This window comes from Streptomyces sp. NPDC054765 (assembly GCF_053612065.1).
The window spans coordinates 114493-172163 of record NZ_JBSHBP010000009.1; the positions used below are offsets into that span (position 1 = coordinate 114493).

The 57671-nt window shown below is 70.7% G+C and carries 48 protein-coding genes and 3 tRNA genes (2 of these 51 only partly in view); 11 read left to right on the plus strand and 40 right to left on the minus strand.

Translation table 11 applies throughout. The annotated features are described in order from the left end of the window. The 7 genes from ACWGJY_RS08875 to ACWGJY_RS08905 all read right to left on the minus strand — a co-directional run. Nucleotides 1-50 (minus strand) — tRNA-Ala (locus ACWGJY_RS08875); it reaches 23 nt to the left of the window's first position. A 112-nt stretch (nucleotides 51-162) separates the two neighbouring features. After that, the gene (locus ACWGJY_RS08880) at nucleotides 163-816 is read right to left on the minus strand and encodes a histidine phosphatase family protein (protein WP_453260137.1); all 654 of its coding nucleotides are present in this window, start codon (nucleotides 814-816) and stop codon (nucleotides 163-165) included. Continuing rightward, entirely contained in the window at nucleotides 813-1247 is a 435-nt protein-coding gene (rsfS, locus tag ACWGJY_RS08885; RefSeq protein ID WP_453260089.1) for a ribosome silencing factor, read from the minus strand. Before rsfS ends, ACWGJY_RS08880 begins: the two co-directional genes overlap by 4 nt. 324 nt (nucleotides 1248-1571) lie before the next feature. Continuing rightward, complete coding sequence (locus ACWGJY_RS08890; protein ID WP_453260090.1) at nucleotides 1572-3437, minus strand: LytR C-terminal domain-containing protein; 1866 nt, start codon at nucleotides 3435-3437, stop codon at nucleotides 1572-1574. A gap of 24 nt (nucleotides 3438-3461) precedes the next feature. Continuing rightward, nucleotides 3462-4073, minus strand: coding sequence for a nicotinate-nucleotide adenylyltransferase (gene nadD / locus ACWGJY_RS08895; protein WP_453260091.1), 612 nt, complete (start codon nucleotides 4071-4073; stop codon nucleotides 3462-3464). A gap of 52 nt (nucleotides 4074-4125) precedes the next feature. Further along, complete coding sequence (locus tag ACWGJY_RS08900; protein WP_453260092.1) at nucleotides 4126-4287, minus strand: hypothetical protein; 162 nt, start codon at nucleotides 4285-4287, stop codon at nucleotides 4126-4128. A gap of 120 nt (nucleotides 4288-4407) precedes the next feature. Continuing rightward, nucleotides 4408-4557, minus strand: a complete 150-nt coding sequence (locus tag ACWGJY_RS08905; RefSeq protein ID WP_453260093.1) for a hypothetical protein — start codon at nucleotides 4555-4557, stop codon at nucleotides 4408-4410. Between the two features lie 151 nt (nucleotides 4558-4708). Between ACWGJY_RS08905 and ACWGJY_RS08910 the strand changes: the two genes are divergently transcribed. Further along, nucleotides 4709-5812: a M48 family metallopeptidase gene (locus ACWGJY_RS08910; protein ID WP_453260094.1), complete on the plus strand. Its 1104-nt coding sequence runs from the start codon at nucleotides 4709-4711 to the stop codon at nucleotides 5810-5812. Here ACWGJY_RS08910 and ACWGJY_RS08915 read toward each other — a convergent pair. The 5 genes from ACWGJY_RS08915 to proB all read right to left on the minus strand — a co-directional run bounded on the left by ACWGJY_RS08915 (nucleotide 5809) and on the right by proB (nucleotide 10960). Beyond that, on the minus strand, nucleotides 5809-6933 hold the full coding sequence (locus ACWGJY_RS08915) for an SCO2583 family membrane protein (RefSeq protein WP_453260095.1): 1125 nt from the start codon (nucleotides 6931-6933) through the stop codon (nucleotides 5809-5811). The genes ACWGJY_RS08910 and ACWGJY_RS08915 overlap by 4 nt on opposite strands. A gap of 108 nt (nucleotides 6934-7041) precedes the next feature. After that, entirely contained in the window at nucleotides 7042-7704 is a 663-nt protein-coding gene (locus ACWGJY_RS08920; protein WP_453260096.1) for an SCO2584 family spore wall biosynthesis protein, read from the minus strand. 62 nt (nucleotides 7705-7766) lie between these two features. Next, the gene (locus ACWGJY_RS08925) at nucleotides 7767-9035 is read right to left on the minus strand and encodes a glutamate-5-semialdehyde dehydrogenase (RefSeq protein ID WP_453260097.1); all 1269 of its coding nucleotides are present in this window, start codon (nucleotides 9033-9035) and stop codon (nucleotides 7767-7769) included. Between the two features lie 72 nt (nucleotides 9036-9107). Next, the gene (locus tag ACWGJY_RS08930; RefSeq protein WP_453260098.1) at nucleotides 9108-9602 is read right to left on the minus strand and encodes a hypothetical protein; all 495 of its coding nucleotides are present in this window, start codon (nucleotides 9600-9602) and stop codon (nucleotides 9108-9110) included. A gap of 239 nt (nucleotides 9603-9841) precedes the next feature. After that, on the minus strand, nucleotides 9842-10960 hold the full coding sequence (gene proB / locus ACWGJY_RS08935; RefSeq protein WP_453260099.1) for a glutamate 5-kinase: 1119 nt from the start codon (nucleotides 10958-10960) through the stop codon (nucleotides 9842-9844). A gap of 447 nt (nucleotides 10961-11407) precedes the next feature. Between proB and ACWGJY_RS08940 the strand changes: the two genes are divergently transcribed. Beyond that, complete coding sequence (locus ACWGJY_RS08940) at nucleotides 11408-13495, plus strand: hypothetical protein (protein WP_453260100.1); 2088 nt, start codon at nucleotides 11408-11410, stop codon at nucleotides 13493-13495. A 144-nt stretch (nucleotides 13496-13639) separates the two neighbouring features. Here the strand turns inward: ACWGJY_RS08940 and obgE are convergent, their stop codons facing one another. The 8 genes from obgE to ACWGJY_RS08980 all read right to left on the minus strand — a co-directional run bounded on the left by obgE (nucleotide 13640) and on the right by ACWGJY_RS08980 (nucleotide 25429). Then, nucleotides 13640-15076 (minus strand): GTPase ObgE, encoded by a 1437-nt coding sequence (gene obgE / locus ACWGJY_RS08945; protein WP_453260101.1) that lies wholly within the window; start codon nucleotides 15074-15076, stop codon nucleotides 13640-13642. Between the two features lie 177 nt (nucleotides 15077-15253). Continuing rightward, nucleotides 15254-15511, minus strand: a complete 258-nt coding sequence (gene rpmA, locus ACWGJY_RS08950) for a 50S ribosomal protein L27 (protein WP_018088248.1) — start codon at nucleotides 15509-15511, stop codon at nucleotides 15254-15256. Between the two features lie 14 nt (nucleotides 15512-15525). Next, nucleotides 15526-15846 (minus strand): 50S ribosomal protein L21, encoded by a 321-nt coding sequence (rplU, locus tag ACWGJY_RS08955; RefSeq protein WP_363151074.1) that lies wholly within the window; start codon nucleotides 15844-15846, stop codon nucleotides 15526-15528. Nucleotides 15847-16072: 226 nt separating this feature from the next. After that, nucleotides 16073-19747: an Rne/Rng family ribonuclease gene (locus ACWGJY_RS08960; protein WP_453260102.1), complete on the minus strand. Its 3675-nt coding sequence runs from the start codon at nucleotides 19745-19747 to the stop codon at nucleotides 16073-16075. 220 nt (nucleotides 19748-19967) lie between these two features. Beyond that, nucleotides 19968-20768, minus strand: a complete 801-nt coding sequence (locus ACWGJY_RS08965) for a TIGR03936 family radical SAM-associated protein (protein ID WP_453260103.1) — start codon at nucleotides 20766-20768, stop codon at nucleotides 19968-19970. Nucleotides 20769-21004: 236 nt separating this feature from the next. After that, entirely contained in the window at nucleotides 21005-21574 is a 570-nt protein-coding gene (locus ACWGJY_RS08970) for a GNAT family N-acetyltransferase (RefSeq protein WP_453260104.1), read from the minus strand. Between the two features lie 78 nt (nucleotides 21575-21652). Beyond that, entirely contained in the window at nucleotides 21653-23578 is a 1926-nt protein-coding gene (locus ACWGJY_RS08975; RefSeq protein ID WP_453260105.1) for a TIGR03960 family B12-binding radical SAM protein, read from the minus strand. A gap of 198 nt (nucleotides 23579-23776) precedes the next feature. Continuing rightward, nucleotides 23777-25429: a CYTH and CHAD domain-containing protein gene (locus ACWGJY_RS08980; RefSeq protein ID WP_453260106.1), complete on the minus strand. Its 1653-nt coding sequence runs from the start codon at nucleotides 25427-25429 to the stop codon at nucleotides 23777-23779. 180 nt (nucleotides 25430-25609) lie between these two features. Here ACWGJY_RS08980 and ACWGJY_RS08985 point away from each other — a divergent pair, with 180 nt between their 5' ends. After that, entirely contained in the window at nucleotides 25610-26056 is a 447-nt protein-coding gene (locus tag ACWGJY_RS08985; protein WP_453260107.1) for an ATP-binding protein, read from the plus strand. Nucleotides 26057-26063: 7 nt separating this feature from the next. On the opposite strand, the gene rodA is transcribed toward ACWGJY_RS08985, so the two are convergent. From rodA to ACWGJY_RS09030, 9 genes are all read right to left on the minus strand, one after another. Next, nucleotides 26064-27278 (minus strand): rod shape-determining protein RodA, encoded by a 1215-nt coding sequence (rodA, locus tag ACWGJY_RS08990; RefSeq protein WP_453260108.1) that lies wholly within the window; start codon nucleotides 27276-27278, stop codon nucleotides 26064-26066. After that, nucleotides 27275-29425 (minus strand): penicillin-binding protein 2, encoded by a 2151-nt coding sequence (gene mrdA / locus ACWGJY_RS08995; protein WP_453260109.1) that lies wholly within the window; start codon nucleotides 29423-29425, stop codon nucleotides 27275-27277. The genes rodA and mrdA overlap by 4 nt, the downstream gene beginning before the upstream one ends. 48 nt (nucleotides 29426-29473) lie before the next feature. After that, nucleotides 29474-30193, minus strand: coding sequence for a rod shape-determining protein MreD (gene mreD / locus ACWGJY_RS09000; protein ID WP_453260110.1), 720 nt, complete (start codon nucleotides 30191-30193; stop codon nucleotides 29474-29476). A gap of 3 nt (nucleotides 30194-30196) precedes the next feature. Next, on the minus strand, nucleotides 30197-31129 hold the full coding sequence (gene mreC, locus ACWGJY_RS09005) for a rod shape-determining protein MreC (RefSeq protein WP_453260111.1): 933 nt from the start codon (nucleotides 31127-31129) through the stop codon (nucleotides 30197-30199). 245 nt (nucleotides 31130-31374) lie between these two features. Next, on the minus strand, nucleotides 31375-32394 hold the full coding sequence (locus ACWGJY_RS09010) for a rod shape-determining protein (RefSeq protein WP_003985182.1): 1020 nt from the start codon (nucleotides 32392-32394) through the stop codon (nucleotides 31375-31377). A 294-nt stretch (nucleotides 32395-32688) separates the two neighbouring features. Then, nucleotides 32689-33102, minus strand: a complete 414-nt coding sequence (gene ndk, locus ACWGJY_RS09015; protein WP_453260112.1) for a nucleoside-diphosphate kinase — start codon at nucleotides 33100-33102, stop codon at nucleotides 32689-32691. A 124-nt stretch (nucleotides 33103-33226) separates the two neighbouring features. Beyond that, nucleotides 33227-33592, minus strand: coding sequence for a DUF4233 domain-containing protein (locus ACWGJY_RS09020; RefSeq protein ID WP_453260113.1), 366 nt, complete (start codon nucleotides 33590-33592; stop codon nucleotides 33227-33229). A gap of 2 nt (nucleotides 33593-33594) precedes the next feature. Further along, nucleotides 33595-35109, minus strand: coding sequence for a bifunctional tetrahydrofolate synthase/dihydrofolate synthase (gene folC, locus ACWGJY_RS09025; protein WP_453260114.1), 1515 nt, complete (start codon nucleotides 35107-35109; stop codon nucleotides 33595-33597). Between the two features lie 134 nt (nucleotides 35110-35243). After that, nucleotides 35244-36698, minus strand: a complete 1455-nt coding sequence (locus ACWGJY_RS09030; RefSeq protein WP_453260115.1) for a peptidoglycan D,D-transpeptidase FtsI family protein — start codon at nucleotides 36696-36698, stop codon at nucleotides 35244-35246. Nucleotides 36699-36928: 230 nt separating this feature from the next. On the opposite strand from ACWGJY_RS09030, the gene ACWGJY_RS09035 reads away from it, so the two are divergent. Continuing rightward, complete coding sequence (locus ACWGJY_RS09035) at nucleotides 36929-38143, plus strand: hypothetical protein (RefSeq protein WP_453260138.1); 1215 nt, start codon at nucleotides 36929-36931, stop codon at nucleotides 38141-38143. On the opposite strand, the gene ACWGJY_RS09040 is transcribed toward ACWGJY_RS09035, so the two are convergent. Further along, complete coding sequence (locus tag ACWGJY_RS09040; protein ID WP_453260116.1) at nucleotides 38109-40757, minus strand: valine--tRNA ligase; 2649 nt, start codon at nucleotides 40755-40757, stop codon at nucleotides 38109-38111. The genes ACWGJY_RS09035 and ACWGJY_RS09040 overlap by 35 nt on opposite strands. A 163-nt stretch (nucleotides 40758-40920) precedes the next feature. Between ACWGJY_RS09040 and ACWGJY_RS09045 the strand changes: the two genes are divergently transcribed. Then, on the plus strand, nucleotides 40921-41868 hold the full coding sequence (locus ACWGJY_RS09045; protein ID WP_453260117.1) for a hypothetical protein: 948 nt from the start codon (nucleotides 40921-40923) through the stop codon (nucleotides 41866-41868). 155 nt (nucleotides 41869-42023) lie between these two features. Here ACWGJY_RS09045 and clpX read toward each other — a convergent pair whose 3' ends face one another. The 5 genes from clpX to ACWGJY_RS09070 all read right to left on the minus strand — a co-directional run bounded on the left by clpX (nucleotide 42024) and on the right by ACWGJY_RS09070 (nucleotide 46873). Beyond that, nucleotides 42024-43307 carry an ATP-dependent Clp protease ATP-binding subunit ClpX gene (gene clpX, locus ACWGJY_RS09050; protein WP_453260118.1) on the minus strand — a complete coding sequence of 428 codons (1284 nt, stop codon included), beginning with the start codon at nucleotides 43305-43307 and terminating at the stop codon, nucleotides 42024-42026. A 169-nt stretch (nucleotides 43308-43476) separates the two neighbouring features. After that, the gene (locus ACWGJY_RS09055; RefSeq protein WP_453260119.1) at nucleotides 43477-44187 is read right to left on the minus strand and encodes an ATP-dependent Clp protease proteolytic subunit; all 711 of its coding nucleotides are present in this window, start codon (nucleotides 44185-44187) and stop codon (nucleotides 43477-43479) included. Between the two features lie 53 nt (nucleotides 44188-44240). Further along, nucleotides 44241-44843, minus strand: coding sequence for an ATP-dependent Clp protease proteolytic subunit (locus ACWGJY_RS09060; RefSeq protein WP_030283915.1), 603 nt, complete (start codon nucleotides 44841-44843; stop codon nucleotides 44241-44243). A gap of 295 nt (nucleotides 44844-45138) precedes the next feature. Next, nucleotides 45139-46563 carry a trigger factor gene (tig, locus tag ACWGJY_RS09065; protein ID WP_453260120.1) on the minus strand — a complete coding sequence of 475 codons (1425 nt, stop codon included), beginning with the start codon at nucleotides 46561-46563 and terminating at the stop codon, nucleotides 45139-45141. A 233-nt stretch (nucleotides 46564-46796) separates the two neighbouring features. Then, nucleotides 46797-46873, minus strand: a tRNA-Pro gene (locus tag ACWGJY_RS09070). 182 nt (nucleotides 46874-47055) lie between these two features. Here ACWGJY_RS09070 and ACWGJY_RS09075 point away from each other — a divergent pair. Then, nucleotides 47056-47126: transfer RNA gene (locus ACWGJY_RS09075), tRNA-Gly, on the plus strand. A gap of 112 nt (nucleotides 47127-47238) precedes the next feature. Next, entirely contained in the window at nucleotides 47239-47625 is a 387-nt protein-coding gene (locus tag ACWGJY_RS09080) for an arsenate reductase family protein (protein WP_453260121.1), read from the plus strand. 43 nt (nucleotides 47626-47668) lie between these two features. Here ACWGJY_RS09080 and ACWGJY_RS09085 read toward each other — a convergent pair whose 3' ends face one another. Further along, nucleotides 47669-47863: a hypothetical protein gene (locus tag ACWGJY_RS09085; RefSeq protein WP_453260122.1), complete on the minus strand. Its 195-nt coding sequence runs from the start codon at nucleotides 47861-47863 to the stop codon at nucleotides 47669-47671. 598 nt (nucleotides 47864-48461) lie between these two features. Between ACWGJY_RS09085 and ACWGJY_RS09090 the strand changes: the two genes are divergently transcribed. Then, complete coding sequence (locus tag ACWGJY_RS09090; protein ID WP_453260123.1) at nucleotides 48462-49622, plus strand: acyltransferase family protein; 1161 nt, start codon at nucleotides 48462-48464, stop codon at nucleotides 49620-49622. Between the two features lie 48 nt (nucleotides 49623-49670). On the opposite strand, the gene ACWGJY_RS09095 is transcribed toward ACWGJY_RS09090, so the two are convergent. The 3 genes from ACWGJY_RS09095 to ACWGJY_RS09105 all read right to left on the minus strand — a co-directional run bounded on the left by ACWGJY_RS09095 (nucleotide 49671) and on the right by ACWGJY_RS09105 (nucleotide 52507). After that, the gene (locus ACWGJY_RS09095; protein WP_453260124.1) at nucleotides 49671-50816 is read right to left on the minus strand and encodes a PP2C family protein-serine/threonine phosphatase; all 1146 of its coding nucleotides are present in this window, start codon (nucleotides 50814-50816) and stop codon (nucleotides 49671-49673) included. A gap of 235 nt (nucleotides 50817-51051) precedes the next feature. After that, nucleotides 51052-51948 carry an Fpg/Nei family DNA glycosylase gene (locus ACWGJY_RS09100; protein WP_453260125.1) on the minus strand — a complete coding sequence of 299 codons (897 nt, stop codon included), beginning with the start codon at nucleotides 51946-51948 and terminating at the stop codon, nucleotides 51052-51054. A gap of 70 nt (nucleotides 51949-52018) precedes the next feature. Continuing rightward, nucleotides 52019-52507, minus strand: coding sequence for a ribose-5-phosphate isomerase (locus ACWGJY_RS09105; protein ID WP_453260126.1), 489 nt, complete (start codon nucleotides 52505-52507; stop codon nucleotides 52019-52021). A 211-nt stretch (nucleotides 52508-52718) separates the two neighbouring features. On the opposite strand from ACWGJY_RS09105, the gene ACWGJY_RS09110 reads away from it, so the two are divergent. Beyond that, nucleotides 52719-54233, plus strand: coding sequence for an amino acid permease (locus ACWGJY_RS09110; protein WP_453260127.1), 1515 nt, complete (start codon nucleotides 52719-52721; stop codon nucleotides 54231-54233). A gap of 75 nt (nucleotides 54234-54308) precedes the next feature. Here the strand turns inward: ACWGJY_RS09110 and ACWGJY_RS09115 are convergent, their stop codons facing one another. Next, nucleotides 54309-54941 (minus strand): biotin transporter BioY, encoded by a 633-nt coding sequence (locus tag ACWGJY_RS09115; RefSeq protein ID WP_453260128.1) that lies wholly within the window; start codon nucleotides 54939-54941, stop codon nucleotides 54309-54311. A 325-nt stretch (nucleotides 54942-55266) separates the two neighbouring features. On the opposite strand from ACWGJY_RS09115, the gene ACWGJY_RS09120 reads away from it, so the two are divergent. Beyond that, nucleotides 55267-56715: an amino acid permease gene (locus tag ACWGJY_RS09120; protein ID WP_453260129.1), complete on the plus strand. Its 1449-nt coding sequence runs from the start codon at nucleotides 55267-55269 to the stop codon at nucleotides 56713-56715. A gap of 362 nt (nucleotides 56716-57077) precedes the next feature. Continuing rightward, nucleotides 57078-57671: the beginning of an amino acid permease gene (locus tag ACWGJY_RS09125; protein ID WP_453260130.1), read on the plus strand. 843 nt of this gene lie beyond the right edge of the window; only the first 594 of its 1437 coding nucleotides appear in the window; the start codon lies at nucleotides 57078-57080; its stop codon lies off the right edge, out of view.

Sequence of the window (57671 nt, forward strand, 5' to 3'; positions counted from 1 at the left end):
CTGACCTCCTGCATGCCATGCAGGCGCTCTACCAACTGAGCTATAGCCCCGGGTCTTGTTCCGCTCCCCCGGGTCTCCCCCGGCGGCGCCGCGAACAAGAAGAACTTTAGCCTGCGACCTGCCCAGATGTGAAATCCGGACGGCCGGGGCCGCCCCGCGGGCTCAGTCGTCGTCGCCGAGCACGGGCTCCGGCAGGGTCCCGGCATTGTGCTCCAGCAGGCGCCAGCCGCGTGCGCCCTCGCCCAGCACGGACCAGCAGCAGTTCGACAGGCCCCCCAGGCCCTCCCAGTGGTGGGCCTCCAGACCGAGCAGCCGGCCGATGGTGGTGCGGATCGTGCCGCCGTGGCTGACGACGACCAGGGTGCCGTTCTCGGGCAGTTTGTCGGCGTGGTTGAGCACGACGGGGGCGGCGCGGTCGGCGACCTCGGTCTCCAGTTCGCCGCCGCCGCGGCGCACCGGCTCACCGCGCTTCCAGGCGGTGTACTGCTCGCCGTACTGCGCGAGGATCTCGTCGTGCGTCAGCCCCTGCCACGAGCCCGCGTAGGTCTCCCGCAGGGCCGCGTCATGCGTCACGTCGAGCCGGGTGAGCGCGGCCAGTTCGCCGGCGGTCGCCGAAGCCCGTTGCAGGTCGGAGGCGACGACGGCGTCCGGCCCGAGGGCGGCGAGCAGCCGGGCGGCGCGGCGGGCCTGGGCGAGGCCCTCCTCGGTCAGCTCGATGTCCGTCGACCCCTGGAAGCGGCGCTCCAGATTCCAGGCCGTCTGGCCGTGGCGCCAGAGGACGATGCGGCGGCCCCGGCCGCCCGTGGTGCCGTTCAGAGCAGCTCTCCGTCCTGTCCGCCCGCCGTGGCGTCGGCGTGCTCCGCGGCCTTGCCGCGGGTGGCCTTGGCCTCTTCGGGGAGGTCGATCTCGGGGCAGTCCTTCCACAGGCGCTCGAGGGCGTAGAAGACACGCTCCTCGCTGTGCTGGACGTGCACCACGATGTCGACGTAGTCCAGCAGCACCCAGCGGGCCTCGCGGTCGCCCTCACGGCGGACCGGCTTGGCGCCGAGGTCCTTGTTGAGCCGTTCCTCGATCTCGTCGACGATCGACTTGACCTGGCGGTCGCTGGGGGCCGAGGCCAGCAGGAAGGCATCGGTGATCGAGAGGACGTCACTGACGTCGTACGCGATGATGTCGTGCGCGAGCTTGTCGGCCGCGGCCTGGGCGGCGGCGTTGATGAGCTCGAGGGAACGGTCCGTGGCGGTCACAAGCGGCTTTCCGGTTCGGGGGCAGCCTCTCCGGCCGGGCGGGGGCAGCTGGCTCACTGCTGAGCCGCGGCGCGCGCCGCACTCCCCATGGGCGACCGGATCGGCGGTCAAGTACCCCTCAAGGGTCTCACGGACCACCGACACTCCCGACTGGGTTTTCCAACCAGCGGGTCGGTTTCGGTGTTCGGGCTGGTCAGCGCCGGGGCGGGACCATCCGGCCGCCCCGGTTCTCGTCGGCGGGACCATCGGGCCCCACCGGTCTTCATCGCCGCGACCGTCCGGCCCCACCGGTCTTCATCGGCGGGGCCGGGCGCGTCCGGCCCGTCAGCCCTTGTAGTCCTGACCCAGGACCACGGTGATGTCGGCGTTCGCGGCACCCTTGCCCTGCTGGACCGCGCCCGCCGGCAGGCCCAGGGTCTTGGCGACCTCCGCGGCCTTGGCCTTCCGGGCGGCGTCCGCGTAGGTGATCCGGGACGTGGCCGCCGCACTGCCGGTGCCGTCGTCGACGAAGCTGTAGCCGCCATTGAGCAGCGCCACCTGTGCCTTGTTGGTGGCCGCCTTGTTGCCGGTGGCGTTGCGGACCGCGACCCGGGCGGTCGCGTCGGGGGCGGTCTTCTTGACCGTGCCGCCGAGTACGTTCTTGACCACGTCGGCCGCGGCGGTCTGGCTGAGTGTGCCGTTCGCCTGTACGGGCAGCAGGGCCGTGCTGTAAGCGCCCGTCTTCGCCAGCTCCGCCCGCTGCGCCAGCGAGCTGCCGAGCTGGCCTTCGGTGAGCGGCGGGTCCAGCACCTGCAGCAGCGACTTCACGGTGGCGGTGGCGCCGCCGGCGTCGCTGGAGACCTTTTTCAAAGTCGCCTGCATGACCTGGCCGAACCGCTGCAGCTGCCGGGTCTGGGGCTCGCCCGGCGCCTGGTAGGTGGCGTAGGCGACGGCGGCCTGGCCGCCCAGGTCCTGGGCGCTGCCCTGCTTGACGACCGGGGAGGCGCCCTTCTTGCCGGGCACGGTGGCGTCGGTGTCGAGGGTGATCCCGCCGACCGTCTCGACGAGGTTCTCCAGATACGGGGTGTCCAGCCGCCAGCTGGCCTTGAGGTCGGCGCCCAGGAGGCTGTTGAGGGAGTCCCGGGTCGGCTCCGTGCCGTCGTCCTTGACGGACTTGCCGAGCGTCGTGGTGGTCCCGTCGTCCTTGGAGACGAGGAGGCTGTTGGGCAGGAGGACAGTGGTGCCCTTGTGGGTGGTCTCGTTGTCCACCAGCAGCGCCGTCGAGCTGTTGCCCGTCCCGGTGTCCCGCAGATGGACGACGAGGACATCGCGCTTCTGGCCGCCGGCCGCGGCCGCCGGGCCGGCGCCGGGCCCGGCCAGGCCGGGGAGCTTGCCCGCCCACCACAGATAGCCGACGCCGCCGGCGACCAGCAGGGCCAGCACCACGGACAGCGCGACGATCCGGCTGCGGCCGCGCCGCTTGGCCTCCTCGCGCCGCTCGGTGCGGCTCTCGGTGAACTTCAGCCAGTCGATGACGTCTTCGGAGTCCTCGTCCGGCTCCTCGATGAAGGAGAACTGCCCGGTGTGGTACTCCGGGTCCTCGGCGGACGGGGCGGAGGGGCCGCTCGCGGCCGGCTGCCGCGCGTCGTCGTCCGCCGGGGCGCGGCGCCGGCCCGGCGGCCGGGGCTGCTGGTCCTGGCGCTGCGGGACGGGCTCGTCGTAGCGCTGCGGGACGGGCTCGTCGTAGCGCGGCTGCTCCGCGTAGGAAACCTGCTCGTAGGGGGACTGCTGGGCCTGCTGCGGGATCCACTCCTGCTGCTGCGACTGCTGCTGGGGGGACTGCTGCGGGGGCTGGGCGTACGGGTCATACTGCGGGGAGTAGCCGGGCTGCGCCTGCACCTGCCGGCCGCCGTACGGGTCGTAGCCGTACCCCGGCTGCCCCTGGTACGCCGCCGGGTGACCCTGCTGCCCCTGCGCGGCCTGGCCGCCGCCCTGTTGGCCGCCGTACGGGTCATAGCCCTCGTAGGCGGACGGGGCGGTGTGCTGCCCGTAGGGGTCGTGGTACTGCTCGTACGACGGCTGTGCGGCGTCGTGGTACACCGGCCGCCCGTAGGCGTCGTAGGTGTAGCCCGTATGTGCCTGCCGCTCCTGGGCATACGGGTCGTGGGCATACGGGTCCTGCGGCCCGTACGGATCCTGTCGGTCGCTCACCGGTGCCCCTTTCCGTCAGCCCCGTCAGCGGTCGTTGCGGTACAGCTCTTTTTTGTCGATGTAGCGCACCACACCGTCCGGCACCAGGTACCAGACCGGATCCCCCTGGGCGACGCGCGCCCGGCAGTCGGTCGAGGAGATGGACAGCGCCGGCACCTCGACCAGGGACACCGCCCCCTCGGGCAGCCCGGGGTCCGCGAGAACATGGCCGGGCCTGGTCACCCCGATGAAGTGGGCGAGCGAGACCAGCTCCGCGGCATCGTGCCAGGTCAGGATCTGACTGAGCGCATCGGCGCCGGTGATGAAGAACAGATCCGCGTCACGGTGCTCCATGTGCAGATCACGCAGCGTGTCTATCGTGTACGTCTTGCCGCCGCGGTCGATGTCGATACGGCTGACGGAGAACTGCGGATTCGACGCGGTCGCGATGACCGTCATCAGATACCGGTCCTCGGCCGGGGACACCTTCTTGTGGCTCTTCTGCCACGGCTGCCCCGTCGGTACGAAGATGACCTCGTCGAGGTGGAACTGGCTGGCCACCTCGCTGGCGGCGACCAGGTGTCCGTGATGGATCGGGTCGAACGTGCCGCCCATCACTCCGAGTCGCCGCTTCACGGGCCCTGTGTGCTCTCCCATGCGTGCAGACCCTACTGGGCGGCGCGCGATGCCGGGGGCCGGGTGCCGGGGCTCAGCGGTCCCGGTTGAAGCGGGTCGTGATCCAGAGCAGGAGGAGCAGGACAATCAGGGCGCCGCCGCCGGTCACGAAGGGGCTGAGGCTGGCGTGACCGCCCTCGTGTCCGGGGTCGGCGGCGAGGGAAACCAGGGACTGTGCGGTGGGGTGCAGGCTCATCGTCAGCAGGACCAATCCGGGCTGGGGTCGGGCAGAGACTTCCACCACATCGTAAGCGCCGCCTCACTGCGGGCCCACGGCGACTCCACCCCGATGCCTCCGGCGGGGAGCCCGGGAGGGTCAGTCCCGGCCGTAGCCGCGCAGCAGGAGCCACGCGAGCAGGCCCGCGCCCACGAAGCCGACGACGATCACGGTGCGCAGGATCCACCCGGGCCCGCCGTCCCTGGCGGTCTCCTGGGCGGCGGCGAGCAGCACGCTCGGATACGACATGACGGAGCGCTCCTCTGGTACGGCCCGTGCGGTAGGTGTGCGGGCCTGTGCGGTCATTGGTGCGATCGCCAGCGTACGCCCGAGCATCCATTCGCCTGTCGGTGGCGTCCTCTAGTCTGAAACACACGCAGTCGAACAGGGGGAGGCCCCAATGACGGAGAGCCCAGACGGCAGCGCGCACGTTCCGAGCCGGGACCGGCGGCGGTTCCCCGGAATCTCCTCGCGGTCGTACGAACACCCCGCGGACCGCTCGGCGCTGGTGGCGCTGCGCAAGCTGAGCGGGTTCGACACCGTCTTCAAGACACTCAGCGGCCTGCTGCCCGAGCGCAGCCTGCGGCTGCTGTTCCTGTCGGACTCGGTGCGGGTGAGCGAGCAGCAGTTCGCGCACCTCAACGACATGCTGCGCGACGCCTGCTACATCCTGGACCTGGAGAAGGTCCCGCCGATGTACGTCAATCAGGACCCGCAGCCCAATGCCATGTGCATCGGTCTGGACGAGCCGATCATCGTGGTGACGACCGGTCTGGTCGAGCTGCTGGACGAGGAGGAGATGCGCGCGGTCATCGGCCATGAGGTCGGGCACGCGCTGTCCGGGCACGCCGTCTACCGCACGATCCTGCTGTTCCTGACGAACCTGGCCATGAAGGTCGCCTGGATCCCGCTGGGCAATGTCGCGGTCATGGCGATCGTGACTGCGCTGCGCGAGTGGTTCCGCAAGTCGGAGCTGTCGGCGGACCGCGCCGGGCTGCTGGTCGGACAGGATCTGCAGGCCTCGATGCGCGGCCTGATGAAGCTGGCCGGTGGCAATCATCTGCACGAGATGAATGTCGACGCCTTCCTCGCGCAGGCGGACGACTACGAGTCCGGCGGCGATCTGCGCGACTCCGTGCTGAAGATCCTCAACCTGCTGCCGCGCAGCCACCCGTTCACGACCGTGCGGGCGGCCGAGCTCAAGAAGTGGGCGGCCAGCCGCGACTACCAGCGGATCATGGACGGCCACTACCCGCGCCGGGACGAGGACCAGGACACCTCGGTCTCCGACTCCTTCCGGGACTCCGCGGCGCACTACGCCGACTCGGTGCGCAACAGCAAGGACCCCCTGATGGGTCTGGTGCGCGACATCGCGGGCGGCGCGGGCGATCTGGGCGGCAAGCTGCGCGACACCGTCTTCCGTGGCGGCGGCTCGCGTCCCGACGGCTCGGGCGGCGCAGGCGGCAGCAACGGTGCCGGTGGAACCGGCGCGGAGGGCTCCTAACGCAGCGGGTGGCCCGGCTTCGGCTCGGCGGAGGGCGCCAGCTCACCGCAGAGCGAGGGGTTGGCGCGGTCCCTGGCATAGGGGTCGGTGCCCGTGGGCCGGTCCTGGCCGGCGTGCTGTCCCGCGAACAGCGGGCGCAGCGCGTCGGCCGGCTGCGAGGAGCAGGCCAGCGGCCCGGCCTGCAGACTGCTCTGCACGACCTCCAGCCGGTGGTCGTTGAGGTTCTCCCGGCTCAGCCGGAAGTGCATCTCCCGCCGGACGGTGACCAGCGAGGCGGCGCCCGGTGTGGCCTTGCCGGCGCCCTGGCCCCGGGCGGCGTCCTGCGCGCCGGGGGCGGGCCGTACGGCATAGACGAAGGTGTAGTCGGCGGTCACGTCGAGCGCGTCCGGGCTCAGCTCCGAGGCCGAGAGGGTGCCGTTGACCCGTACGTTCCGGTCGGCGAGCCGGGTCTGCTTCGGGTCGAAACGGACCAGCCAACCGGTCGCCGCATCGCGGCCGTTGTCGTCGGGGTGGGCCAGGCTGCGGTCGAACTGGTCGAGTTGACCGGTGTCGAGCAGCAGCCGCACCGGCCGGACGGATCCGCCGGTGAGGGTGCCCGGGTCCAGTGAGGAGCGGACGATGTAGTCCTTCGCGACGGTCAGGGCGGAGACGATCTGGCCGTCGGAGAAGTGCTCGGTGCGGGTGACGGCGGGCAGATTGACGCCCGCGGCACCGATCCGGTAGTCGGCGGCGGGGCTGTGGGCGAAGAGATCCCCGGGCGTCGCGCCGGGTACCGCCCCGGCCGGGGCGAGCGGCACCACCGCGGACCGCAACGCCTGCGCCCGGACCGTCTCCGGGGTTTTGTAGGGGTGCCGGATGCCCATGTAGACGGCGGTGCCGAAGGCCAGGACGATCAGCAGCACCAGCAGGACGGCCTGCCGGGAGCCGCCCAGCCGTATCCAGGCGCGCCGGGTCTTGACAGCCGGCGAATGGTGCTCGCCCAGCCGCTCGTCGGCGGAGAATTCCTGCAGCCGCGCAGCCCGAACAAACGATTCGTCGAAGACGACGGATCGGTATTCGTCCTCACCGCCTCCCGGGGCGCCGTTGGGCGTCCCTTCGGGAGGGTCACCAGGCCCGGTCATACAACAAGAGTAGGTCTGCCGAGAGGAAGGTAAACGCCGGGGCGCCGGACAACTTCGCAAGCCGCGATTCCGTTTCGGAAAACCGTTTTGCGGGCAGCCGCCACGGCGTCAGTGCGGTCTGGGCACCGCCGGGAACGACGGGCGCAGGGGCTCGGCCGACGGCAGCGACGGCAGGCCGGGACCGGCCGTACGGACACTGTCCACGCCGGCCGTGGCGGGGGCGTCCGCCCCGCTGGACGTGGGCGCCGGCGCCGGGCTCTGGGTCCGCCCCGAGGAGCCGCGGTAGACGGCGCTGAAGGCCAGGGCGACCAGCCCGATGCCCATCACCACGGCCAGTACCCAGGCGACCGGGCGGTGCCAGCGGGTGCTGCCGCGGTAGGGGCGCAGGGCACCGCCGTAGGGGCCGTACGGGCCGTAGGGCGGGTAGTCGCCGTACTCGCCGTCGTCCTCGTACTCCGCGTAGTCGCCGTACCCGTCGTATTCGTCGGCTCCCCGCGTGCGGCGGTGGCCGCGGAGGCCGGGCTCGTCCGGGTCGTCGCCCTCGGGGCCGAAGCCGGGTCCGGAGCGGGCCGCCTCGGCCTCGGCGCGTGCCTCGGCGGCGGCCAGCATCCGTTCGACCGCCGAGGGTTCGTGAATCTGCGCGGACCGGACGAATTCCTCGTCGAAGACCACGGAGGCGAATTCTTCGTCCGCTTTTCCGTGGCTCCCGTGGTGGTGCTCGTCGGGCTCCTCACCGTCCGGGAACGGCTTGCCCCCCACGTCGTCCGGCACCCGTCCAGGTTAGCCCCGGGCGGTCATTTTGGGCAGAGAGAACAGGGAATCCGGGGGACGCTTCAGCGGGTGTGGCCGTCGCCGGTGAGGATGTACTTGGTGGACGTCAGCTCGGGCAGTCCCATGGGGCCGCGGGCGTGCAGCTTCTGCGTCGAGATGCCGATCTCCGCACCGAAACCGAACTGGCCGCCGTCGGTGAAACGGGTCGAGGCGTTGACCGTGACGGTGGTGGAATCGACCAACTGGGTGAAGCGGCGGGCGGCGGCCTGCGAGGTGGTGACGATCGCCTCGGTGTGGCCGGAGGTCCAGCGCCGGATGTGCGCCACCGCCGCGTCCAGGTCGGGCACCACGGCGGCCGCGATGTCGTACGAGAGGTACTCCGTCGCCCAGTCCTCGTCGGTGGCGGGGGCGACCAGCCCGGGGCCCGCCTGCTGCCAGGCGGCGTCACCGTGCACGATCACCCCGGCCTGGGTCAGCGCTTCCAGGGCGCGCGGCAGGAACTTCTCGGCGATCCCTGCGTGTACGAGCACCGTCTCGGCGGCGTTGCAGACGCTGGGCCGCTGGGCCTTGGAGTTGATGAGGATGTCGACGGCCATGTCGAGGTCGGCGGCCTCGTCGATGTAGACGTGGCAGTTGCCGGTACCGGTCTCGATGACCGGGACGGTGGACTCCTCGACGACCGTACGGATCAGGGCGGCGCCACCCCGCGGGATCAGCACATCGACCAGGCCGCGGGCGCGCATCAGCTCACGCACCGAGTCGCGGCTCTCGCCGGGCACCAGCTGCACCGCGTCGGCGGGCAGCCCGGCGCTCCCCACCGCGGCGCGCAGCACGTTCACCAGGGCGCTGTTGGAGGCGTACGCGGAGGACGAGCCGCGCAGCAGCACGGCGTTGCCGGACTTCAGGCACAGCGCCGCGGCATCCACCGTCACATTGGGCCGGGCCTCGTAGATGATGCCGATCACACCGAGCGGGACCCGGACCTGCCGCAGGTCGAGGCCGTTGGGCAGGGTCGAGCCGCGCACCACCTCGCCCACCGGGTCGGGCAGCGCCACGACCTGGCGGACGTCCGCGGCGATGGCCGCGATCCGCTCCGGGGTGAGGGTGAGGCGGTCCACGACCGACTCGGCGGTGCCGGCGGCGCGCGCCTTGGCGGTGTCCTCGGCGTTGGCGGCGAGGAGGGCATCGGTTTCGGCCACCAGGGCCTCGGCGATGGCGAGCAGCGCTGCGTCACGGGCCGTACGCGGCAGCGGCGCCAGCACGGCGGCGGCCTCCCGCGCGCGGCGGGCGGTGTCGAGGACGGGCGTGGACTGCGGTGCGCTGCTGGTCATGGCCGCAGCCTAGCGGGGCGGCAGGCCGCGGCCCCGCCGTATCTCACAGCGCGGGACGCGGACGACCATGGGTCAGAAGGGATGGACGCCGACCGGTGAGGCCGGGGGCGGCCCGTACCCCTCCGCGAGGCGCTGGTGGTAGGTCTCGCGGTCGATGACTTCCAGGCCGACGATCTCCCACGGCGGCAGCCTGGCCGTCGAGCGGTGCTCGCCCCACAGCCGCAGCGCGACGGCCGCGGCGTCGTGCAGGTCGCGCGCCTCCTCCCAGTAGCGGATCTCCGCGTGGTCGTTGGCGTAGCGGCTGGTCAGCAGGAAGGGATGGTCGTGGGCGAGCTGTTCCAGCGCCCGCCGGACCTCCTTCAGCGGGGCCTCGGCGCCCGAGACACTGAGGGTGATGTGCCACAGCCGGGACGCCTCCCGGCTCCCGCCCTCCGGCCCCTGCCGCGCCGTCCTGTCCCGCTCCGCTCTCCCGTCATCCGGCCCGCCGGTGTCCTGGCCGGTTCCGACGCTGGTCAGTGTGCGCTCCGCCGTCCCTCGGGGCAGCGCCCCTGGGCGCCCTCGTCTCACCGGCGGCCTCCTGTGATGCGAATCGCTCCGCCCTCGGGGGTGCGGAGCCGTCGTACGTCGGCGGATGCGCTGACGCGCTGCGGGCGCCGCTCCCCTACGGCGTCCCCGCAACAAAGTTGACCAGCCCGCGGCCCGTCGCGGGGGCGTTTTCACCAAGGTCTGCGCGGAAAGGCCGGTCTCCGCACCGCGCGGTGGGGAGTGTGCACGGACCGTGACGATCCCGGTCCCCTGGGGCCGCCTCAGTGGTGCAGCAGCACCAGATCGTCACGGTGCACGACCTCCCGCTCGTAGGCGGGACCCAGCTCGCGGGCGAGATCGCGGGTCGAACGGCCCATCAATCGGGGGATTTCCCGGGCATCGAAATTGACGAGTCCGCGGGCGACCGCGCGGCCGTCGGCGTCGCGCAGCTCGACCGGGTCCCCGGCGGAGAACTCGCCGTCCACGGAGGCGATGCCGGCCGGCAGCAGGGAGGAGCGCCGTTCGACGACGGCCCGTACGGCTCCGTCATCCAGGACGAGGGCGCCGCGCGGTGTGGAGGCGTGCGCCAGCCACAGCAGCCGGTCGGCGGAGCGGCGGCCGGTGCGCAGGAAGTGGGTGCCGGTCGAGCCGCCGGCCAGCGCGTCCGCGGCGTGCACGGCGGAGGTCAGGACGACCGGGATGCCGGCCGCGGCCGCGATCCGGGCCGCCTCGACCTTGGTGACCATGCCGCCGGTGCCGACGCCGGCCTTGCCCGCGCTGCCGATGGAGACGCCCGCCAGGTCCTCGGGCCCGTGCACCTCGGCTATCCGGGAGGTGCCGGGGGTCGCCGGGTCGCCGTCGTAGAGGCCGTCCACGTCCGAGAGCAGGATCAGCAGGTCGGCGCGGACGAGATGGGCGACCAGCGCCGCCAGCCGGTCGTTGTCGCCGAAGCGGATCTCGTCGGTGGCGACGGTGTCGTTCTCGTTGACGATCGGTACGGCGCCCATGGCCAGCAGCTGGTCGAGGGTCCGGTAGGCGTTGCGGTAGTGGGCCCGGCGGCTGGTGTCGTCGGAGGTCAGCAGGACCTGGCCGACGCGCCGGCCGTAGCGGGCGAAGGACGCGGTGTAGCGGGCGACCAGCAGGCCCTGGCCCACGCTCGCGGCGGCCTGCTGCCGGGCGAGGTCGCGGGGCCGCTTCGCGAGCCCCAGGGGTGCCAGACCGGCCGCGATGGCTCCGGAGGAGACCAGCACGATCTCCTTGTCCTGGTGCTTGGCCAGCACGTCCACCAGCGCGTCCACACGGTCCGCGTCCAGTCCCCCGGCGGCCGTGGTCAGCGAGGACGAGCCGACCTTGACCACGATCCGGCGAGCGTCCTTCACGTCCTGCCTTGCGCCTGCCACCTGCATACCCCTGTACTCGCCGATCCCACCGCCGTACGGGGGATCACTGTCCGGCCCGCACCACGGCCCTACGGGCGCAATCTACGGCAGGGCGGCCCGCGGGCGCTTGGTGATACCGCCTGGCGGACGCCCCGCACGGGGCGGACCGGCCGGCCCCGGCGCGCGGCGGAAAGCGCAGAACAGGGACCGTGATCCGGGCCGTGCCTCCGGGCTTTTTCGCCCCCGCGCGGTTTTCCTTAAGACGGAAGCCGGGTCCAAGGGGTTGCGTTCGATTGGTCCGCTTTCGCGGTGATGAGAGCCACAGCAGATTGTCACCAAGGCCAACAAGGTCATACGGTCGGGTGTCCATCGGTCCCGTTTCGCCGCTCCGGCGGCGTCGCAGCGCGGGACCCGGCCGCCCCCCTCGGCCTCCCCTTTGACCATTCGTGCTGCCAGGAGCCCTCCCCCGTGCCTTCCGCCGGAATCGCCCCCCGCCGAGCCGTCCAGCTCGCGGCACTCTTCGCGATGATGGTCGCGTTCACCGCCCAGTTGGTCGGTGCGCTGCTGCCCGTCATCCCGCTGTTCATCGCCGCATCCGTGGTCAACCTGGGTCTCGACCTGGTCCTCCAGCACAAGCAGCCCGGCCTGCTCGCGGTGCTCGGCCGGATCCGGTTCGATGTCACGGTGCGCCAGTTGCTGCGCGACATGCTGATACTGGTCGGCCTGCTGCACATCGACGGCATCAACCCGCTCGAGGAGCAGGCGCCTCTCACCATCACGCTGCTCCTCTTCTACGGCACCCACTTCGTGTGCCAGGCGGTCGCGGTGCTGGTCCGCAGGACCCGCAGCCTGCCGTTCGTGACCCGCAACATCGATGCGAGCGCGCTGCGGCTGTGCGACGCCCCGCCGCGCATCCTCTCCCGCCAGACGGGCCGGCGGCTGCTGCGCTTCTCGGTGCCCACCACGGTCGGCATGATGCTCACGTCGATCACCACGGACGCGTACTGGGGCGGCATCGGCCTGGCCGTCTCCCTGGCCCTGTCCGCCGGCGGCACCCTCTACCTGGGCACCTGGCTGCTGCCCAAGAAGCGGGTGGCCGGCGAGAAGCAGGCCCTGGCGTGGCTGGACAACTGGCTGGCCGCGTACCGGCCGACGGTCGGCATGTACTTCTCCGGCGGCTCCTCCTCCGCCTACCAGGCCAACATGTGGCTGAGCACGCTGGCCGCCCTGGACGGCAACCCGATCATCGTGCTCCGCGAGCGCTTCATGGTGCAGAAGATCGAGGCCACGGACGTGCCGATCGTCTGCATCCCCAAGGTCGCCAACCTGATGCGCCTGGAGCACTCCACGCTCAAGGTCCTGCTGCACCCGGCGAATTCCGGCAAGACCTCGCAGATCCTGCGCATCCCCTCCATCAAGCACGCCTTCACCAACCACGGCGAGAGCGACAAGCTGTCCTCCTGCAACCCGTACGCGAAGGCGTACGACGAGGTGTGGGTGGCGGGCCCGGCGGCCCGTGACCGCTACCAGCTCGCCGACATCGGCGTCGAGGACAAGGACGTCATCGAGGTCGGCCGCCCCCAGCTGGCCCCGATCCAGCCGTACGCGGGCGCCCCGGCCGGCCGGATGACGACGGTGCTGTACGCCCCTACCTGGGAGGGCTGGGACGGCAACCCGGGCAACACCTCGGTGATCCTGGCGGGCGAGAACATCGTCCGCGAGCTGCTCGCCGACGAGAACGTGCAACTCCTGTACAAGCCGCACCCGATGACCGGTTCGGTGGACCCGCGCGCGGGCGCCGCCAACACCCGTATCCAGGCGATGATCACGGAGGCGAACACCCGGCGCAGCGGGGCGCAGCCCGGCCCCGAGGCCGCCGCCGAGCTGGCCCGCCGCACCGAGGAACTCGATGCGCTGACCACGTCCGCGTTCCGCAAGAGCGCGGACGAGCTGGAGCGGATGCGGCTGCAGGGCACCCCGCAGGAGGGCCGCGCCGCCGCCGTCGCCGCGGCCGTCACCGCCTGGGAGGAGGCGTACTGGAAGTCCTTCCCGCGGTGGGAGCACCGCATCATCACCACCGCCCGCCCCGGCATCTTCAGCTGCTTCAACCAGGCCGATGTGCTGATCAGCGATGTCTCCAGCGTCGTCTCGGACTACCTGACCAGTGAGAAGCCGTACGCGGTCGCCAACACCTCGGGGATGAGCGAGGACGACTTCCGGGCGAACTTCCCGACCGTGCGGGCGGCGGCGATCCTCACGCCCCGGGCAGACGGTGTGGCCGCTCTCCTCGACGCGGTCCGCAACCCGGAGCAGGACACCCTGGCCGCCGAGCGGGCCGGGCTCAAGGAACATCTGCTGGGCCCGTCGGACCCGCCGTCGTCGGTCCGCTTCAACCAGGCCGCGCTGGATCTGGCCGCGAAGGCCGACGAGCGGCGCGTCCGGATGGAGAACCGGTTGTCCGGTATCCCCGGTCAGCGCTCGCAGGAGGACGTGGACGCCTCCGAGACGGCCGAGCACGAGGCCAACGGCGCCTCGGACACCGCGGCCGCCGTCTAGGCCGCAGCGGGCCGCACACGGCCGCCGTCCCGGCGCAGCGCGAACGGGGAAGGTCCCCGGGAGTTCTCCTCCCGGGGACCTTCCCCGTTCGCTGCGTGCCCGGGGCCGCCGGGCGGCTCCGTCAGACGGACCGTCAGAAGGCCGTCAGAAGGGCCGGAAGCCCTCGTACTCCTGGTCGGCCTCGTCCCGCGCCTCGTCGCGGTCCCTGCGGCGCTGCGCGGCCGGCCGGGGCGCCTCCAGGCGGTGGTCCTCGCCACGGCGTCCCAGCATCTCCGCGCCGGCCGCCATCATCGGCTCCCAGTCGAAGACGACGGCGTTGTCCTCGGGGCCGATGGCGATGCCGTCGCCGGCGTGCGCGCCCGCCTTGCGCAGCGCGTCCTCGACACCGAGACGGTTGAGGCGGTCGGCGAGGTAGCCGACGGCCTCGTCGTTGTTGAAGTCGGTCTGGCGGACCCAGCGCTCGGGCTTCTCGCCGCGCACGCGGAAGAAGTTCTCGCCCTCCTCCGTGACCGTGAAGCCGGCGTCGTCCACGGCCTTGGGCCGGATGACGATACGGGTGGCTTCCTGTACGGGCTTGGCGGCACGGGCCTTGGCGACGACATCGGCGAGCGCGAAGGACAGTTCCTTCAGGCCCATGTGGGCGACCGCGGAGACCTCGAACACGCGGTATCCGCGCTCCTCCAGGTCGGGGCGGATGATGTCGGCGAGGTCCTTGCCGTCCGGAACGTCGATCTTGTTGAGGACGACCATCCGGGGCCGGTTCTCCAGGCCGCCGTACTGCTTGAGCTCCTCCTCGATGGTGTCGAGGTCGGAGACCGGGTCACGGTCGGCCTCCAGGGTCGCGGTGTCCAGGACGTGCACGAGCACCTCGCAGCGCTCGACGTGCCGCAGGAACTCCAGGCCCAGGCCCTTGCCCTGGCTCGCGCCGGGGATCAGACCGGGGACGTCCGCGATCGTGTAGACGGTCGAACCGGCCGTCACCACACCGAGGTTGGGCACCAGGGTGGTGAACGGGTAGTCGGCGATCTTGGGCTTGGCGGCGGAGAGCACCGAGATCAGCGAGGACTTGCCGGCGCTCGGGTAGCCGACCAGCGCGACATCCGCGACGGTCTTGAGCTCCAGCACGATGTCGCGGGCCTCGCCGGGCTCGCCGAGCAGCGCGAAACCGGGGGCCTTGCGGCGGGCGGAGGCCAGCGCGGCGTTGCCGAGGCCGCCGCGGCCGCCCTGGCCGGCGACGAAAGTGGTGCCCTGGCCGACGAGGTCGGCGAGCACATTGCCCGCGCGGTCCAGGATGACGGTGCCGTCGGGGACCGGCAGGACCAGGTCCTGGCCGTTCTTGCCCGCGCGGTTGTCGCCCGCGCCCGGCTGGCCGTTGGTGGCCTTGCGGTGCGGGTGGTGGTGGTATTCGAGAAGGGTGGTGACGTCCTGGTCGACGACCAGGATCACATCACCGCCACGGCCGCCGTTGCCGCCGTCCGGGCCGCCCAGCGGCTTGAACTTCTCCCGCATCACGGAGGCCACGCCGTGGCCTCCGTTACCCGCGGCGACGTGCAGCTCGACGCGGTCCACGAAGGTGGTCATGGTGGGGGTGCCTCCAGATAACTACGGGTATGTCGCTGTACTGCGCGCATGTCTCTGTCCTGCGCACATGTGTCTGTACTAACACGCAGGGGCGGACCGGCCTTCCCGCTCTCGCGGGAAAAGGCGGTCCGCCCCTGAGTGATGCTGATGCTGAGCTATCGCTCGGTCAGGCCGGAATTACTCGGCGACCGGGACGATGTTCACGACCTTGCGACCACGGTGGGTGCCGAACTGCACCGCGCCCGCAGCCAGGGCGAACAGGGTGTCGTCGCCGCCGCGGCCGACGCCCGTGCCCGGGTGGAAGTGGGTGCCACGCTGGCGGACCAGGATCTCACCGGCGAGGACGGCCTGACCGCCGAAGCGCTTCACGCCGAGCCGCTGAGCATTGGAATCGCGACCGTTCCGAGTGGACGATGCGCCCTTCTTGTGTGCCATGTCTCCTCAGTCCCTTACTTCGCCGGAGCGTCGATGCCGGTGATCTTCAGCGCCGTGTGGAGCTGGCGGTGGCCGATCCGCTTCTTGTAACCGGTCTTGTTCTTGTACTTCTGGATCCGGATCTTGTCGCCCTTGTGGTGGTCCACGACCTCGCTCTGGACCTTCACGCCGGCCAGGACCCACGGGTCACTGGTAACCGAGTCACCGTCGACGACCAGCAGCGTGGAGAGCTCGACGGTGTCGCCGACCTTGCTGGTGGAAATGCGGTCTACCTCGATGACGTCGCCAACAGCAACCTTCTGCTGGCGTCCGCCGGTGCGCACGATCGCGTACACGCGGAACTCTCTTTCGCTAGGAACGGATCCTCTGATGCCAGCCGCTCACACGGGCTCGGGATGGGGCCCGTGGAATCCGAAGGGACGAGCGGCCTCCCTCGGCGGACCGAGAGGTGTTTGCTCAGGGGTTTGGTGTCACAGACACCGACGGTCAAGGTTACGGGGCCTTGACCAGGGGGTCAAACCGGCCCCGGACCAACGACGGCCCGGGGCACGGCCGTACTGCTCAGTCCTCCGTGGAAGCGGACACCGACGCGGCCGGAGCCTGCTCGGCGGCGGCGGTCTTCTTGGCCGCCGCCTTCTTGGTCGTGGCCTTCTTCGTGGTGGTCTTCTTCGCCGTGGCCTTCTTGGCGGTGGTGGTCTTCTTCGCCGCCGCCTTCTTGGCCGTGGTCTTCTTCGCCGCGGTCTTCTTGGCGGTGGTGGTCTTCTTCGCCGCCGCCTTCTTGGCCGTGGCCTTCTTCGCCGCGGGCTCCGCCTCCGCCCCGGCGCCCCCGACGGGCTCCGTGACCTCGGCCGGCTCCGGGGCCGGCTCCGGCTCGGCGGCCGGCGCGGGCTCGGCGGGCACGACGATCGCGGCGGCCTCCTCGGCGGCCTTGGGGGCACCCGCCGGAGCGGACACCTTACGGCTCGCCCGGCGACGGCCACGGCCGCGCCCGGCTGCCGCCTCGGCCTCGGCCGGGCTGCCGAACCACTCGTCGGTCCCGTCCACCGCGGGCTGCAGCTCGGCCTCTGTGACGGGGGCGGGCTCCAGCTCCGGCGCGCCGCCGTCCGGGGCCGCCTCGACGGCCTCGGCCTCGGCCTCGTGGACATGCGGCTCGGGCTGGGTGCCCTTGCCCTTCTTCTTGCGCTTGCCACCGCCGCCGGCCGTCGTCGGCTGGTCCATGTGGACGATGACGCCGCGGCCGTTGCAGTGCACACACGACTCGGAGAAGGACTCCAGCAGGCCCTGGCCGACCCGCTTACGGGTCATCTGCACCAGGCCGAGCGAGGTGACCTCGGCGACCTGGTGCTTCGTCCGGTCGCGGCCCAGGCACTCCAGCATCCGCCGCAGCACCAGATCCCGGTTGGACTCCAGCACCATGTCGATGAAGTCGATGACGACGATGCCGCCGAGGTCGCGCAGCCGCAGCTGGCGCACGATCTCCTCGGCCGCCTCCAGGTTGTTCCTGGTGACCGTCTCTTCGAGATTGCCGCCCTGACCGGTGAACTTCCCGGTGTTGACGTCGATCACGACCATCGCTTCGGTCTTGTCGATCACCAGCGAACCGCCGCTGGGCAGCCAGACCTTGCGGTCCAGCGCCTTCATCAGCTGCTCGTCGATGCGGTACGTCGCGAAGACGTCGACGTCCGAAGTCCACTTCTGCAGACGGTCGGTGAGGTCCGGGGCGACATGCGCGACATAGCCGTGGATGGTCTCCCAGGCGTCGTCACCGCTGACGATGACCTTGGAGAAGTCCTCGTTGAAGATGTCCCGGACGACCCGGACGGTCATGTCCGGCTCGCCGTAGAGCAGGCTCGGCGCGTTGGCGCTGCCGCCGCTCTTGGCCTTCTTCTGGATCTCTTCCCACTGCGCCTGCAGCCGCTGGACGTCGCGCGCCAGCTCGTCCTCGCTCGCGCCCTCCGCCGCGGTGCGGACGATGACGCCCGCGTCCTCGGGAACGATCTTCTTGAGGATCTGCTTCAGCCGCGCCCGCTCGGTGTCGGGGAGCTTACGGCTGATACCCGTCATCGAGCCCTCGGGCACATAGACCAGGTAGCGGCCGGGAAGCGAGACCTGGCTGGTGAGCCGGGCGCCCTTGTGGCCGATCGGGTCCTTGGTGACCTGCACCAGCACGGACTGGCCGGACTTCAGCGCGGTCTCGATGCGGCGCGGGCCGTTGGACATCCCGAGCGCCTCGAAGTTGACCTCACCGGCGTACAGCACGGCGTTGCGGCCCTTGCCGATGTCGACGAAGGCGGCCTCCATCGACGGCAGGACGTTCTGCACCTTGCCGAGGTAGACATTGCCGACGTACGAGGTCGCCTGCTCCTTGTTGACGAAGTGCTCCACGAGCACGTTGTCCTCGAGGACGCCGATCTGGGTGCGCTCGCCGCTCTGGCGGACGACCATCACCCGCTCGACGGCCTCACGACGGGCGAGGAACTCCGCCTCGGTGATGATCGGCACCCGGCGGCGGCCCTGCTCGCGCCCCTCGCGGCGGCGCTGCTTCTTGGCCTCCAGGCGCGTCGACCCCTTGATCGACTGCACCTCGTCGGCGCTGGTGCTCTCGTCCTTCTTGCGGGGCTCACGGACCTTGACGACCGTGCGCTCCGGGTCGTCGGTGCCACCGGTCCCGTCCTCGCCCGTGTCACCGGTACGACGACGGCGGCGACGGCGCCGGCGGCTGCTGCTGGAGCCGCCGCCCGACTGCTCGTCGGCCTCCTCCTGCGCCTCGTGCCCGGCGGCCTGCTCGTCGTCCTCCTCGGACTCCGGCTGGGCACTCTCGTGCTCCCCGGCACCCTCGGCGGGCTGCTCCTCGCCGCCCTCGGCGGACTCACCACGACGGCGGCGACGGCCACCACGGCGGCGGCGGCGCGAGGGGCGGTCGGCGGACTCGTCCTCGCCGTGGCCGCTGTCGGCCTGCTCGGCCTCCGCTTCGGTGGCTTCCTCGGTCTCCGGCTCCTCGGCCGGGGCGGCGGACACCTGCTCGGGCGCTTCCGGGGCGCCACGACGGCGACGGCGGCGGGCACCGGCGGCGGGCTGCTCCTCCACGACCTGCTCGGTGACGGTCTCCTCCTGGCGCGCCGCGGCATGGGCGGCGGCCGCGCTCTCCGGAGTCTGGAACATCGGCTCGGTGAAGACCGGCGCCTGGAAGACGGCGGTCGGCGGCCGCTGCGCCCGGCGGCGGCCGCGCTGCGGCGCCTCCTGCGCGGGCTCCTCCTCGGCGCGGGGCGCCTCGGCGGCCGGCTCCGCGGCACGCTCGCCACGGCGGCGGGCCCGGCGACGGGGGGTCTCGTCGGTCCCGGCCGCGGCGGCCGGTGCCTCCTCGGCCTCCGCTTCCGCAGGCTCCGGGGCCTCCTCGGCGGCCTGCGGCGCACCCGCGGGGGCGGTGACCTTACGGGTGGCACGCCGGCGCGTCCGGGCCGGCTTGGCGTCCTCGGCGGGGGCCGGGGCCTCCTCCTCGGCGGCGGGGGCGTCCGCAGTGGTGCTCTCGACCGGGGCGGCGGCCTCGACGGGGGCGGCCTCCGTGCCGGCGTCGCCCGCCTGCGGGGCACCGGCCGGAGCGGTGACCTTGCGGGTCGCCCGGCGACGGGAACGGCGCGGCGCGGCGTCCTCGGTCTCCTCGGCGGCGGGGGCGCTCTCCGCGGGGGCGCTCTCCGCGGGGGCCTCGACGGGCCGGGCGGCGGGCGCGGGCGCCTCGGCGGCGGCCGGCTCCTGGCCCTCCTCGGCCTGTGGGGCGCCGGCCGGAGCGGTGACCTTACGGGTCGCCCGGCGACGGGAACGGCGCGGCGCGGCGTCCTCGGTCTGCGGTGCCTCAGCGGGTGCCTCGGCGGGCGTCTCGGCGACGGCCGGTTCGGCCGCTGCCTCGGGCTGCTCGGCGACGGCCGGCTGCGGGGCTCCCGACGGGGAGGTGACCTTACGGGTCGCCCGGCGGCGGGTCCGGGCCGGCTTGGCCTCGTCCCCGGTGGTGACCGCGGAGGCGGTGGCCTCCTCGGCCAGGGCCGGATCGGCCGCGGCAGCGGTGTCGGTGTCGGTGCTCACCACCGCAGTTTCGGCGGCGCCGGCCACCGGCGGACCGGCCGGCCGGGAGGCCGCACGGCGCCTGCGGCGGGGCGGCAGCGTGTCGCTGGGTGAGTGGTTGTCGTCGGCACCACGGTCCTGGGACGGCGTGGAGCTGGTGGGCTCAATGGGCTCGAGCATGCGGGCGGTTCTCCCGTCACGCTCCCGGGCGCCGCGCCTGATTCCGGCCGCGGTCCGCGTGATGAGCGCGGTCCCGCTGTCCGGGGCGTGGGCGCCGCACGGGAGCTGTCGTCTCGCTCACCGATCCCCGTAGGGCAGGGACCGGCGAAAGTCTCCTGGTCAGTGCGTCTGCCGGACCGGGGTGGCTCCCTGGCTGATCGGCGACGCGACGACGGCAGTCCTACGCAGTACCTTCCCCGGCTGCCGGGGAGGCCCCACTCGTCGCCTTCGCGGCACTCAGCCCGGCGGCCGTGGATGGGGCGGCCGTGGCAGCGTCGCGGTCGGGCGTGAGCGGGTCGGTCACCGCGCCGGTCTCCTCATCGAGCAGCCCCTGCGCCAGCCTGGTCACCGCTGCGGGGACCGGCGGCGCCAGGTCGGCCGTAGCTCGGAGGCCGGACAGGACGTCGTCGGGTCGAACGGCAGGTGTCAGATGCCGAACAACCAGCCGCAGTATCGCACAGGCATTGCCGCCGGGCCTATCGCTGTCCCCGGCAGCGGCCTCCAGACGCGCCACCGCGGCCCGCGCGTCAAAGGAACGCATGCCGTTTTTCGTCCGCCGCTGGACCTGAACCTCTTCCGCGGTGAGGAACGCCTCGACCGCGCGCCCGGCCGCTTCCGCGCCGACCCCGTCGAGCCGGATCTCCCACACCGAGGCCTGGAGCCGGTCGGCGAGACCGCTCGTGTGGGCCTCCACGGCGTCGGTCACATCGAGCCCGTCGGGCAGCGACTCGTCGAGCAGGGCGCGCAGAATATCCGGATCGCGGCGCTCGGCGAGCTGGATCTCCAGATACTCGGCCTCGCTGCCCGTACCGGTCGGGGCGGCGTTGGCGTACGACACCTTGGGGTGCGGGGTGAAGCCCGCCGAATAGGCCATAGGGACCTCGGCGCGGCGCAGCGCCCGCTCGAAAGCGCGCTGGAAGTCGCGGTGGCTGGTGAACCGGAGGCGGCCGCGCTTGGTGTAGCGCAGTCGGATGCGCTGCACCGCCGGTGCGGGCGGCGGGCCTTCGGGCTGTCGCTTGCCCAGTGTCGTTCAGTCCTTCGTGAGTGCGGTCGTACTGCTACCTAGAGTACGTGCCCCGGGGGCTCCCGGTTCCCGGCGGGGCGGCGCAGCGGCGGCCCCCAGCGGCTCGCCGGGTGCGCCGGACAGCGCCCGCCGGATCTCGCCGGCCCTCCCTCTTGCTTCCTGCTGCCCTTGCGCTGCCCGCCCCGGCGGAAGCCTCAGGCGGGCCGGTGCGGGCCCTGCCCGGCCGTGGTTTCCGCGGAGAACCAGTAGCGCAGCCTCTCGTCCCGCTGGTCCTCGAAGACACCGCCGCAGGCCTCGATGACCTTACGGGAGCCGGCGTTGGTGTTGTCGCAGGTCACCAGCACGGGGTCGATGCCCAGCTCATGATGGGCGACCGGCAGCGCGGCGCGCAGGATCGCGGTGGCATGGCCGCGGCGGCGGGCGCCGGGGCGTACGGCGTAGCCGATATGGCCGCCCCAGGTGAGGAGGGAGGGGGTGAGGTGGTGCCGGAAGGTGACCCGCCCCAGGTAGGTGTCGCCGTCCGCCCACCAGCGCGTGGTCATGGGCACCACACCGTCGACGCGTTCGTCGCGGAGGACGCCGGCGGCCAACTCGACGTACTCGGCGAAGCCTTCGGCGGTCGGCCAGCGGCTGTGCCAGGTCGTCAGTTCCTGGGCCAGGCGGGAGTGCGGGACACCCTCCGCACCGTTGGCACGGAATTCGTCCATCGCGGCGAGGAACGAGGCGTGGACGGCGACGGTCGGGGCGACGAGCTGCGGCGGCATCGCCTCATTGTGCGGGAACACACCACGGCCCGGCCACCGCGGGGTGCGGGGCCGGGCCGAAGAGGCGTAGGCAGGGCGCTACTTGACGACCGTCAGCGGCAGCAGCTTCTTGCCGGTCGGGCCGATCTGGATTTCGGTGTCCATCTGCGGACACACCCCGCAGTCGAAGCACGGGGTCCAGCGGCAGTCCTCGACCTCGGTCTCGTCGAGGGCGTCCTGCCAGTCCTCCCAGAGCCAGTCCTTGTCCAGACCGGAGTCCAGGTGGTCCCAGGGCAGGACCTCCTCGTACTCCCGCTCACGGGTGGTGTACCAGGCGACGTCCACACCGAAGCCGGGCAGCGTCTCCTCGGCGGCCTTCATCCAGCGCTCGTAGGAGAAGTGCTCGCGCCAGCCGTCGAAGCGGCCGCCGCCCTCGTGGACGGCGCGGATGACCGAGCCGACGCGGCGGTCACCGCGCGAGAGCAGGCCCTCGACGATGCCGGGCTTGCCGTCGTGGTAGCGGAAGCCGATGGAGCGGCCGTACTTCTTGTCGCCGCGGATCTTGTCGCGGAGCTTTTCGAGACGGGCGTCCGTCTCCTCCGCCGACAGCTGGGGCGCCCACTGGAACGGGGTGTGCGGCTTGGGGACGAAGCCGCCGATGGAGACCGTGCAGCGGATGTCGTTCTGTCCGGAGACCTTGCGGCCCTCGGCGATGACCCTGACCGCCATGTCGCCGATCTGGAGCACGTCCTCGTCGGTCTCGGTCGGCAGACCGCACATGAAGTAGAGCTTCACCTGCCGCCAGCCGTTGCCGTAGGCCGTGGAGACGGTCCTGATCAGGTCCTCTTCGGAGACCATCTTGTTGATGACCTTGCGCATCCGCTCCGAGCCGCCCTCGGGCGCGAAGGTCAGACCGGAGCGACGGCCGTTGCGCGTCAGCTCGTTGGCGAGATCGACGTTGAAGGCGTCGACGCGGGTCGACGGCAGCGACAGGCCGATCTTGTCCTTCTCGTACCGGTCGGCGAGGCCCTTGGCGATGTCGCCGATCTCGGTGTGGTCCGCGGAGGACAGCGACAGCAGGCCGACCTCCTCGAATCCCGTGGCCTTCAGCCCCTTGTCCACCATGTCGCCGATGCCGGTGATGCTTCGCTCCCGTACAGGGCGCGTGATCATGCCGGCCTGGCAGAAACGGCAGCCGCGGGTGCAGCCACGGAAGATCTCGACCGACATCCGCTCATGGACGGTCTCGGCCAGGGGGACGAGCGGCTGCTTGGGGTAGGGCCACTCGTCCAGGTCCATGACGGTGTGCTTGGACACCCGCCACGGGACGCCGGAGCGGTTCGGCACGACGCGGGAGATCCGGCCGTCGGCCAGATACTCGACGTCGTAGAACCGGGGGACGTAGACGCTGCCCGTCTTGGCGAGGCGCAGCAGCAGTTCGTCGCGCCCGCCGGGCCGGTCCTCGGCCTTCCAGGCGCGGATGATCTCGGTGATCTCCAGGACCGCCTGCTCACCGTCGCCCACGACCGCGCAGTCGAGGAAGTCCGCGATCGGCTCGGGGTTGAAGGCCGCATGGCCGCCGGCGAGGACGATCGGGTGGTCTTCCGTACGGTCCTTGGCCTCCATCGGGATGCCGGCCAGGTCCAGGGCCGTGAGGAGGTTGGTGTACCCCAGCTCGGTCGAGAAGGAGACACCGAGGACGTCGAAGGCGCCGACGGGGCGGTGCGCATCGACCGTGAACTGCGGGACGTCGTGCTCACGCATCAGCGCTTCGAGGTCCGGCCAGACGCTGTACGTGCGCTCGGCCAGCACGCCCTCGCGTTCGTTGAGGACCTCGTAAAGGATCATGACGCCCTGATTGGGCAGACCGACCTCGTAGGCGTCGGGGTACATGAGCGCCCACCGCACGTCACAGGAGTCCCAGTCCTTGACGGTGGAGTTCAGCTCACCGCCGACGTACTGAATGGGCTTCTGCACATGCGGGAGCAGGGCCTCGAGCTGCGGGAAGACCGACTCGGCAGACATCTCGAACCTTCGTGAGCTGGCGGGGGCGACTCTCAAGCGTAACTGCTCGCAGCCGCCCCCCTCACCCGGCGACCGGACACCCCGCGGCGGCGGGGAGCACCGGACCCGGCGCACCGCGCGCCCGTCCCGCGGGGCGGGTGCGTTCCGCGCCGGCGGGAGCTGCCGTGCACCGGGGCCGCGCGCTCGCTCACCGTACGGTCACGGCCGGAGCGCGGCCCGGTGCCGGGGCCGCGAGACCTTCTTCCACAGGCCCGGCAGCTCCCGTTCCCGGTCCGCCGCGAGGGCCTCCTCGCGCCCGTGGAGCAGACCGAACGTGAAGCCGCCCTCACCGGCCCGCTGCGCCTGGACCGCCAGTTCGCGCAGGGCGCCGCGCGCCACGACGCTGTCCTGGTGGTCGCCGAGCAGCTGCTGCACCCGCTTGATCCGGCCGGCGAACTTCTTCGCCGGCCGGCCGAGCGCCGGGCGCGCGGCCTCCGCCGCGTACCGCGCGCGCTTGGCGGCCTTGCGGGCGCCGTGCAGGGCCTCGTCCCGCTCCCGCCCGGCCGGTGCCGCCAGCGCGGCCTCCACGCGGCGGGCCAGCCTGCGGTAGTCCTTCAGCACGGCCCCGGCCGCCACCTCGGGCGCCGGCCGGGCGGCGGCCGGGAGCAGCGGCGGCGCCGCCAGGAGCGCATGCAGCGTCTTCAGCAGCGACAGGTAACGGGACCCGTCCAATACGGCGAGCACCTCCTGCCGGGAGCCGGTCCGGCGCCGCTCGGACCAGATGCGCAGCCGGGCGGCCACCGGACCGAGCCGCAGCGTCCGGGGCACCTCCGCCAGCGCCTGCCGCAGCCGCGCGGTCAGCACCTCACGGTCCCGGTCCACTCCCAACTCCGCTGCCAGCCATTGGAGTTCGAGGCCGATGGGCTGGGTGGCGGAGCGGTCGAGCACCTTGGTGTACGAGCGGAAGGCGCTGCGCAGCCGGCGGGTGGCGACCCGCATCTGATGGACGGAGTCGGGCAGATCGCGCCGTACCGCCGGATCCAGCTCGATGATCACCCGCACCTGCTCGCGGACGTAATCCAGCACCACGTCCCCGGCGGTGCGCCGCTCCTTCTCCTTCCCGGCGCCCTTGTTCCCGCGCTTCTTCCCGGCGCCCTTACCTCTGCGCCCGGCGGAGCCGTCGGTGCGGCGCGTGCCCGGCCCGTCGCCGCCGCCCGGCCCGTCGCCGCCGCCCGGTGCGGACCCGTCGCGCTCCAGGCCCGTCTCGGCCAGTGCCCGCGCCAGCTTCGACTGCGCCCCGGCGGGGCGCGCGCCCGCCGCGAGCAGCGCCCGGCCGACCTCGTCGAGCAGTGCGGTGTCGCCGCCCCCGGTCAGCTCCGCCTCGATCTCGCGCCACCGGGCCTCGGTGGCGTCGGCTCCGGCGCCCGCACCCTTCCGCGCCGGCTGCGCGCGCACCGCGTCCACCGCCACCTCCGCGAGCGGTGCGCCCGCGGCGTCCCGCAGCACCCGCACCCTGCGCCGGGTCCGCAGCCGTACGACGGGGATCAGCTCCTGGTCCAGCACCCGTGACCGGACGAGCGCGGTCAACTCCGGGGGTGGCGCATCGGACAGCGGTGCCCGCACCTCGTCCCGCACCCCCGGCGCGACCGGGAGTTTCAGATGCCAGCCCGCGTCCCTGCCGCCGGTGCGCCGGCGCAGCGTGATGCCCGCGGCGGCGAGGCGGTGGCCGGCGGTGTCGTAGTAGAGGGCGTCAAGGTCCTCCACGCCCGCCTCGGCCACGTCCGCGACCCGGTCAATACCGGCCAGATCGGGCAGCTGCACATCGCCGTCGATCTCGTACTTCCGCTCGATTTCCCGCACGGTTTCCGCCATGCATCGAGGCTAGTCACCCGCCCCGGCCGGTACCACCCACCCGAGCGCGACAGCAGCTGCCTGGCGGGATCCGGAGCAGCGGGTGGCACGCGCCGCACGGCATGACTTACGCTGTGTGACGTTTTGCATACACAGAGTGCCATCCATGCTCACTCGACCCCCTCGGGGAGGGAGACACCCGTGCACCCCCCAACCGCACCCGTCACCCCCACACCCATCCGCATCTCGGCAGGCGCCCGCCCGTACGTGCTGACCGCGCCGAGCACTCCCACCGCCCCGAAGGCCGCCCGCGATTTCGTCCGCGCCGTACTGCGCCGCACAGACCTCGCGCCGCTCCTCGACACCGCGGTGCTGCTCACCTCGGAGGCGGTGACCCGCTCCCATCTGCGCACGCCGCGGTCCGCGGACATCCTGCTGCGGATGCTGACCGCCGGGCACGGACTGCGGATCAGCGTGCACGACGAGGCGCCGGCCCGGATTCCGCGGCCGGCGCCGACGGCCGGCGAGCAGACCACGGACTACGGGCAGCTGCTGACCGGCCACCTCGCCCACGACTGGGGCACGACGCCGTTCGAGGGCCTGCCGCGGTCCACCTCACTGTGGTTCGAGCTGCGCCTCGGGTCGTGACGCGACGTCAGCGCGAGGCCGACAGCGGACGCTGTACGCGGATCGACTGGAGCAGCCCGATCGCGATCCAGACCGCGAACATGGAGGTGCCGCCGTAGGAGACGAACGGCAGGGGGAGACCGGTGACGGGCATGATGCCGAGGGTCATACCGATGTTCTCGAAGGACTGGAAGGCGAACCAGGCGATGATGCCGCAGGCAACGATCGTGCCGTAGAGCTCGGTGGACTCACGGGCGATCCGGCAGGCCCGCCACAGGACAACACCGAGCAGCACGATGATCAGGCCCGCGCCCAGGAAGCCGAGTTCCTCGCCGGCGACGGTGAAGATGAAGTCCGTCTGCTGTTCGGGGACGAACTGTCCGGTGGTCTGGCTGCCGTGGAAGAGACCGGAGCCGGTCAGTCCGCCGCCGCCGATCGCGATCCGGGCCTGGTTGGTGTTGTAGCCGACCCCGGCCGGGTCGAGGCTCGGGTTGGCGAACGCGGCGAACCGGGCGATCTGGTAGGCATCGAGCAGACCGAGCTGCCAGATGGCGACGCAGCCGACGACGCCGGCCCCGGCCAGGCCGAGGATCCAGCGGTTCGAGGCGCCCGAGGAGAGCAGGACGCCCAGGATGACGGCGCCGAGCACCATGACCGAGCCGAGGTCGGGCATCAGCAGGATCACGCCGACGGGGATGGCGGCCAGGCCGAGGGCCTGGACGACGGTGCGGTGGCCGGGGTGCGGGCGGTCGCCCGCATCGACCCGGGACGCCAGGATCATCGCCATGCCGAGGGTGATGGTGATCTTCGCGAACTCGGCGGGCTGGAGCGAGAAGCCGCCGGGGATGGCCAGCCAGGAACGCGAGCCGTTGATGGTGGCGCCCAGCGGTGTCAGCACCAGCAGCGCCAGCAGGACCGACAGGGTGTAGAGGATCGGGATCGCGCCGCGCAGCGTGCGGTGCCCGAGCCAGATCGTGGCGGCGGCCATCGCCAGGCCGATACCGAGATTGAGCAGATGGTGCAGGAAGTAGAGGTACTCGTCGCCGTGGTTCAGCTCGGTGCGGTTGCGGGTGGCGGAGAAGACCAGTACCGCGCCCATCAGCGACAGCACCAGGCAGGACAGCAGCAGTATCCAGTCCAGCTTGCGCAGCACCGAATCGCGCGCCGTCAGCTTGCCCCAGGTGCCGAGTTCGGGGGTGTAGCGCCGGATCGAGAACGCCCGGGAGGTATGGCTGGTCGTCACTGTGGGCTCTCCGATGCGGACGGCGACGGCGACGGCGGGGCATACGGCTTGATGGGCTGGGCCTGGATGGTGCCGTCACCCTCGATCTTGGGGAGCGGTCCCTGAGGCTTCGGCAGCAGAGCCGCCTTCGGGTTGATCCCGCCCTTCTCGTCGACTCCGTACAGGGCGTTGTAGATGTTGCGAACGGCCGGACCGGAGGCGCCGGAGCCGGTGCCGCCCTGGGAGATCGTCATGACGATCGTGTAGTCCTTGGTGTACGTCGCGAACCACGAGGTGGTCTGCTTGCCGTAGACCTCGGCCGTACCGGTCTTGGCGTGCATCGGAATCTTGTCCTGCGGCCAGCCCTGGAAGCGCCATGCGGCGGTACCGCGGGTGGCCACACCCGCCAGCGCGGAGTCGATCTGCCGGAGCGTCTTGGGGCTGTCCGGCAGCTTGCCGTGCGAGGTGGGCCTGATCTGCTGCACCTTCTTGCCGTCGGGGCTGACGACGGCCTTGCCGACGGTCGGGTTGTAGAGCGTGCCGCCGTTGCTGATCGCGCCGTAGATCGTCGCCATCTGGATGGGGGTGACGAGGGTGTCGCCCTGTCCGATGGCGTAGTTGATGGAGTCGTAGGCGTGCAGCTTCATGCCTTCGAGGCAGCCCTCGCGGGCGAGCTTGGTGGCGAAGTCCTTCTTCTTGGGCCAGGCCTTGGCCTGCTCGCACCAGCCGCCCTTGTTGGCCTTCCAGAAGGCGTTCTTCCACTTGCGGTCGGGGACCCGGCCGGTGACCTCGTTGGGGAGGTCGATGCCGGTCTCCTTGCCGAGACCGAACTGGTGGGCGGTCTTGTAGAACCAGTCGTTGGGGTCCTTCTTGGGCTTGTCCCCGCCGTCCTTCTTCCACTCGTCGTGCGAGAGCCGGTAGAAGACGGTGTCGCAGGAGACCTCCAGTGCCCGGCCCAGGCTGATGTCGCCGTGGCCTTCCCCTTCGAAGTTCCTGAAGACCTGGCCGCCGATGCTGTACGAGCTGGTGCAGGGGTAGTGGCCGTTGAAGTCGTAGCCCGCGTTGACCGCGGCCGTGGTCGAGATGACCTTGAAGATCGAGCCGGGGGCGGCCTGGCCCTGGATGGCGCGGTTCAGCAGCGGGTAGTTGGAGTCCTTGCCGGTGAGGTGGGCGTAGTCCTTGCCGGAGATCCCCCCGACCCAGGCATTGGGGTCGTAGGTGGGGTTGGAGGCCATCGCCACCACCCGGCCGGTCTTGGCCTCCATGACGACCACGGCACCCGAGTCGGCCTTGTAGTTGGTGCCCGTGTTCGTGTCGTGGACCTTACGGGCGTCCTTCATGGCCTGGTCGAGCTGCTGCTCCGCTATGGCCTGCACCCGCGCGTCGATGCTGGTGACGACGCTCGCACCGCCCTGGCCCTTCTCGCTCTTGGCCTGCCCGATGACCCGGCCGAGGTTGTCGACCTCGTAGCGGGTGACGGCGGCCTTGCCGCGCAGATAGCGGTCGTACGTACGCTCCAGACCGGACCGGCCGATCTGGTCGGAGCGCAGGAACGGGGAGTGGGTGTTCTTGGCCTTGTTGATCTCCGCGTCGGTGACCGGCGAGAGGTAGCCGAGCACCTGGGCGGTGTTGGCGCTGCCGGGTTCGGCGTAGCGGCGCACGGCGGTGGGCTCGGCGCTGATGCCGGGGAAGTCCTCGGAGCGTTCGCGGATCTGCAGGGCCTGCTGGGTGGTGGCCTCGTCGGTGATCGGGATCGGCTGGTACGGCGAGCCGTTCCAGCAGGGCTGCGGGGTCTTGGCGTCACACAGCCGGACCTTGTCGCGGATCTCCTTCCCGGACATGCCGAGCACCTTGGCGAGCCGGCCGAGCACGGCCTTGCCGTCGTCCTTCATCTTCAGCAGGTCGGTACGGCTCGCGGAGACGACCAGACGGGTCTGGTTGTCGGCCAGCGGCACGCCGCGCGCGTCGAGGATGGAGCCGCGGGTGGCGGGCTCGATGACCTGCTGGACGTGATTGTTCTTCGCCTCGGTGGCGTACTCCTGGCCATTGCGGATCTGCAGATACCAGAGCCGGCCGCCGAGGGTGAGCAGCAGGGAGAAGACCAGGATCTGGATCGCGATGAGCCGGACGCTGACCCGGGAGGTCCGGGTTTCCGGGAGATTACTCATGGCGCGCAGCGCCTCCACGAAGGGGGGTGGTCGTCAGGAGGGAGGGCGTCACAGTCGCTTGACCCCCTTGATGCGGCCCACCTTGTCGCGGGCCGACTTGCCGAGCAGGCTGCCGCGCTGGCTGCCGATGCCGGTCCCCGTGCGCAGGGACTTCATGGCGCCGCGGCTGGCCTTGAGCCCCGTGCCGGTGGTGAGCCAGCCGTAGCCGGCATCCCGGCCGCCGGCCGCGCCGCTCGGGCTGCCGGAGCTGTCGCTCGCCAGCGGATCGTGCTCCGTTCTCCGCGCCAGCGCCATCACCAGCGGGACGGTGAAGGGCGCCAGCAGCAGGTCGTAGAGGGTGGCACTGAGCAGCAGTCCGACGATGCCCACGTGCCGGGCGGCGGTGTCCCCGACCAGCGCGCCGACACCGGCGTACATCAGCGTCGAGCCGATGGCGGCGCCGATGACGACCAGCAGCGGCAGGGTCGCCGAGCGGTGCCGGCCGGAGTCCGGCCTGGTCAGACCCGCGGCATAGCCGATGACGCAGAGCACCAGCGCATAGCGGCCGATGGCGTGGTCGGAGGGCGGGGCGAGGTCGGCCAGCAGCCCGGCGAAGAAGCCGACCAGCGCGCCGCCGACGTGGCCGTGGACCAGCGCGAGGCCGACCACGACGAGCAGCAGCAGGTCCGGTACCGCGCCGGGCAGTTGGAGCCGGGCGAGGATGGTGACCTGGATGACGAGGGCGACGACCACCAGCGGGGCCGAGAGCAGGATCCGGTTGATGCGCATCGGTCAGCTCCTGGGAGGGACGCTCGCGGAGGGGGTGGCCGTGACGGTGACCGTCGGCGTCGGCTTGGGCTTGGCCGGCTGGGGAGGCAGGACGGTGTCGCGCGGGTCCTCGCGGGGCGGTGCGACGACGACGCCGACGATGTCGAGCTGGGAGAAGGAGACAAAGGGCCGGACCTGGAGGGTGCGGGTCAGATCACCGTTGGACGGCTCGACCTTGACGACCTTGCCGACGGGCACGCCGGGCACGAACGGCTTGTCCTTGCTGGAGCCGAAGGTCACCAGGCGGTCGCCCCGCCTGATGTTGGCCTTGCCGTTGAGCAGTTGGACGCGCAGTGAGCGGACGCCCTGGCCGTTGGCGAAGCCGATCTCGTTGGTCTTCTCCATGCGGGTGCCGACGGTGAAGTCGGGGTCGGCGGCCAGCAGGACGGTGGAGGTGTCGGCGCCGACGGTGGTGACCCGGCCGACCAGACCGTCGCCGTTGAGCACGGTCATGTCGCGGGCGATGCCGTCGCGGCTGCCGGCGTCGATGGTGACGGTCCAGGAGAAGCCCTGGGCCGAGCCGATGGCGATGACCTGGGCGCCCTTGATGCCGTACTGGCCGGTGCCCGCGGTCTTGAGGATCTTGTCGAGCTCCGCCGCGCGGTTGCGGTTGCGGTCGGAGGAGCCGAGCTTGGCCTTCAGCGCCGCGTTCTCCTGCGTCAGCTTGCTGATCCGGTTGTGCCGGCTGCCGGAGTCCCGCACGGCGCCGATGGCGTTGCCGACCGGGTTGACGACGCGGGCGACGCCGCTTTCGACCGGGCCGAAGGCAGAGGCGGCGGCTTGCCGGGCACCATCGAGCGGGGACTGTTCGCCGCCGCGGATATCGACCGTGATCAGCGCGAACGCGATCGCGACCAGCAGCACCAGCAGCAGCCGGCTCTCTCGTGTGTCCCTCACGTGCGGCGGCCGTGTCCTTCCTCGTAGGACCGGCCGGCTGCGGGCCCCGCCGGTCTCGTTCGGGAGTTGAGCGTTGTGCCTTGATATGACGGTGCCGGATGATGAAGCGTCAGTGCACCGTGTCTGTCGGGCTGTTGTGCCTGTATATCAGCGATCCGGCGGACGGATCGGCCGCCGTCGCCGGGGTTCCCGAACCGCCGCGGACGCCGCTCGACGGCCGCGGCGCGGTCGGGACCCGGGCCGTGCTACCTGCGCGGCTGGGAGTCGAGGACCTGCTGGAGCGCCTCGAACTCCTCGACGCACTTTCCGGAACCGAGCGCGACGGAGTCGAGCGGGTCCTCGGCGATGTGGATCGGCATACCGGTCTCGCGGCGCAGCCGCTCGTCGAGGCCGCGGAGCAGGGCGCCGCCTCCGGTGAGCACGATGCCGCGGTCCATGACATCACCGGACAGCTCCGGCGGGCACTTGTCGAGCGTCGTCTTGACCGCGTCGACGATGGAGTTGACCGGCTCCTCGATGGCCTTGCGGACCTCGGCGGCCGAGATGACGACCGTCTTCGGCAGGCCGGAGACCAGGTCACGGCCGCGGATCTCGGTGTGCTCGTCCTGTTCGAGGTCGTATGCCGAGCCGATGGTGATCTTGATGCTCTCGGCGGTGCGCTCGCCCAGCAGAAGGCTGTACTCCTTCTTGATGTGCTGGATGATCGCATTGTCGAGCTCGTCGCCGGCCACCCGGATGGACTGGGCGGTGACGATCCCGCCGAGCGAGATGACCGCGACCTCGGTCGTGCCGCCGCCGATGTCCACGACCATGTTTCCGGTGGCCTCGTGGACCGGCAGACCGGACCCGATCGCGGCGGCCATCGGCTCCTCGATGATGTGGACCTGGCGGGCGCCGGCCTGGGTCGAGGCCTCGATGACCGCGCGGCGCTCCACCCCGGTGATACCGGAGGGGACACACACCACGACCCGCGGGCGGGCCAGATAGCGCCGCTTGTGGATCTTGAGGATGAAGTAGCGGAGCATCCGCTCGGTGATCTCGAAATCGGCGATCACGCCGTCTTTCAGGGGCCGTACGGCGACGATGTTGCCGGGCGTGCGCCCGATCATCTTCTTCGCCTCAGCACCTACCGCGAGGATCCCGCCGGTGTTGGTGTTGATGGCCACGACCGACGGCTCGTTGAGGACGATGCCACGGCCCCTGACGTACACCAGCGTGTTGGCGGTCCCGAGGTCGACAGCCATGTCACGGCCGATGAACGACATGTTGTTCCCCATGAGGATACGTCTGGCCTTCCCAACTGGAGCGAATGCTTACTGGAGGTCGGCAGGAGGTGATGCGCTGTGCGGCGCGGAAGCCTCCATCGTAGTTCGTAGTGCGCCCACTCGAACACGTCGGGAGGCTGTTCCGCCATTGTCAGCCGTACACGCACCCGCCCCCCTTAATGCTGACGTCGTGTCGCGGTGATGCGTTCCCCCGATCGTGTTGTATACACCAAAGGGCGACCGATGATTTTGTCGGTCGCCCCTGGTCACGAGGGGTGTAGGGCTGACGAGGCGTCAGGAAATCCCGGGGAAGAAAATCTTGATCTCGCGCTCGGCGGACTCTTCGGAATCCGATGCATGGATCAGATTCTCCCGGGTGATCGTTCCGAAGTCCCCACGAATGGACCCACCCGGCGCGGCAATCGGGTCAGTCGGACCGGCGAGCATCCGCACGCCCTCGATCACCCGCTCGCCCTCGACGACCATCGAGACCACCGGCCCGGAGGACATGAACGCGACCAGGGGCTCGTAGAACGGCTTGCCGACGTGCTCGGCGTAGTGCTGCTCCAGGATCTCGCGGTCCAGGCTGCGCAGCTCCAGCGCGCTGATCGTCCAGCCGGCCTTCCGCTCGACACGGCCGATGATCTCGCCGATCAGGCCGCGCTGGACGGCGTCGGGCTTGAGGAGGACGAGGGTGCGCTGGCTCACGGAGAAACTCCCTGGATATGAACAACGGTCAGCGGGTGCACTGAGGCTACATGGGTGACCAGGCCCTGCGCGGCCCAGCCCCCGGCGGCCCGCACGGCCCCCCGAGGGCCTCGCCGCGGCCGGGCTACGACGGGCTCCGGGCCGGCTCCCCCGGCGCCTCGGCCTGCGCCGCCCAACGGGCCTTCGCCGCATCGATCTTGCGGCCGAAATGGACCGACGCCCACCACAGGGCCGCGAAGACCACACCGAGGAAGAACATCGTCGGGACCACGAATCCGCCGGCGATCAGGGCGAACTGCAGCGCCCAGCCGAGCTGGACACCACCCGGACGGGTCAGCATCCCGCACAGCAGGATGCTCAGCAGCATCGCGATCCCGCTGACCGTCCAGATCGTGGCCGCCGGCAGTCCGGTCATCTGCATCGCGACCAGGCCGGCGAAGCCGATCACGAAGAATTCACCGATCAGGGTGCTCGCACACAGCGTGCGCATGGTCAGCTCCTCCCCATCAGCAGCCGGGCCTCGCCGACCGTGATCACCGAACCGGTCACCAGCACACCGGCCCCGGAGAACTCGCCCTCTTCCTCGGCGAGGGTGATCGCCGCCTCCAGGGCGTCGTCGAGCCGCGGCTCGACCTGGACCCGCTCGGCGCCGAAGACCTCGACGGCGACGGCCGCCAGCTCATCCGGATCCATCGCACGATGGCTCGAATTACGGGTCACCACGACCTCGGCGAAGATCGGCTCGAACGCCTCCAGGAAGCCGCGTACGTCCTTGTCCGCGCTGGCGCCGACGACGCCCACCAGCCGGCTGAACCCGAACGCCTCGGTGACCGCCTCGGCCGCCGCCTGCGCACCCGCCGGGTTGTGCGCCGCGTCCAGCACGACCGTCGGGCTGCGCCGCACGACCTCCATCCGGCCGGGCGAGCTGACGGCGGCGAAGGCGGAGCGGATGGTGTCGATGTCCAGCGTGCGGGCGTGGTCCGAGCCGACGCCGAAGAACGCCTCGACCGCGGCGAGCGCCACCGCGGCGTTGTGCGCCTGATGGGCGCCGTAGAGCGGAAGGAAGATCTCGGGATATTCGCCGCCCAGCCCGCGCAGCGCCAGCATCTGCCCGCCGACCGCGACCTCGCGGCTGAGCACCCCGAACTCCATGCCCTCACGGGCGACCGTGGCATCCACCTCGACCGCGCGCTTGAGCATCACCGACGCCGCGTCGACCGGCTGCTGGGCCAGCACGACCGTGGCGTCCTTCTTGATGATCCCGGACTTCTCACCGGCGATCTGCTCGGGCGTCTCCCCCAGCCGGTCGGTGTGGTCCAGCGCGATCGGCGTGATCACGGCGACATCGCCGTCGATGACGTTCGTCGCGTCCCAGGTGCCGCCCATGCCGACCTCGACGACCGCGACGTCCACAGGGCTGTCCGCGAAGGCGGCGTACGCCATCGCCGTCAGCACCTCGAAGAACGACAGGCGGTACTCCTGCTGGGCGTCGACCATCTCCACATACGGGGCGATGTCGCGGTAGGTCTCGATGAACTGCTCGGCGGAGATCGGAGCGGCGTCCAGGCTGATCCGCTCGGTGATCGACTGGACATGCGGGCTGGTGTAGCGGCCGGTGCGCAGATCGAAGGCGGACAGCAGGGACTCGATCATGCGGGCGGTGCTGGTCTTGCCGTTGGTGCCGGTGATGTGGATGGACGGATAGGCCCGCTGCGGCTCGCCCAGGATGTCCAGCAGGGCCACGATGCGCTGCACGGACGGGTCGAGCTTGGTCTCGCCCCAGCGGCCGGCCAGCTCCTCCTCGACGGCGCGCAGCGCACGGTCGACCTCGGGATCGGCCGGACGGGCGGGAACCCCGTCCCCCTGCGGCGGCCCGGCCTGGGCGCGCAGGGTCCGGCTGCCGGCCTCGATCAGGGCAAGATCGGGGTCACGGTCGGTCTCCGCCTCGACCATGTCGTCGAAGGCTTCGTTGGGGTCGGGGTCGTCGTTCTGGGGGCGCTCGCTCACGCCGACCAGTCTACGAGGCACCTGTGACAGCGGTGCGCTGCGCTGCCCTGTCCCGCTACCGCGCCGACTCCCGGGGGCCGGCCGCCGCGCGACCGGCCCCCGGCCCCGGCCCGTACGCCACAGCCGCCCCTCGGCTACGGCAGTGCGGCCTTCATCATGGCCCGCGCGATCGGGGCGGCCAGCCCGTTGCCGGAGACCTCGTTGCGGGCGGCATGCCCGTCCTCGACCATCACGGCCACCGCGACCTTGTGTCCCTTGCCGTCCTGGGCGTAGGAGACGAACCAGGCGTAGGGCGTACCGCTGTTGTCGACGCCGTGCTGGGCGGTGCCCGTCTTGCCCCCGACGGTCAGTCCGCCGATCTTCGCGCCGGACCCGGTGCCCTTGTCCACGACCGTCTGCATCGCCGACTGGAGCTGCCGGGCCGTGCGTGCCGACATGGCCGGGCCGCCGCCGTATGTCGTGGGGCCGAAGTCCTGGACGGTGTTGCCGCCGCCGTCGGTCAGCTTGTCGACCAGCTGCGGGGTCTTCAGCTCGCCGCCGTTCGCGATGGCCGAGGAGACCATGGCCATCTGCAGCGGGGTCGCCTGGTCGTTGAACTGGCCGATCCCGGACAGCGCGGTCTGTGCCTCGTCCATGTCGGAGGGGTAGAGGCTCTTGCCCGCCCGTACCGGGGTGTCCACCTTGCCGTCGTTGAACCCGAACTTCTCGGCCTGCGCCTTCACCTTGTCCTTGCCCAGGTCGACGGCCATCTTCGCGAAGACGGTGTTGCAGGAGTACTGGAGCGCGGTGCGGATGTTGGCGTTCTTGCAGGGCGCGGAGGCGTTCTCGTTGGTGAGCTTGGTGCGGGTGTGCGGCAGGGTGTACGGGTCGGGGCTGTGGGTGGGCTCGTCCACCGAGGAGTACAGGCCGTTCTCCAGCGCGGCCGCGGCGACCACCAGCTTGAAGGTGGAGCCGGGCGGCAGCGGCTGCCGCAGCGCCCGGTTGACCTCGGGGTGGTCCGGGTCGTCGGACAGCTTCTTCCAGGCCTGCTGGTCGGAGCCGTCGGAGCCGGCGAACTTCCCCGGGTCGTACGACGGGGTGCTGACCATGCCCAGGATCCGGCCCGTGGCCGGGTCCATGGCGACGGCGGCGCCCTTCTTGCCGTCCAGCGCCCGGTAGCCGGCCTGCTGCACCTTGGCGTCGATGGTGGTGGCCACGTCGCCGCCCTTGGCCCGGGTGCGGGTCAGCGCGTCGGCGGGGCTCTGCAGCCGGCTGTCGGAACCGTCGAGGAGGTCGCCATAGAGGCTCTCCAGCTGGTTGCTGCCGTAGATCTGCGAGGTGAAGCCGGTGACCGGGGCATACTGCGGGCCGTCCTTGTAGGTCCGCTTGTACTTGTATGTGGAGGAGGTGGCGGCCGAGCCGGTCACCGGCTCCCCGTCGACGAGGATGTTGCCCATCGGCGCCGCGTACTTGCCGATCGCCACCCGCGGATTGTGCGGGTCCTCCTTGTAGTCACTAGCCTTTGCGCCCTGAATCCAGGTGACCCAGCCCATCAGCGCGACAATGAGGGCCAGGCAGAAGATCGAGACCCGGCGCAGGGGCTTGTTCATGGGGCGCGGCTCCTCGCTGGTGGACGTACGGTTTGCCGGAACTCGGCAATCCGTTCCACGGTGCCTCGGCTTCATGAGAGCGCCATGAGAACGACCGGATCGGCCGGCCGGGACAACTTTCTGCCGTCTTTCACCCTCTTCGACGGCGGGCTGTGTACGCCCCCGGTGATCACCAAAGCAGTGCACGGGAAGGCAGGAGCTGAGCAAGGGTGCCGGCAATCAGTCAGCGGATGCATTTGATACTGCTCACCGCATGGACGGTGCTGTGGTTCATCGTCGTCGAGCCGCACGGCGGTTTCTCCTGGCACTATCTGCGCACCGGCGGCGAACTGATCTACCAGGGCACCACGGGCGACGGCTCCGGCGGGCTGAACCTCTACGCGCACCACCCCGAGCTCCAGATGGGCCCGCTCAGCTTTCTGACGGCCGGCCTCTTCAACCCCTTCCCCGAGGCCACCGGACAGTTCCTGGCCGCGGCCCTGATGTCGCTGCTCGGCCTGGTCATCGTGGTGCTGGCCGGCCGCAGCGCCGCCCACCACTTCCTGGGCACCGGCACCAACCACCAGCGGCTGCGCCAGCGCGTCCTGATCGCCGGGCTGGCCTTCATCCCCATGTGGATCGAGGTCGGGGTCCGCTTCGGGCATCTCGACGATGTCCTCGCGCTGTTCTTCACCGCCCTCGCGGTACGTGCCGTCACCCGCGGCAATGCCGCGCTCACCGGCGCCTGCCTGGCCCTGGCCATGGACTCCAAGCCCACCGCGCTGGCCTTCGTCCCCCTGCTGCTCGCCCTGCCGAGGGAGAAGTGGCTGCGTGCCGGACTGTGGTGCGCGGGTCTGCTGGCGGTCGCCTGGCTGCCGTTCTTCATCGGCGACTCGCAGTCCTTCGCCGCGGCGAAATTCGCCATTCCCAACCATCCGGCGTCCGCGCTGCGCTGGCTGGGCGTGGGCGACCCGAAGACCCCGGGCTGGGACCGCCCCGCCCAGGCCGCCCTCGGCCTGGCCCTGGGGGCGATCGCCGTCTGGCGCGGCCGCTGGGCGGCGGTGGTGCTGCTGGGCGCCAACGCCCGCATCGTCCTCGACCCCAGCGTCTACACGTACTACACCGCGTCGGTGCTGCTCGGCACCCTGCTGTGGGACGTCATCGGGCAGCGCCGGCTGGTCCCCTGGTGGAGCTGGCTGGCCCTGCTCACCCTCTACGGCAGCGTCTTCGCGGTCCCCGACGATGCCGCCCGGGGCCTGATCCGTCTGGCGTTCGTGGCCGTCTCGACGGCGTATGTCCTGCTCTGGCCGGTACGCGAACGGGGCCGGCGGGGGCAGGGACGGCGCAGGCCCCCCGCCCGTACGGACGAGGGGCCTGCCTACGAGGGTCCCGGCCGCGGCCCGGATCCCGGACCGCGGACCGCTCCCGCGCCTACGCCTTGGGCAGGGCCGCCAGCTGCGCGGTGATCCGGACGATGTCGGCCTCCGCGGCCGCCAGCCGGCCGCGGATCTTGTCCACGACCTGCTCCGGCGCCTTGGCGAGGAACGCCTCGTTGCCGAGCTTGCCGGTGGCCTGCGCCTTCTCCTTCTCCGCAGCACCGAGGTCCTTGGTCAGCCGCTTGCGCTCGGCCTCGACGTCGATGACGCCGGACAGGTCCAGCGCGACCGTCGCACCCGCGACCGGCAGCGACGCGGTCGCGCTGAAGCCGTCACCGGCCGGCTGCAGCCGCAGCAGTGAGCGCATCGCGGCCTCGTGCGCGGCCAGTGCCGTGCCGCCCAGCTCCAGCTGCGCCGGAACCTTCTGGCCGGGCTGCAGCCCCTGGTCGGAGCGGAAGCGCCGGACCTCGGTGACGACCTGCTGAACGGTCTCGATCTCCCGCTCGGCGGCCGCGTCCCGGAATCCGCCCGGGGCATCGGCCCCAGGAACGGCCACAGCGGCCGGCCACTCGGCGATGACGACCGACTCACGGCCGGTCAGCGTCGTCCACAGGGTCTCGGTGACGAACGGCACGACCGGGTGCAGCAGCCGCAGCGTGACGTCCAGCACCTCGCCCAGCACCCGGCGCGAGACCTCGGCGGCCGGGCCGCCCGCCATGAACGTGGTCTTGGACAGCTCGACGTACCAGTCGAAGACCTCGTCCCACGCGAAGTGGAAGAGGGTGTCCGACAGCTTCGCGAACTGGTAGTCGTCGTAGTACGCATCGACCTCGGCGACGACCGAGTTCAGCCGGGACAGGATCCACCGGTCGGTCGCCGACAGCTGCTCGGCGGGCGGGAGTCCACCCTCCACCGTCGCGCCGTTCATCAGCGCGAAGCGGGTCGCGTTCCAGATCTTGTTGGCGAAGTTGCGGGACCCCTGGACCCAGTCCTCACCGATCGGGACGTCGACACCCGGGTTCGCCCCGCGCGCCAGCGTGAACCGGACGGCGTCCGAGCCGTAGGCGTCCATCCAGTCCAGTGGATTGACCGCGTTCCCGAAGGACTTGGACATCTTCTTGCCGAACTGGTCACGGACCATGCCGTGCAGCGCGATGGTGTGGAACGGCGGGGTGCCGTCCATCGCGTACAGCCCGAACATCATCATCCGGGCGACCCAGAAGAAGAGGATGTCGTAGCCGGTGACCAGGACGGAGTTCGGGTAGAACTTCTCGACGCCGGGGGTCTGCTCGGGCCAGCCGAGCGTGGAGAACGGCCACAGCCCGGAGGAGAACCAGGTGTCCAGGACGTCGGTGTCCTGCGTCCAGCCCTCGCCGGTGGGCGCCTCGTCGTCCGGTCCGACGCAGACGACCTCGCCGTTCGGCCCGTACCAGACGGGGATCCGGTGGCCCCACCACAGCTGCCGCGAGATGCACCAGTCGTGGAGGTTGTCGACCCAGCCGAAGTAGCGGGACTCCATCTCCTTGGGGTGGATCTTGACCTTGCCCTCGCGGACCGCGTCGCCCGCGGACTTCGCCAGCGGGCCGACCTTGACCCACCACTGCATCGACAGCCGCGGCTCGATGGTGGTCTTGCAGCGCGAGCAGTGGCCGACGGAGTGGGTGTACGGGCGCTTCTCGGCGACGATCCGGCCCTCGGCGCGCAGCGCACCGACGATCGCGGAACGGGCCTCGAAGCGGTCCAGGCCCTGGAAGGGGCCGTGCGCCGTGATGACGCCGCGCTCGTCGAGGACGGCGAGGTTGGGCAGGTCGTGCCGGCGCCCGATCTCGAAGTCGTTGGGGTCGTGGGCCGGGGTGACCTTGACCGCGCCGGTGCCGAACTCCGGGTCGACGTGCTCGTCGGCGACGACCGGGATCCGGCGGCCGGTCAGCGGCAACTCGATCTCGGTGCCGACGAGATGGCCGTAGCGCGCGTCCCCCGGGTGGACCGCGACCGCGGTATCACCCAGCATGGTCTCGGCCCGCGTCGTCGCGACGACGATCGAGGCGTCGCCCTCGCCGTAGCGGATGGAGACCAGCTCGCCCTCGTCGTCCTGGTACTCCACCTCGATGTCCGAGATGGCGGTCAGACAGCGCGGGCACCAGTTGATGATGCGCTCGGCGCGGTAGATCAACTCGTCTTCGTAGAGCCGCTTGAAGATCGTCTGGACGGACCGGGACAGGCCCTCGTCCATGGTGAAGCGCTCCCGCGACCAGGCGACACCGTCGCCGAGCCGGCGCATCTGGCCGGAGATCTGCCCGCCGGACTCGTTCTTCCACTGCCAGACCCGCTCGACGAACGCCTCGCGGCCCAGGTCGTGCCGGGAGACGCCCTCCTTGGCGAGTTCACGCTCGACGACGTTCTGGGTGGCGATACCCGCGTGGTCCATACCCGGCTGCCACAGGGTCTCGTAGCCCTGCATGCGCTTGCGGCGGGTGAGCGCGTCGATCAGCGTGTGCTCGAAGGCGTGCCCCAGGTGCAGGGAGCCGGTGACGTTCGGCGGCGGAATGACGATGGTGTAGGGCGGCTTGTCGCTCTTCTCGTCCGCCTCGAAGTAACCCCGCTCTACCCAGCGCTCGTACAGCGGCCCCTCTACATCGGCCGGCGTGTACTGAGTCGGCAGTTCGGGGGCGCTGTGGTTGCTCTGCTGAGTGTTCTCGGTCACGACGGACAGTGTACGGGCGCGGATGTCGCAGCTTCGAATCGGTTTCGCCCCCGGGGCACCGGCTGCCGGCGGCGTCATACAGGATGTCGGCAGCGCATAAGCAGCACAGAACTTCACACGCAGAACTTCAACTGTTTTCAGTTGTCACGAGGGGAACCGCTCCATGAGCTTCAACCAGCCGCCTCCCGGCCCGTACGGCCAGCAGCCACCGCAGCCGGGCCCGTACGGCCCGCCGCAGCAGCCGCCGGCCCCGCAGCCGGGATACGGCTACCCGCAGCAGGGCGGCCAGGTGCCCCCGCAGGGCTACGGCTACCCGCAGCAGGCGCCCCCTCAGCAGGGCTACGGCTACCCCCAGGGCGGCCTGCCCGGCTACGGCCAGCAGGCTCCCTACGGCGGCCAGCAGACCCCCTACGGCACGATCCCCCAGGGCCCCCCGGAGACCGGCGGCAACGGCAAGAAGATCGGCCTGGTCATCGGAGCGGTCGCGGTCGTCGCGGCGATCGGCGTGGGGGCGTACTTCGCCTTCGGATCGGGCGGGGAGGTGAAGCCCTACACGATCTCGTTGCCGAGCACGCTGTTGAACGGGCAGTTCGAGAAGGCACAGCGCCCCGGCAGCTCGGGGGGCGTCGAGGACTTCACCAACGACAAGGAAGCCAAGGCGCTGGGCATCACGAACGCCAAGGGCCTCAGCTCCGGTTACAAGAGCGCGGATGGGCTGCAGCTGACGGTCAGCGGCGTGTACGGCAACGTCGCCGACCCTGACGGAACCGTGGGGCAGGTATTCGCCAAGGTGGACGACGGCCAGAAGAAGGCCTTCACCGACAAAGGCGCCAAGATCGAGGACGTCACCCCGACGACCACGTACTCGCCGAGTGACTTCGACGGCTCGGTGATGAAGTGCAGGACCCAGAAAATCACGCTCTCGCAGGGTGGTGTGACGGTACCCGTCACCGCCTCCACCTGTGTCTGGGGCGACAGCAGCGCCATCGGCGTCGTCCAGGTCGCGTCCGCACCGTCCCCCACCGGTGGCACCACCGCCACGACGCCCGGCGCGGAGGAACTTTCCGAGAAGACCGCCAAGATCCGCAACGAGGTCCGCAAGGAGAAGTAGCGGTCCGCAAGGAGAAGTAGCGGTCCGCAAGGAGAAGTAGCGGTCCCGCCGTCCGGTCCGCGCCGCCCGGCCGGTCACCACCGGTGGCCACGCTCATACGAGAGCCGCCCGGAAGCCTTTGCTGCCGGGCGGCTCTCGTGTCGCGTCTCAGGCGCCTACGCGCTCTTCTCCTGCGGCTCCCCCGACTCGCCGCGTGTGCGCGGTACCAGGGTCGGGTTCACGTTCGAGTGGACGACGTCCTCGGTGATGACGACGCGGGCGACGTCCTTGCGGGACGGGATCTCGTACATCACCGCCTGGAGGACTTCCTCCATGATGGCGCGCAGCCCGCGGGCGCCGGTGCCGCGCAGGATCGCCTGGTCGGCGATGGCCTCCAGCGCCGGGCGGTCGAAGTCCAGCTCGACGCCGTCGAGTTCGAAGAGGCGCTTGTACTGCTTGACGAGCGCGTTGCGCGGCTCGACCAGGATCTGCAGCAGGGCCTCGCGGTCGAGGTTGTGGACCGAGGTGAGGACGGGGAGGCGGCCGATGAACTCCGGGATCATCCCGAACTTCACCAGGTCCTCCGGCATGACGTCCTGGAGCTGGTCCTTGGACTCGATCTCCCGCTTGGAGCGGATCGTGGCGCCGAAGCCGATGCCCTTGGCGCCGGACCGGGACTCGATGATCTTCTCCAGGCCGGCGAAGGCACCGCCGACGATGAAGAGGACGTTGGTGGTGTCGATCTGGATGAATTCCTGGTGGGGGTGCTTGCGGCCGCCCTGGGGCGGGACGGAAGCGGTGGTGCCTTCCAGGATCTTCAGCAGCGCCTGCTGGACGCCCTCGCCGGAGACATCGCGGGTGATCGACGGGTTCTCGCTCTTCCGGGCGACCTTGTCGATCTCGTCGATGTAGATGATGCCGGTCTCGGCCTTCTTGATGTCGAAGTCCGCGGCCTGGATCAGCTTGAGGAGGATGTTCTCGACGTCCTCGCCGACATAGCCGGCCTCCGTGAGCGCCGTGGCGTCGGCGAACGCGAAGGGGACGTTGAGCATCCGGGCGAGGGTCTGCGCGAGCAGCGTCTTGCCAGAGCCGGTGGGGCCGAGCAGCAGGATGTTCGACTTGGCGAGCTCGATGCCCTCGTCACCGCGGCCGGGGGCGTTCTCGCCCGCCTGCACCCGCTTGTAGTGGTTGTAGACGGCGACCGAGAGCGCCTTCTTGGCGGGATCCTGGCCGACGACATAGCCGTTCAGGAACTCGTAGATCTCCCGCGGTTTGGGGAGCTCCTCCCACCGCACCTCGGAGGTCTCGGCGAGCTCCTCCTCGATGATTTCGTTGCAGAGGTCGATGCACTCGTCGCAGATGTACACACCAGGTCCCGCGATGAGCTTCTTCACCTGCTTCTGACTCTTTCCGCAGAATGAGCACTTGAGCAGGTCGCCGCCGTCACCGATGCGTGCCACGAGGTGCTTCCCCTTCGCCTGGGATCCGCATTGTTCCGCGGACCCGGGTGCTTGCCTATCGACGGTACCTTGCCGGGCCCCCCGTACGGGCCCCCCTTGGACCGACTCGGTTCACTCGATCCCGGTCCGGTCCAAGGGGGCAACGCTCCGGCTCACTTCGCGAAGATCGCTAGCCGATCGAGACGGACGACTTCCGCGTCGAGACGATCTGGTCGACCAGACCGTACGCCAGGGACTCCTCGGCCGTCAGGATCTTGTCACGCTCGATATCGTCACGGATCTTCTCGATCGGCGTGGAGGAGTGCTTGGCCAGCAGGTCCTCCAGCTGCGAGCGCATCCGCAGGATCTCGTTGGCGGCGATCTCCAGGTCGGAGACCTGGCCGCGGCCGGTCTCGCTGTACGGCTGGTGGATCAGCACCCGGGCGTTCGGCAGCGCCATCCGCTTGCCGGGGGTGCCGGCGGCGAGCAGCACGGCCGCGGCGGAGGCCGCCTGGCCCATGCAGACCGTCTGGATGTCCGGCTTCACGAACTGCATCGTGTCGTAGATGGCCGTGAGCGCCGTGAAGGAGCCGCCGGGGCTGTTGATGTAGATCGAGATGTCCCGGTCCGGGTCCATCGACTCCAGGCACAGCAGCTGCGCCATGACGTCGTTGGCCGAGGCGTCGTCGATCTGCACGCCGAGGAAGATCACGCGCTCCTCGAACAGCTTCGCGTACGGGTCGTACTCGCGCACGCCCTGCGAGGTGCGCTCGACGAAGCGCGGGATGATGTAGCGAGCCTCGGCCTGTGGGCCGGAGAACTGCGAGCGCGGGCCGGAAAACTCGGACTCGGCGCCCTGGGAGAGGCCGCTGCCGGGGTAGTTGTTCATCGTGGTGTTCACCGTCCTGGTGGCGATCAAGTGGGCTGGGGGCTGTAGGGCGAGTGGTACGGGGCTCAGGCCCCGGTGCCGCCCCCGCCCGGAACGCCGGCGGCGGAGGTCATCACATCGTCGATCAGGCCGTACTCCTTGGCCTCATCGGCGGAGAACCAGCGGTCGCGGTCGGAGTCCTGGGTGATCCGCTCGACGGTCTGACCGGTGTGGAAGGCCGTCAGCTCTGCCATCCGCTTCTTGGTGTGCAGCAGCCGCTCGGCGTGGATCTTGATGTCCGACGCGGAACCGGCCAGGCCCGCGGAGGGCTGGTGGATGAGGATCTCGGCGTTCGGCAGCGCGAAGCGCTTGCCGGGGGTGCCGGCGCTCAGCAGGAACTGGCCCATGGAGGCGGCGAGGCCCATCGCGATCGTCACCACGTCGTTCTTGATGTACTGCATGGTGTCGTAGATCGCCAAGCCGGCCGAGATCGAGCCGCCCGGGGAGTTGATGTAGAGGAAGATGTCCTTGTCCGGGTCCGCGGCGAGGAGAAGCAGCTGCGCGGTGATCTTGTTGGCGATGTCGTCGTCGACCGGCTGGCCGAGGAAGATGATCCGCTCGCCGAGCAGCCGGTTGTAGACCTGGTCGCCGAGGCCACCGAAGGTCGGCTCAGCGGCGGCGGAAGGCATCGGGATCGTCACGTGTCCACCTGCTCGTTGTCGGACGGCTCCAGGCCGTCTCAGCGTCGTCTGCTGGGGCGTGGGGAGGCGGCGCCGTGTGTGGCCCCGGCGCGATTTCAGGGACTCCCCTGCCCTCGTATCTACGGACCCTAACGCGCAGGTCGGACAACGCCATCCCGCATCGATAACTGTTCGCTGTGAGCGCAGGCTCACGGGGCGGTACGACCACGGGCCCGAACACGCGGACGTGCGTGTTCGGGCCCGTGGAACGGAGAGCTGCGCGCAGGCGCGAGGCGGCCGGGGCTCAGACCTCGGGCTGCTCCTCGGTGCCCTCCGCGACCTCGGCGGTCTCGACGGTCTCGGCGACCTCGACGGTCTCGGCGGTCTCGGCGACCTCGACGGTCTCGGCGGTCTCGTCCTCGTCATCGAGCTCGATGACCTCGCCGGTGGTGTCCTTGACCGTGGCGGCCTCGACGACGACCGCGAGGGCCTTGCCGCGGGCGACCTCACCGACGAGCATCGGCACCTGGCCGCCCTCGACGACGGCCTGGGCGAACTGGTCGGGGGACATGCCGGAGGACTGCGCGCGGCGCATGAGGTGCTCGGTGAGCTCCTCCTGGCTGACGTTCAGCTTCTCCTTGTTGACCAGCTCGTCCAGGATGAACTGGGTCTTGATGCCCTTCTCGGCCTGCTCCTTGGTCTCGGCGTCGAACTCCTCCTCGCTCTTGCCCTGGATCTCCAGGTACTTCGCGAGGTCGAGGCCCATCTGGCCGAGCTGGTGGTGCTCCAGGTTGTGCTTGCGGGTCTGGATCTCGTCCGCGAGCAGCTTCTCCGGCATCGGCACCTCGACGAGCTTGAGCAGCTCGTCCAGGACCTTCTCCTGCGCCTGGGTGGCCTGGTCGTACTTCTTCATCTGCTCAAGGCGCTTGCGGCTGTCCGCGCGCAGCTCTTCGAGGGTGTCGAACTCGCTCGCCATCTGCGCGAAGTCGTCGTCCAGCTCGGGGAGTTCACGGGACTTGATCTCGGTGACCTCGACCGTGACCTCGGCCTCCTTGCCCTCGGCGGAGCCGCCCTTGAGCTCGGAGGTGAAGGTGGCGCTGCCGCCGGCCTCCACGCCGGTGACGGCCTCGTCGATGCCGTCGAGAAGCTCGCCGGAGCCGATGGTGTAGGACACGCCCTGGGCGACGCCGTCCTCCAGGACCTCGCCGTCCACCTTGGCCTCGAGGTTCAGCGTCAGGACGTCGCCGTCCTGGGCCGCGCGCTCGACCGGGCTGGTCGTCGCGAAGCGCTCACGCAGCTGCTCGACGGACTTGTCGATGTCCTCGTCCGACACCTCCACGGCGTCGACCTCGACCTCGATGCCGGAGTAGTCCGGGATCTCGAGGGCGGGGCGGATGTCGACCTCGGCGGTGAAGGCCAGCAGCTCGCCGTCCTTCAGCTCGGTGATGTCGACGTCGGGCTGGCCGAGGACGTTCAGCTCACCCTCGTTGACCGCTTCGGTGTAGAACTTCGGGAGCGCGTCGTTGACGGCCTCCTCCAGCACGGCACCGCGGCCGAACCGCTGGTCGATGACCCGGGCCGGGATCTTGCCCTGACGGAAGCCCTTCACCGTGACCTGCTGGTTGATCTTCTTGTACGCCGCGTCGAGGCTGGCCTTGAGCTCCTCGAAGGGCACCTCGACAGTGAGCCGAACCCGAGTCGGGTTCAGGGTCTCCACGGCGCTCTTCACGGTTCGGTCTCCTTGGGGCTGACTTCTGGGGTTCTGCTTGAGATCTGCTGGTACCCGGCTGATCCGGGCCCGGCCGATCACGCCCGGTACACAGACACACGGGCACGCAGCTTGCATAGTAACCGCAAGGAGGATGACGCCCACAACGCGATCTTGAACAGCCGCCGATCCTGCGGCTCCGCGCGGTGGGCAAAGGCTCCGCCCGACGCCTTACTGCCGGGCCGGCTTACTGCTGGTCGGGGTGGCCGGATTCGAACCGACGACCTTCCGCTCCCAAAGCGGACGCGCTACCAAGCTGCGCCACACCCCGTCGGTGCGACACGTAGGGTACATGGCCGCAGGGGGTGCGGCTGCCAGTTATCGGGATGCCCGGCGGGGGCGGCCCTCTGGCGAGGACGACGGCGTGCGCCGTTGGCGGGAAGGGATGTGCGGTGCACCGCCGCGACCCGCTAGGATGCAGTGCGTGCCGAGGTCCTGCGACCTGTGGCGCTTGCGGGCGTAGCTCAATGGTAGAGCCCCAGTCTTCCAAACTGGCTACGCGGGTTCGATTCCCGTCGCCCGCTCGTATGAGGAAACCCCAGTCCGGACGGGCTGGGGTTTTCCGTCGTCCGGAACGGGTCGGCGCATGTCTGCACCCCTTCGCCCCGCGGGCGCGGGGTCAATAAGGTGGCCTGCATGGAGATCTGGCTCAATCCCGCGTGCTCCAAGTGCCGTTCCGCCGTCGAGATCCTCGACGAGGCGGGCGCCCGCTACACCGTGCGCCGCTACCTCGATGACCCGCCGGACGCCGGGGAACTGCGCGGTGTGCTGGCGCGGCTGGGCCTGGAGCCCTGGGACATCACCCGGACCCAGGAGGCCGGGGCGAAGGAGCTGGGCCTCGGGGAGTGGGAGCGCACCGACGCCACGCGGGAGCAGTGGATCGCGGCGCTGGCGGCACACCCCCGGCTGATCCAGCGGCCGATCATCACCGCGGACGACGGCTCGGCGCTGGTGGGACGGAGCGAGGACGCCGTACGCGAGGCGGTGGCGCGGGCCGGGGGCGAGGAGACCTCGCACGGCTGAGTCTCGTGCGACGCCCGCCGCAGGGCCGACGGGCGGCGGACCGCTAGAAGCTGATGTGGTTGATCGTCTCCGCCAGGGAGTTGAGGAACCGGTTGATGGACGGCGCCATGCCCGTGGAGGCAAGGAAGAAGCCGAACATTATGGCGACGAGCGCCGGACCTGCCTTGATCGACTTCCCTCTGATCAGCACGATCAGAATGATCCCCAACAGCAGCACAACTGACAGTGAAAGAGCCACACTGATCACACCCTTGGTCGGAACGCCTCACCGGCCCGGGGGCATGCCGCGCACACCCCCCTGCACCCATCGTGCCACCAACTCCATGCCCACTGCAGGCCGGTGGCGAATCATCGGCCAACGCTTTGCCCGATTCCCGCCGATGGGGACCGCAGGGCCGCGGCAGGGTGACGCGCGGGCGCCCGGGTGACGGCCACCCGGCAAGGGCGGGCGGCCCGCCCCGGGCCGGACCGGCATTCTCCGCGCCTGACACGGTGTCGGGAATTCACTCCGGTCATTCACCCGCGGCCATTCCGGTCATTTCCCGGCCCGGGGGAATTTCCCCTCCGTGGGATCCGTCACCGTCCGTCAGGGCGCCACGAAGGCTTATCAACATTCGGACATAACGGTAAGGTGTGGGACATTACCCCGGAGTCGTTTGCGGGGGTTATGGGGCGACTTGAGGGGATGTTACGGCACAAACTGGACAGGCGTGAGGGGAGCCCTCCGCAGCGATAGCGGATATTATCCGTGCCCCTTCCCCGGTGGCACCCGAGGAAAAGAGGAATGGCCCCGAGGCGGTTTTACGCATTCGCCGGCCGCCGCTATCGTGCCTCAAATGTTTCCCGCTGCCGCGACACCCCGACGCGAACTTCCCCCTCCCCGGGCGGCGGAGGGTACGGACCGGGCGGAGCCCGCGGACCAGCCGTCCGGCGCGGGCACCGCGGCGGCGCCCGCGCCGGAGAACACCGGCCGCAACGCGTTCTTCGACAACGCGAAGTACCTGGCCATCGTGCTGGTGGCGATGGGGCACTCCTGGGAACCGCTGACCGACGGCAGCCGGGCCGCCGAGGCCCTCTACATGACCGTCTACACCTTCCACATGCCGGCCTTCATCATCATTTCCGGCTACTTCTCGCGCAGCTTCGACATGCGCAGGGACCGGCTGCAGCGGCTGGTCACCGGTGTCGCGGTCCCCTATGTCCTCTTCGAGACCGCCTATGCGTTCTTCAAGCGCTGGGCGGACGACGATCCCGGGCACCCCATCAGTCTGCTCGACCCGTGGTTCCTGACGTGGTTCCTGGTGGCCCTGTTCATCTGGCGGCTGACCACCCCGTTGTGGAAGATCGTGCGCTGGCCGATCCCGCTCGCGGTGGCCATTGCCGTCCTCGCGTCCGTCTCGCCCGAAATCGGCGACGATCTGGACCTCCAGCGGGTGCTGCAGTTCCTCCCGTTCTTCGTTCTGGGGCTGTCGCTGCGGCCCGAGCACTTCACGATGGTGCAGCGGCGGGCGGTGCGGATCGCGTCCCTGCCCGTCTTCGCAGGTGCACTGGTGATGGCCTACTGGGCGGCGCCGCGGATGTCCTCGGCGTGGTTCTACCACCGGGACAGCGCCCAGGAGTTGGGCACCACCTGGTGGATCGGCGCGGTCATGACACCCGCCCTCTTCGGCTGCTCGATCGTGATGGTCGCCTGCTTCTTCTCGTGGGTGCCGACGCGGCGGACGTGGTTCACGGTGCTGGGCGCCGGAACGCTGTACGGCTATCTGCTGCACGGTTTCCTGGCCAAGGGCTCGCGGTTCTGGGGCTGGTTCGACGACTACGCCTGGCTGCACTCGCCGCTCGGTGAGATCGCGGTCACGCTGATCGCGGCGGGCATCGTGACGGCCCTGTGCACCCCGCCGGTCCGCAGAGTGTTCCGCTTCGCGATGGAGCCGACGATGGCCTGGGCGTTCCGCAAGGACCCGGCGGACACGGCACGGGCGCGCGTCAGCGCCTGAGTGGCCGCGGGCTCGGCCTGGGCTCCGGCTCGGGCGGTGGCCGGTCCGTCAGGCGTCGCGGCAGATCAGCAGCAGCGCGCGGTCGTCGTTGACGTCCTTGGCGACGGCCTCGATCAGATGCCAGGCGGCCCCGGCGAAACCGCTGGCGACATAGCGGTCGGCCTCGCCGGTGAGCCGGTCGATGCCCTCGGCGATATCGCGGTCGGCGGCCTCGACCAGTCCGTCGGTGAACAGCATCAGGACATCGCCCGGCCGCAGGGTCCCCTTGACCGGGTCGAACTGGGCACCGTCGTAGACGCCGAGCAGCGGCCCCTCCCCCGGCTTCTCCTCCCAACGGCCGCTGCCGGCGCTGAGCTGGAGGGCCGGCAGATGACCCGCGGAGAGCAGCTCGTAGTCGCCGGACTCCAGGTCGAGGACGAGATGGATGGAGGTCGCGAAGCCCTCGTCCCAGTCCTGGCGCAGCAGATAGCCGTTGGCGGCGGGCAGGAAGCCGTGCGGCGGCAGCGAGCCGAGCAGGCCGCCGAAGGCACCGGAGAGCAGCAGGGCGCGGGAGGCCGCGTCCATGCCCTTGCCGGAGACATCGGTCAGCACCACTTCGAGGATGTGGCCGCCGTGGGTGCGGGAGGCCACCACGAAGTCGCCGGAGAACGACTGACCGCCGGCCGGGCGCAGGGCCATTTCATGGTGCCAGCCCTCGGGCAGCGCGGGCAGCTTGCTCTGGACGCGGATCCGTTCGCGCAGGTCGAAGAGCATCGTGCCGCCGCGCCGCCACGGCACCCCGACCCGGCTGCGGAACTGCGCGATCAGCAGCCCGAAGAACCCGACCGCGGCGACGACCAGGACCGTGCCCGGGGTGATCCGGTCGGGGCCTTCGTCGTACGGGCCGAACAGTGCGGCTTCGACGACCAGCGCGGTCGCGGAAGCCCCGTACAGGATCAGCAGGTTGGCCGGCCGCAGCAGCAGTCCGCCGGCGATGACCGGGAGAACCAGGGCCGTCGGGGCCATCCATTCGGACCACCGGAGCGTGCCCGCGGCGATGGCGGGTATGGCGAGGAGGAGGACGGCCAGCGCGAACCGGTCGGAGCCCTCGCCGCGGAAGTAGTCGACGCCGGCCTTGCGCACGCCGACGCGGGCCCGGTGCAGACCTTTGTGCATCCGGGCCGTCAGGGTTTTCGTGCCCTGGCCGCTTGTCATTGCTCTGGGACCTTATCCACCCGTTCGGCGGCGCGTCGATTCGCCGCACGACGCCCTGGCCAATTGCCGGGAAACACCGGTCGAAAAACGGTCGCGCAGCAGGAGAGCGTCCTGCCGGGCACGGGGTGCGGCGAGGGAATTGCGGGCGCTGCGGGACGCCGAAGGGAGCGCTGGTCCGACGCGTCGCCGCCGTCGGCGGGCCGGGTCCGAGGGCCGGTCCGGGCCGGTCCGGTGGTCAGCCGCCGGTGGACGGCTGGCAGTGCGGGCACCAGAAGAGGTTGCGGGCGGCGAGACCGGCGGTGCGGATCTCGCTGCCGCAGAGGTGGCAGCCCTGGTGGGCACGGCGGTAGACGTACACCTCGCCGCCGTGGTCGTCGACCCGCGGCGGGCGGCCCATGGCCTCCGGCAGATGCTCCGGGCGGACGGTATCGATCCGGTTGTGCCGGACGCCCTCGGTCATCAGGAACACCAAGTCGGCCCAGAGGGCGTCCCATTCGGTGCGGGTCAGGTCGCGGCCGGGGCGGTAGGGGTCGATCCGGTGGCGGAAGAGGACCTCGGCGCGGTAGACGTTGCCGACGCCGGCGATGATCTTCTGGTCGAGCAGGAGTGCCGCAATTGTCGTACGGCTGCGGGAGATTCGCTGCCAGGCGCGGGTGCCGTCGTCCCCGGGGCGCAGCGGGTCGGGGCCGAGCCGGTCGTCTATCGCATGCTTTTCGGCGTCGGTGATCAGTGCGCAGGTGGTGGGGCCGCGGAGGTCCGCGTAGCCGGAGGAGTTCGCGAGCCGGAGGCGCACGGTGTCGGTGGGCGGCGGGGCGGGGGCCGTGCCGAAGCCGAGCTTGCCGAACAGCCCGAGGTGCACATGGATCCAGCGATGGGGGTACGCCCTGGACCGATGGGGGTCCCCCTGGTCGGACGGAGATGAGACCGGGGGATCGTCGGAGGTCCTCGGGGGAGGGCCGAAGCCGAGGAAGAGGTGTTTGCCGTGCGCCTCGGCGCAGGTCATGACCTGGCCGTCGACGAGGGCCGCGCCGGCGGCGAACTTGCCCTGCGGGCTGCTCGCCCGCACCCGCCCGCCCTCGAAGCGGGAGCGGTGGTCCAGGGCGAGGCGGTGGATCGTATGCCCCTCGGGCACAGGTGTCCTCCAGTGGGCGCGCCCGCCCGCCCCGGCGGCCGGGGCGGGCGGGCGGCGAAGTGAGCGGTGGTCAGCCCTGCTGCGGGTGGTGGGCGGGGACGGGCGGCAGTTCGCCGGTGGTCTCGTAGGCCGAGAGCATGTCGATACGGCGGGTGTGCCGTGCCTCGCCCGAGTAGGGCGTGCCCAGGAAGACCTCGATGAACTTCGTCGCCTCGGCCTGGGTGTGCATCCGGCCGCCCACGGAGATGACGTTGGCGTTGTTGTGCTCGCGGCCGAGCTTGGCGGTCTCCTCGCTCCAGGCCAGCGCGGCCCGTACGCCCTTGACCTTGTTGGCGGCGATCTGCTCGCCGTTGCCGGAACCGCCGATCACGATGCCGAGGCTGTCCGGGTCGGCGGCGGTCTTCTCCGCGGCGCGCAGACAGAACGGCGGGTAGTCGTCCTGGGCGTCGTAGACGTGGGGACCGCAGTCGACGGGCTCGTGGCCGTGGGCCGTGAGCCACTCGACGAGGTGGTTCTTGAGTTCGAAACCTGCATGGTCGGAGCCGAGGTACACGCGCATGCGATGAGTGTGACACGACCCGTGCCGGGTAGGCGCCGCTGGGTCTTCCCGGGCTGTGCGCACAGAAAGCGACCCCCCGCCTTCCGTACGGAAGCGCAGTGCGCAACCTCCCAGGGTTTCACACAACAATCCAACTTCAGACCTTCCAATCCACGGTTAACGAAGATCTAATGCGGGGGATCCATCCGCGAACCACGAAGGAACGGTGCCCATGGGCGCGCACCCTCCCCCACGCTCTCCAGGAGCAGGGGCCACCCCCACCTCCACAGCGGTCCCCCCCGGCGAACCCCCCAGCGGATCCACCAGTGGGCAGTCGCAGGACGGGCTGCAGGCAGGGCTCAAGAACCGCCATCTGTCGATGATCGCGATCGGCGGTGTCATCGGCGCCGGTCTGTTCGTCGGCTCCGGCGCCGGTATCGCGGCCGCCGGCCCCGGCATCCTGCTCTCCTACGCGCTGACCGGTCTGCTGGTCGTGCTGGTGATGCGGATGCTGGGCGAGATGGCCGCGGCCTCGCCCACGTCCGGTTCGTTCTCCGCGTATGCGGACCGGGCGCTGGGCCGCTGGGCCGGGTTCACGATCGGCTGGCTGTACTGGTTCTTCTGGTCGGTGGTGCTCGCCGTCGAGGCGACCGCGGCCGCCTCGATCCTCACCGGCTGGGTCCCGGCCGTCCCGCAGTGGGCCTGGGCGCTGGTGGTGATGATCGTGCTGACCGGCACGAACCTGGTCTCGGTCGGCTCGTTCGGCGAGTTCGAGTTCTGGTTCGCCGGGATCAAGGTCGTCGCGATCGTCGTCTTCATCGTGGTCGGCGCGCTGGCGATATTCGGGCTGCCGCCGGGCGGCGCCCCGGTCGGCACGGCGAATCTGACCGGGCACGGCGGATTCCTGCCGCACGGTCCCGGGGCGATCCTCTCCGGCATGCTGCTGGTGGTCTTCTCCTTCATGGGCAGCGAGATCGTCACGCTGGCGGCGAGCGAGTCGCCGAACCCGGTGCAGGCCGTGCGCAAGGCCGTCAACAGCGTCATCTGGCGGATCGCGCTCTTCTACATCGGCTCGATCGCGGTGATCGTGACGCTGCTGCCGTGGAACGACCCGGCGGTGGCGAAGAGCCCGTACGTGGCCGTGCTGACGTCGCTGGACATCCCGTACGCGGGCACCGTGATGGATGTCGTGGTGCTGACGGCGGTGCTGTCCTGTCTGAACTCCGGGCTCTACACCGCCTCCCGGATGGCGTTCTCGCTGGGGCAGCGCGGCGATGCGCCGAAGGCGTTCGCCACCGTCAACAAGGGCGGCGTGCCGGCGGTCGCGATCTGGGCCTCGGTCGCCTTCGGCTTCATCGCGACGATCTTCAGCTACACCTCGAAGGACACCATCTTCCAGTTCCTGCTGAATTCCTCGGGCGCGGTGGCGCTGTTCGTGTGGCTGGTCATCTGCTTCTCGCAGCTGCGGATGCGCCGGACCATCGAGCGGGAGATGCCGGAGCGGCTGACGGTGCGGATGTGGCTGTACCCGTGGCTGACGTACGCGACGATCGCACTGATCGTCTTCGTCATCGGCTACATGTTCTACAACCCCGACGGGCGCGAGCAGATGGTGCTGTCGGTGGTCGCGGCCGTGGTGGTACTGGTGGTCGGGCTGGTCCTGGACCGGCGGCGGCCGCGGGAGAGCGCGGTGGCAGCGCCGGAAGGGACTCCGGGCGCCGGAGCCCGGCCCGCCGGCCGGAGCTAGCGGAGCGCAGGACCGGGCCGGGCCCCGCAGTCACCGTTCGGTGCGTGCGGGGCCCGGCAGGCGTACGGCGCGTGCTCAGCCGCGGCGGCCGGCCAGCTTCCAGGCCGTGGGCAGCGCGCCCATGGCCAGCGCGGCCTTGAGGGCGTCGCCGATCAGGAACGGGACGAGTCCGGCGGCGACGGCCTGACCGAAGGACATACCGGTGCTCAGCGCCAGGTAGGGGACGCCGACGGCGTAGATCAGGGCCGTGCCGGCGGCCATGGTGGCGGCGGTGCGCAGCACACCGCGGTCGCCGCCGCGGCGGGCCAGCGCGCCCACGGCGCCGGCCGCGAGCAGCATGCCGACGATGTAGCCGAGGGTGGCCCCGCCGGCGCCCGAGGCACCGCCGGCGAACCACGGCAGGCCCGCGATCCCCGCCAGGGCGTACAGCGCCAGCGACAGCAGACCGCGGCCCGCTCCGAGCGAGGCGCCGACCAGGAGGGCCGCGAAGGTCTGGCCGGTGACCGGGACCGGGGAGCCGGGGACCGGGACGGCTATCTGGGCCGCGATGCCGGTGAGCGCGGCGCCGCCGAGCACCAGCGCGGCGTCACGGACGCGGGCGCGGGAGGCGGTGGCGGCCGGCAGCAGATCGGCGAGGACCTCCCCGAAGCCGGCTGCGCTCGAGCGGGGGGTGCCCCCATCGGGACGGGTGAGAGCGGCAGTGCTCATCAGGACTCCGCGAGGTGAGAGGGATACGGGACGGATGCGATGACGTTAGACCAGCGGACCGCCGGCGATCATCGTGTGGCGGCGACAAAGCCGCACCGGCCCGCTTGGAGAGTTCCGGACAACCGCCAGAATGCCCGGCCCTGCCGAGGCGCGGGGTGTCATCGCAGGTCACGTGATGCTCATCACGGCCCGGACCGCTTCCGGACGCCGGTTTTGTGGTAGCGCGCGGCGTGCGGCGACACTGAGTCCGCCCCGCGCTGACCTGTGGAGTTCCCCCAACCCGCCGACGGCCCCGCCGCTTCGGCCCTTGCGAGAAGACGAGCCCATGCACGACGCACCGACCCACGCCGTCGAGCCCTCCTCCGGGACGGGTGCCGACGGGAAAGAGCCGCTGTCCGCGGGCCTGAAGCAGCGTCATCTGACGATGCTGGGCCTGGGCGGAGTGATCGGCGCGGGGCTGTTCGTGGGCTCCGGCGCGGGCATCGCGGTGGCCGGGCCGGGGATCGTGCTGTCGTATCTGATCGCGGGCACGCTGGCCATGCTGGTCATGCGGATGCTCGGCGAGATGTCGGCGGCGATGCCGGCCTCCGGCGCGTTCTCGGTGCACGCGGAACGGGCACTGGGGCGCTGGGCCGGGTTCAGCGTCGGCTGGCTGTACTGGTTCCTGCTGGTCGTGGTGCTCGCCGTGGAAGCCACCGGCGCGGCGCAGATAGCCGGCGGCTGGGTGCCCGCGGTGCCGCAGTGGGGCTGGGTGCTGATATTCATGATCGTCTTCACCCTCGCCAACCTGGCCGCGGTGAAGAACTTCGGTGAGTTCGAGTTCTGGTTCGCGACCCTGAAGGTCACCGCGATCGTGCTGTTCCTCGTGCTGAGCCTGCTGGCGGTCTTCGGGGTGCTGCCCCACACCGCACCGGTGGGGCTCACAAACCTCACCGGGCAGGGCGGCTTCCTTCCGCACGGCTGGGCCGGGGTGATTTCCGGGGTCCTGGCGGTGGTGTTCGCCTTCGGCGGCCTGGAGGTCGTCACCATCGCCGCGGCGGAGTCGGACGATCCGGTGCGCGCGGTGGGCCGGGCGGTGCGCAGCGCGGTGTGGCGCATCCTCTTCTTCTACGTCGGCTCGATGCTGGTCATCGTGACCCTGCTGCCCTGGTCGTCGATGCAGCCGGGCAAGAGCCCGTACGTCGCGGTGCTGGACAGCATCGGGGTGCCGGGCGCCGGGCAGATCATGAACATCGTGGTGTTCGTGGCGCTGCTCTCCGCGCTGAACGCCAATCTCTACGGCTCGTCGCGGATGATCTTCTCGCTGGCCGAGCGGGGTGAGGCGCCGCGGGCACTGCTGAAGGTGTCGGGAGGGGGGTCCCCCCGCTCGGGCGAAGCCCAGAGTGAGGGAGGGGTGCCGCGCCGTGCCGTGCTCGCCTCGGTGGCCTTCGGGTTCGTCTCCGTCCTGCTGAATCTCAAGTGGCCGGATTCGGTCTTCCTATACATGCTCAACGCGGTCGGCGCGGTGCTGCTGTTCGTCTGGGGCCTGATCGCCGTCTCGCAGCTGCGGCTGCGTCCGCGGATCGCCCGTGAGGCGCCCGGGAAGCTGACCCTGCGGATGTGGGGCTTCCCGTATCTGACCTGGGCGGCGCTGGTGGCGATGGGCGGTGTGCTGGTGCTGATGCTGACCGATGACGCGGCCCGGCCGCAGCTGCTGTGGTCGGCCGGGGCGACCGGGGCGGTGCTGCTCGTCGCGGGCGCACGCGAGCTCCGGGACCGGCGCGCACGCCGCTGAGGCCCGTACGGCCCGCGAGGCATACAAGACCCGCGAGGCTCACAGGACCCGCAGGGCCCACAGGACCCGCAGGGCCCACGAGACGAGGTCACCCCACGTCACAGGTGACGACGGATCGAACACATACGGTCGTGATCGCGTCTGAATACCGAACATTCGCTGCACGACTGTTGCCCTGAGCGGACACCGGCGCTCAAACTGAGCCCGCTTTGCCGAGGACCCCGGAGTTCAGCCGTCGGCAGGCCCTGCGCGATCCGCCGCTCCGGGGGTCCGGGGGCCCGGCAGCGCCGTCGCACCGGTCGCCGCCCCGGGAGAACGCAGTACCGCCTTGCTCCGCTCTCACCTACTGGGACAGGTACGACATGAATCGGACACCCTCGTCCGCCGCACCCGCGCGCGAGCATGGCGACGCGGGCCAGGGCGCCGGCCCCGGCAGCGGCTCCACGCTGTCCAACGGCCTCAAGCAGCGCCATCTCTCGATGATCGCCCTGGGCGGGGTGATCGGCGCGGGACTGTTCGTCGGCTCCCGCGAAGGCATCGCGGCGGCCGGCCCGTCGATCGTGCTCGCCTACGCCGTCTCCGGCGCGCTGGTCATGCTGATCATGCGGATGCTCGGCGAGATGGCCGCCGCCAACCCCGCCTCCGGCTCCTTCTCCGTGCACGCCGAGCGCTCCATAGGCTCCTGGGCCGGGTTCACGGTGGGCTGGATGTTCACCGCGCTGCTGTGTGTGGCGGTGGCCGCCGAGGCGCTGGGCGCCGCGGACGTGATGCTGCAGTGGTTCCCGGGTACCCAGCCGTGGATGTGGGTCCTGCTGTTCATGCTGGTCTTCACCGGAACCAATCTGACCGCGGTCTCCAACTTCGGTGAGTTCGAGTTCTGGTTCGCCGCCCTGAAGGTCGCGGCGATCGGCATCTTCCTGATCCTGGGCCTGCTGGCCATCTTCGGCGTGCTCCCC

Coding starts and splice junctions, on each gene's coding strand:
- ACWGJY_RS08910 (WP_453260094.1), top strand. CDS start 4,709: ATGACGGAGAGCCCAGACGGCAGCGCGCACGTTCCGAGCCGGGACCGG.
- ACWGJY_RS09060 (WP_030283915.1), bottom strand. CDS start 44,843: ATGCCTTCCGCCGCCGCTGAGCCGACCTTCGGTGGCCTCGGCGACCAG.
- ACWGJY_RS09110 (WP_453260127.1), top strand. CDS start 52,719: ATGGGCGCGCACCCTCCCCCACGCTCTCCAGGAGCAGGGGCCACCCCC.
- ACWGJY_RS09020 (WP_453260113.1), bottom strand. CDS start 33,592: ATGCGCACGCTGTGTGCGAGCACCCTGATCGGTGAATTCTTCGTGATC.
- ACWGJY_RS09035 (WP_453260138.1), top strand. CDS start 36,929: ATGCATTTGATACTGCTCACCGCATGGACGGTGCTGTGGTTCATCGTC.
- ACWGJY_RS09045 (WP_453260117.1), top strand. CDS start 40,921: ATGAGCTTCAACCAGCCGCCTCCCGGCCCGTACGGCCAGCAGCCACCG.
- mrdA (WP_453260109.1), bottom strand. CDS start 29,425: ATGAGTAATCTCCCGGAAACCCGGACCTCCCGGGTCAGCGTCCGGCTC.
- ACWGJY_RS09090 (WP_453260123.1), top strand. CDS start 48,462: ATGTTTCCCGCTGCCGCGACACCCCGACGCGAACTTCCCCCTCCCCGG.
- ACWGJY_RS09105 (WP_453260126.1), bottom strand. CDS start 52,507: ATGCGCGTGTACCTCGGCTCCGACCATGCAGGTTTCGAACTCAAGAAC.
- ACWGJY_RS08970 (WP_453260104.1), bottom strand. CDS start 21,574: ATGCCGCCGCAGCTCGTCGCCCCGACCGTCGCCGTCCACGCCTCGTTC.
- nadD (WP_453260091.1), bottom strand. CDS start 4,073: ATGGGAGAGCACACAGGGCCCGTGAAGCGGCGACTCGGAGTGATGGGC.
- obgE (WP_453260101.1), bottom strand. CDS start 15,076: ATGACCACCTTCGTGGACCGCGTCGAGCTGCACGTCGCCGCGGGTAAC.
- ACWGJY_RS08975 (WP_453260105.1), bottom strand. CDS start 23,578: ATGTCTGCCGAGTCGGTCTTCCCGCAGCTCGAGGCCCTGCTCCCGCAT.
- ACWGJY_RS08900 (WP_453260092.1), bottom strand. CDS start 4,287: ATGAGCCTGCACCCCACCGCACAGTCCCTGGTTTCCCTCGCCGCCGAC.
- ACWGJY_RS08925 (WP_453260097.1), bottom strand. CDS start 9,035: ATGACCAGCAGCGCACCGCAGTCCACGCCCGTCCTCGACACCGCCCGC.
- ACWGJY_RS09115 (WP_453260128.1), bottom strand. CDS start 54,941: ATGAGCACTGCCGCTCTCACCCGTCCCGATGGGGGCACCCCCCGCTCG.
- ACWGJY_RS09095 (WP_453260124.1), bottom strand. CDS start 50,816: ATGACAAGCGGCCAGGGCACGAAAACCCTGACGGCCCGGATGCACAAA.
- ACWGJY_RS09080 (WP_453260121.1), top strand. CDS start 47,239: ATGGAGATCTGGCTCAATCCCGCGTGCTCCAAGTGCCGTTCCGCCGTC.
- ACWGJY_RS09010 (WP_003985182.1), bottom strand. CDS start 32,394: ATGTCGTTCATCGGCCGTGACATGGCTGTCGACCTCGGGACCGCCAAC.
- ACWGJY_RS08915 (WP_453260095.1), bottom strand. CDS start 6,933: ATGACCGGGCCTGGTGACCCTCCCGAAGGGACGCCCAACGGCGCCCCG.
- ACWGJY_RS08960 (WP_453260102.1), bottom strand. CDS start 19,747: ATGCTCGAGCCCATTGAGCCCACCAGCTCCACGCCGTCCCAGGACCGT.
- mreD (WP_453260110.1), bottom strand. CDS start 30,193: ATGCGCATCAACCGGATCCTGCTCTCGGCCCCGCTGGTGGTCGTCGCC.
- ACWGJY_RS09120 (WP_453260129.1), top strand. CDS start 55,267: ATGCACGACGCACCGACCCACGCCGTCGAGCCCTCCTCCGGGACGGGT.
- ACWGJY_RS08905 (WP_453260093.1), bottom strand. CDS start 4,557: ATGTCGTATCCGAGCGTGCTGCTCGCCGCCGCCCAGGAGACCGCCAGG.
- ACWGJY_RS09030 (WP_453260115.1), bottom strand. CDS start 36,698: ATGAACAAGCCCCTGCGCCGGGTCTCGATCTTCTGCCTGGCCCTCATT.
- ACWGJY_RS08980 (WP_453260106.1), bottom strand. CDS start 25,429: ATGGCGGAAACCGTGCGGGAAATCGAGCGGAAGTACGAGATCGACGGC.
- rpmA (WP_018088248.1), bottom strand. CDS start 15,511: ATGGCACACAAGAAGGGCGCATCGTCCACTCGGAACGGTCGCGATTCC.